This is a genomic window from Citrobacter sp. Cpo037 (assembly GCF_030332945.1).
GTDB lineage: Bacteria > Pseudomonadota > Gammaproteobacteria > Enterobacterales > Enterobacteriaceae > Citrobacter > Citrobacter portucalensis.
On the sequence record NZ_JAOWGW010000044.1, the window covers coordinates 1 to 57,050 of the forward strand.

54 protein-coding genes and 2 tRNA genes are annotated in these 57,050 nt (G+C 52.9%); 39 read left to right on the forward strand and 17 right to left on the reverse strand.

The features are described 5' to 3' along the window. Nucleotides 1-226: 226 nt before the first annotated feature. Both OGX94_RS05355 and OGX94_RS05360 read left to right on the forward strand, forming a co-directional pair. Nucleotides 227-302, forward strand: a tRNA-Gly gene (locus OGX94_RS05355). Between the two features lie 37 nt (nucleotides 303-339). Beyond that, nucleotides 340-415, forward strand: a tRNA-Gly gene (locus tag OGX94_RS05360). 269 nt (nucleotides 416-684) lie between these two features. On the opposite strand, the gene queG is transcribed toward OGX94_RS05360, so the two are convergent. Then, nucleotides 685-1,824, reverse strand: coding sequence for a tRNA epoxyqueuosine(34) reductase QueG (queG, locus tag OGX94_RS05365; RefSeq protein ID WP_200920882.1), 1,140 nt, complete (start codon nucleotides 1,822-1,824; stop codon nucleotides 685-687). Here queG and nnr point away from each other — a divergent pair. From nnr to OGX94_RS05440, 15 genes are all read left to right on the forward strand, one after another. Next, complete coding sequence (nnr, locus tag OGX94_RS05370; RefSeq protein WP_257662229.1) at nucleotides 1,823-3,370, forward strand: bifunctional ADP-dependent NAD(P)H-hydrate dehydratase/NAD(P)H-hydrate epimerase; 1,548 nt, start codon at nucleotides 1,823-1,825, stop codon at nucleotides 3,368-3,370. The genes queG and nnr overlap by 2 nt on opposite strands. Further along, nucleotides 3,342-3,803 (forward strand): tRNA (adenosine(37)-N6)-threonylcarbamoyltransferase complex ATPase subunit type 1 TsaE, encoded by a 462-nt coding sequence (gene tsaE / locus OGX94_RS05375; RefSeq protein ID WP_257662230.1) that lies wholly within the window; start codon nucleotides 3,342-3,344, stop codon nucleotides 3,801-3,803. Before nnr ends, tsaE begins: the two co-directional genes overlap by 29 nt. A gap of 16 nt (nucleotides 3,804-3,819) precedes the next feature. Continuing rightward, nucleotides 3,820-5,151, forward strand: a complete 1,332-nt coding sequence (gene amiB / locus OGX94_RS05380) for an N-acetylmuramoyl-L-alanine amidase AmiB (RefSeq protein ID WP_191221906.1) — start codon at nucleotides 3,820-3,822, stop codon at nucleotides 5,149-5,151. Between the two features lie 9 nt (nucleotides 5,152-5,160). Then, complete coding sequence (gene mutL, locus OGX94_RS05385) at nucleotides 5,161-7,047, forward strand: DNA mismatch repair endonuclease MutL (RefSeq protein WP_149335659.1); 1,887 nt, start codon at nucleotides 5,161-5,163, stop codon at nucleotides 7,045-7,047. Then, on the forward strand, nucleotides 7,040-7,990 hold the full coding sequence (miaA, locus tag OGX94_RS05390; RefSeq protein ID WP_257662231.1) for a tRNA (adenosine(37)-N6)-dimethylallyltransferase MiaA: 951 nt from the start codon (nucleotides 7,040-7,042) through the stop codon (nucleotides 7,988-7,990). The genes mutL and miaA overlap by 8 nt, the downstream gene beginning before the upstream one ends. An 84-nt stretch (nucleotides 7,991-8,074) precedes the next feature. After that, nucleotides 8,075-8,383, forward strand: coding sequence for an RNA chaperone Hfq (gene hfq, locus OGX94_RS05395; protein WP_003025584.1), 309 nt, complete (start codon nucleotides 8,075-8,077; stop codon nucleotides 8,381-8,383). 74 nt (nucleotides 8,384-8,457) lie between these two features. Continuing rightward, nucleotides 8,458-9,738 (forward strand): ribosome rescue GTPase HflX, encoded by a 1,281-nt coding sequence (gene hflX, locus OGX94_RS05400; protein ID WP_003830495.1) that lies wholly within the window; start codon nucleotides 8,458-8,460, stop codon nucleotides 9,736-9,738. Nucleotides 9,739-9,927: 189 nt separating this feature from the next. Further along, complete coding sequence (hflK, locus tag OGX94_RS05405; RefSeq protein WP_063941660.1) at nucleotides 9,928-11,181, forward strand: FtsH protease activity modulator HflK; 1,254 nt, start codon at nucleotides 9,928-9,930, stop codon at nucleotides 11,179-11,181. Nucleotides 11,182-11,183: 2 nt separating this feature from the next. Next, nucleotides 11,184-12,188 carry a protease modulator HflC gene (gene hflC / locus OGX94_RS05410; RefSeq protein ID WP_003830491.1) on the forward strand — a complete coding sequence of 335 codons (1,005 nt, stop codon included), beginning with the start codon at nucleotides 11,184-11,186 and terminating at the stop codon, nucleotides 12,186-12,188. A gap of 82 nt (nucleotides 12,189-12,270) precedes the next feature. Next, nucleotides 12,271-12,468, forward strand: a complete 198-nt coding sequence (locus tag OGX94_RS05415; protein WP_003025602.1) for a DUF2065 domain-containing protein — start codon at nucleotides 12,271-12,273, stop codon at nucleotides 12,466-12,468. Between the two features lie 102 nt (nucleotides 12,469-12,570). Beyond that, on the forward strand, nucleotides 12,571-13,869 hold the full coding sequence (gene purA, locus OGX94_RS05420; RefSeq protein ID WP_003025606.1) for an adenylosuccinate synthase: 1,299 nt from the start codon (nucleotides 12,571-12,573) through the stop codon (nucleotides 13,867-13,869). Nucleotides 13,870-14,085: 216 nt separating this feature from the next. Further along, nucleotides 14,086-14,511, forward strand: a complete 426-nt coding sequence (nsrR, locus tag OGX94_RS05425; protein ID WP_003830485.1) for a nitric oxide-sensing transcriptional repressor NsrR — start codon at nucleotides 14,086-14,088, stop codon at nucleotides 14,509-14,511. A gap of 38 nt (nucleotides 14,512-14,549) precedes the next feature. Continuing rightward, entirely contained in the window at nucleotides 14,550-17,012 is a 2,463-nt protein-coding gene (gene rnr, locus OGX94_RS05430; RefSeq protein WP_257662232.1) for a ribonuclease R, read from the forward strand. A 70-nt stretch (nucleotides 17,013-17,082) separates the two neighbouring features. After that, entirely contained in the window at nucleotides 17,083-17,814 is a 732-nt protein-coding gene (rlmB, locus tag OGX94_RS05435) for a 23S rRNA (guanosine(2251)-2'-O)-methyltransferase RlmB (protein WP_003830482.1), read from the forward strand. Nucleotides 17,815-17,934: 120 nt separating this feature from the next. Then, nucleotides 17,935-19,557, forward strand: a complete 1,623-nt coding sequence (locus OGX94_RS05440) for an isovaleryl-CoA dehydrogenase (protein ID WP_149335660.1) — start codon at nucleotides 17,935-17,937, stop codon at nucleotides 19,555-19,557. A gap of 86 nt (nucleotides 19,558-19,643) precedes the next feature. On the opposite strand, the gene yjfN is transcribed toward OGX94_RS05440, so the two are convergent. Further along, the gene (gene yjfN / locus OGX94_RS05445) at nucleotides 19,644-19,919 is read right to left on the reverse strand and encodes a DUF1471 family protease activator YjfN (RefSeq protein ID WP_003830465.1); all 276 of its coding nucleotides are present in this window, start codon (nucleotides 19,917-19,919) and stop codon (nucleotides 19,644-19,646) included. A gap of 147 nt (nucleotides 19,920-20,066) precedes the next feature. After that, nucleotides 20,067-20,396, reverse strand: a complete 330-nt coding sequence (gene bsmA / locus OGX94_RS05450) for a biofilm peroxide resistance protein BsmA (RefSeq protein ID WP_057066585.1) — start codon at nucleotides 20,394-20,396, stop codon at nucleotides 20,067-20,069. A 181-nt stretch (nucleotides 20,397-20,577) separates the two neighbouring features. Here bsmA and yjfP point away from each other — a divergent pair, with 181 nt between their 5' ends. Continuing rightward, entirely contained in the window at nucleotides 20,578-21,327 is a 750-nt protein-coding gene (gene yjfP, locus OGX94_RS05455) for an esterase (protein ID WP_257662233.1), read from the forward strand. Here yjfP and ulaR read toward each other — a convergent pair. Together ulaR and ulaG are read right to left on the reverse strand one after the other, a co-directional pair. Continuing rightward, nucleotides 21,324-22,079: an HTH-type transcriptional regulator UlaR gene (ulaR, locus tag OGX94_RS05460; RefSeq protein WP_286568848.1), complete on the reverse strand. Its 756-nt coding sequence runs from the start codon at nucleotides 22,077-22,079 to the stop codon at nucleotides 21,324-21,326. The two genes, yjfP and ulaR, sit on opposite strands and share 4 nt — an antisense overlap. Before the next feature lie 106 nt (nucleotides 22,080-22,185). Next, the gene (gene ulaG / locus OGX94_RS05465; protein WP_003025649.1) at nucleotides 22,186-23,250 is read right to left on the reverse strand and encodes an L-ascorbate 6-phosphate lactonase; all 1,065 of its coding nucleotides are present in this window, start codon (nucleotides 23,248-23,250) and stop codon (nucleotides 22,186-22,188) included. A 367-nt stretch (nucleotides 23,251-23,617) separates the two neighbouring features. Between ulaG and ulaA the strand changes: the two genes are divergently transcribed. The 6 genes from ulaA to OGX94_RS05495 are packed head-to-tail and all read left to right on the forward strand — an operon-like array spanning nucleotide 23,618 to nucleotide 28,029. Continuing rightward, entirely contained in the window at nucleotides 23,618-25,015 is a 1,398-nt protein-coding gene (ulaA, locus tag OGX94_RS05470) for a PTS ascorbate transporter subunit IIC (RefSeq protein WP_257662314.1), read from the forward strand. Nucleotides 25,016-25,030: 15 nt separating this feature from the next. Next, nucleotides 25,031-25,336: a PTS ascorbate transporter subunit IIB gene (ulaB, locus tag OGX94_RS05475; RefSeq protein ID WP_003025655.1), complete on the forward strand. Its 306-nt coding sequence runs from the start codon at nucleotides 25,031-25,033 to the stop codon at nucleotides 25,334-25,336. Nucleotides 25,337-25,347: 11 nt separating this feature from the next. Beyond that, nucleotides 25,348-25,815: a PTS ascorbate transporter subunit IIA gene (gene ulaC, locus OGX94_RS05480; RefSeq protein WP_257662235.1), complete on the forward strand. Its 468-nt coding sequence runs from the start codon at nucleotides 25,348-25,350 to the stop codon at nucleotides 25,813-25,815. A 13-nt stretch (nucleotides 25,816-25,828) separates the two neighbouring features. Further along, a complete protein-coding gene (ulaD, locus tag OGX94_RS05485) occupies nucleotides 25,829-26,479 on the forward strand; it encodes a 3-keto-L-gulonate-6-phosphate decarboxylase UlaD (RefSeq protein WP_257662236.1) in 651 nt (216 codons plus the stop codon). Nucleotides 26,480-26,488: 9 nt separating this feature from the next. Next, nucleotides 26,489-27,343: an L-ribulose-5-phosphate 3-epimerase gene (locus OGX94_RS05490; protein ID WP_257662237.1), complete on the forward strand. Its 855-nt coding sequence runs from the start codon at nucleotides 26,489-26,491 to the stop codon at nucleotides 27,341-27,343. Next, entirely contained in the window at nucleotides 27,343-28,029 is a 687-nt protein-coding gene (locus tag OGX94_RS05495; RefSeq protein WP_257662238.1) for an L-ribulose-5-phosphate 4-epimerase, read from the forward strand. The genes OGX94_RS05490 and OGX94_RS05495 overlap by 1 nt, the downstream gene beginning before the upstream one ends. Before the next feature lie 130 nt (nucleotides 28,030-28,159). Here the strand turns inward: OGX94_RS05495 and yjfY are convergent, their stop codons facing one another. Beyond that, the gene (gene yjfY / locus OGX94_RS05500) at nucleotides 28,160-28,435 is read right to left on the reverse strand and encodes a DUF1471 family protein YjfY (protein WP_003025668.1); all 276 of its coding nucleotides are present in this window, start codon (nucleotides 28,433-28,435) and stop codon (nucleotides 28,160-28,162) included. A gap of 299 nt (nucleotides 28,436-28,734) precedes the next feature. Between yjfY and OGX94_RS05505 the strand changes: the two genes are divergently transcribed. From OGX94_RS05505 to OGX94_RS05535, 6 genes are all read left to right on the forward strand, one after another. Next, the gene (locus OGX94_RS05505) at nucleotides 28,735-29,499 is read left to right on the forward strand and encodes a TSUP family transporter (protein ID WP_286568854.1); all 765 of its coding nucleotides are present in this window, start codon (nucleotides 28,735-28,737) and stop codon (nucleotides 29,497-29,499) included. Nucleotides 29,500-29,657: 158 nt separating this feature from the next. Next, on the forward strand, nucleotides 29,658-30,053 hold the full coding sequence (rpsF, locus tag OGX94_RS05515) for a 30S ribosomal protein S6 (protein WP_003025672.1): 396 nt from the start codon (nucleotides 29,658-29,660) through the stop codon (nucleotides 30,051-30,053). Nucleotides 30,054-30,059: 6 nt separating this feature from the next. After that, nucleotides 30,060-30,374 (forward strand): primosomal replication protein N, encoded by a 315-nt coding sequence (gene priB / locus OGX94_RS05520; protein WP_003025674.1) that lies wholly within the window; start codon nucleotides 30,060-30,062, stop codon nucleotides 30,372-30,374. 4 nt (nucleotides 30,375-30,378) lie between these two features. Next, nucleotides 30,379-30,606, forward strand: coding sequence for a 30S ribosomal protein S18 (gene rpsR, locus OGX94_RS05525; RefSeq protein ID WP_000135199.1), 228 nt, complete (start codon nucleotides 30,379-30,381; stop codon nucleotides 30,604-30,606). Nucleotides 30,607-30,647: 41 nt separating this feature from the next. Then, nucleotides 30,648-31,097, forward strand: coding sequence for a 50S ribosomal protein L9 (rplI, locus tag OGX94_RS05530; RefSeq protein WP_003025676.1), 450 nt, complete (start codon nucleotides 30,648-30,650; stop codon nucleotides 31,095-31,097). Nucleotides 31,098-31,239: 142 nt separating this feature from the next. Then, nucleotides 31,240-32,163 carry a DMT family transporter gene (locus OGX94_RS05535; RefSeq protein ID WP_286568856.1) on the forward strand — a complete coding sequence of 308 codons (924 nt, stop codon included), beginning with the start codon at nucleotides 31,240-31,242 and terminating at the stop codon, nucleotides 32,161-32,163. Between the two features lie 56 nt (nucleotides 32,164-32,219). Here the strand turns inward: OGX94_RS05535 and OGX94_RS05540 are convergent, their stop codons facing one another. Then, nucleotides 32,220-32,870 (reverse strand): LysM-like peptidoglycan-binding domain-containing protein, encoded by a 651-nt coding sequence (locus tag OGX94_RS05540; protein ID WP_003830442.1) that lies wholly within the window; start codon nucleotides 32,868-32,870, stop codon nucleotides 32,220-32,222. A gap of 219 nt (nucleotides 32,871-33,089) precedes the next feature. Here OGX94_RS05540 and bamJ point away from each other — a divergent pair, with 219 nt between their 5' ends. Continuing rightward, complete coding sequence (bamJ, locus tag OGX94_RS05545) at nucleotides 33,090-33,710, forward strand: BamJ family beta-barrel-assembly machinery protein (protein ID WP_257662315.1); 621 nt, start codon at nucleotides 33,090-33,092, stop codon at nucleotides 33,708-33,710. A 308-nt stretch (nucleotides 33,711-34,018) separates the two neighbouring features. Next, nucleotides 34,019-35,428, forward strand: a complete 1,410-nt coding sequence (gene cycA, locus OGX94_RS05550; RefSeq protein ID WP_003830438.1) for a D-serine/D-alanine/glycine transporter — start codon at nucleotides 34,019-34,021, stop codon at nucleotides 35,426-35,428. A gap of 158 nt (nucleotides 35,429-35,586) precedes the next feature. Here the strand turns inward: cycA and ytfE are convergent, their stop codons facing one another. Beyond that, nucleotides 35,587-36,249, reverse strand: a complete 663-nt coding sequence (ytfE, locus tag OGX94_RS05555; protein ID WP_003025690.1) for an iron-sulfur cluster repair protein YtfE — start codon at nucleotides 36,247-36,249, stop codon at nucleotides 35,587-35,589. 244 nt (nucleotides 36,250-36,493) lie between these two features. On the opposite strand from ytfE, the gene OGX94_RS05560 reads away from it, so the two are divergent. After that, entirely contained in the window at nucleotides 36,494-38,065 is a 1,572-nt protein-coding gene (locus OGX94_RS05560) for a methyl-accepting chemotaxis protein (RefSeq protein ID WP_257662240.1), read from the forward strand. Nucleotides 38,066-38,133: 68 nt separating this feature from the next. Here the strand turns inward: OGX94_RS05560 and OGX94_RS05565 are convergent, their stop codons facing one another. The 3 genes from OGX94_RS05565 to OGX94_RS05575 form a co-directional block, all read right to left on the reverse strand. Next, nucleotides 38,134-39,099, reverse strand: a complete 966-nt coding sequence (locus OGX94_RS05565) for a DMT family transporter (protein WP_063941648.1) — start codon at nucleotides 39,097-39,099, stop codon at nucleotides 38,134-38,136. 76 nt (nucleotides 39,100-39,175) lie between these two features. Beyond that, nucleotides 39,176-40,000: an AraC family transcriptional regulator gene (locus tag OGX94_RS05570; RefSeq protein ID WP_257662241.1), complete on the reverse strand. Its 825-nt coding sequence runs from the start codon at nucleotides 39,998-40,000 to the stop codon at nucleotides 39,176-39,178. 81 nt (nucleotides 40,001-40,081) lie between these two features. Next, nucleotides 40,082-40,930, reverse strand: a complete 849-nt coding sequence (locus OGX94_RS05575; RefSeq protein WP_063941647.1) for an SDR family oxidoreductase — start codon at nucleotides 40,928-40,930, stop codon at nucleotides 40,082-40,084. A gap of 90 nt (nucleotides 40,931-41,020) precedes the next feature. Between OGX94_RS05575 and OGX94_RS05580 the strand changes: the two genes are divergently transcribed. Further along, complete coding sequence (locus tag OGX94_RS05580) at nucleotides 41,021-41,401, forward strand: winged helix-turn-helix transcriptional regulator (protein ID WP_032934267.1); 381 nt, start codon at nucleotides 41,021-41,023, stop codon at nucleotides 41,399-41,401. A gap of 47 nt (nucleotides 41,402-41,448) precedes the next feature. On the opposite strand, the gene cpdB is transcribed toward OGX94_RS05580, so the two are convergent. Beyond that, a complete protein-coding gene (gene cpdB / locus OGX94_RS05585; protein WP_257662243.1) occupies nucleotides 41,449-43,392 on the reverse strand; it encodes a 2',3'-cyclic-nucleotide 2'-phosphodiesterase in 1,944 nt (647 codons plus the stop codon). Nucleotides 43,393-43,580: 188 nt separating this feature from the next. On the opposite strand from cpdB, the gene cysQ reads away from it, so the two are divergent. Beyond that, nucleotides 43,581-44,321 carry a 3'(2'),5'-bisphosphate nucleotidase CysQ gene (cysQ, locus tag OGX94_RS05590; protein WP_003830423.1) on the forward strand — a complete coding sequence of 247 codons (741 nt, stop codon included), beginning with the start codon at nucleotides 43,581-43,583 and terminating at the stop codon, nucleotides 44,319-44,321. Here cysQ and OGX94_RS05595 read toward each other — a convergent pair. Continuing rightward, nucleotides 44,311-44,868 (reverse strand): YtfJ family protein, encoded by a 558-nt coding sequence (locus tag OGX94_RS05595; RefSeq protein WP_003830421.1) that lies wholly within the window; start codon nucleotides 44,866-44,868, stop codon nucleotides 44,311-44,313. The genes cysQ and OGX94_RS05595 overlap by 11 nt on opposite strands. 328 nt (nucleotides 44,869-45,196) lie before the next feature. Between OGX94_RS05595 and OGX94_RS05600 the strand changes: the two genes are divergently transcribed. Further along, nucleotides 45,197-45,403 carry a DUF1107 domain-containing protein gene (locus tag OGX94_RS05600; protein ID WP_003025710.1) on the forward strand — a complete coding sequence of 69 codons (207 nt, stop codon included), beginning with the start codon at nucleotides 45,197-45,199 and terminating at the stop codon, nucleotides 45,401-45,403. Between the two features lie 66 nt (nucleotides 45,404-45,469). Here the strand turns inward: OGX94_RS05600 and paeA are convergent, their stop codons facing one another. Both paeA and msrA read right to left on the reverse strand, forming a co-directional pair. After that, nucleotides 45,470-46,810, reverse strand: a complete 1,341-nt coding sequence (gene paeA / locus OGX94_RS05605; protein WP_003830418.1) for a polyamine export protein PaeA — start codon at nucleotides 46,808-46,810, stop codon at nucleotides 45,470-45,472. Nucleotides 46,811-46,960: 150 nt separating this feature from the next. After that, complete coding sequence (gene msrA / locus OGX94_RS05610; protein WP_003830412.1) at nucleotides 46,961-47,599, reverse strand: peptide-methionine (S)-S-oxide reductase MsrA; 639 nt, start codon at nucleotides 47,597-47,599, stop codon at nucleotides 46,961-46,963. Between the two features lie 212 nt (nucleotides 47,600-47,811). Between msrA and tamA the strand changes: the two genes are divergently transcribed. From tamA to OGX94_RS05625, 3 genes are read left to right on the forward strand one after another with little or no spacing between them, the layout of a single operon-like run. Next, the gene (gene tamA / locus OGX94_RS05615; RefSeq protein WP_003025718.1) at nucleotides 47,812-49,545 is read left to right on the forward strand and encodes an autotransporter assembly complex protein TamA; all 1,734 of its coding nucleotides are present in this window, start codon (nucleotides 47,812-47,814) and stop codon (nucleotides 49,543-49,545) included. After that, nucleotides 49,542-53,318 (forward strand): autotransporter assembly complex protein TamB, encoded by a 3,777-nt coding sequence (tamB, locus tag OGX94_RS05620; protein ID WP_193134936.1) that lies wholly within the window; start codon nucleotides 49,542-49,544, stop codon nucleotides 53,316-53,318. The genes tamA and tamB overlap by 4 nt, the downstream gene beginning before the upstream one ends. Nucleotides 53,319-53,320: 2 nt before the next feature. After that, on the forward strand, nucleotides 53,321-53,665 hold the full coding sequence (locus OGX94_RS05625; protein WP_003025723.1) for a gamma-glutamylcyclotransferase family protein: 345 nt from the start codon (nucleotides 53,321-53,323) through the stop codon (nucleotides 53,663-53,665). 57 nt (nucleotides 53,666-53,722) lie between these two features. On the opposite strand, the gene OGX94_RS05630 is transcribed toward OGX94_RS05625, so the two are convergent. Continuing rightward, the gene (locus tag OGX94_RS05630) at nucleotides 53,723-55,732 is read right to left on the reverse strand and encodes a TonB-dependent receptor domain-containing protein (RefSeq protein ID WP_257662244.1); all 2,010 of its coding nucleotides are present in this window, start codon (nucleotides 55,730-55,732) and stop codon (nucleotides 53,723-53,725) included. Between the two features lie 84 nt (nucleotides 55,733-55,816). After that, nucleotides 55,817-56,887: a 7-bladed beta-propeller protein YncE gene (gene yncE, locus OGX94_RS05635; protein ID WP_257662245.1), complete on the reverse strand. Its 1,071-nt coding sequence runs from the start codon at nucleotides 56,885-56,887 to the stop codon at nucleotides 55,817-55,819. Nucleotides 56,888-57,050 lie beyond the last annotated feature (163 nt).

Genomic DNA, 57,050 nt, shown 5'->3' on the forward strand with positions numbered 1-57,050 from the left:
ATAGCTCAGTTGGTAGAGCACGACCTTGCCAAGGTCGGGGTCGCGAGTTCGAGTCTCGTTTCCCGCTCCAAAATTTGAAAATGCTTATAAAGCACAGACCACCAATCGCAGGATTTCGAATTGCGACAAGGCGGCAACTGAATGAGTCCTTTGGAGCTTACTGAAGTAAGTGACTCAGGCGAATGAAGGCAGCCAACGCAGTAGCGGTTCGAAAGACGAAGATTATGCGGGAATAGCTCAGTTGGTAGAGCACGACCTTGCCAAGGTCGGGGTCGCGAGTTCGAGTCTCGTTTCCCGCTCCAAAATTTGAAAGTGCTTGTTAAGCACAGACACACCCAAGCGGGAATAGCTCAGTTGGTAGAGCACGACCTTGCCAAGGTCGGGGTCGCGAGTTCGAGTCTCGTTTCCCGCTCCAAATTCTTACCCCAATAAAAATATCCACAACGAATAATCACGTTGGGGACGTTTTGTTTCGTCATTGACATACTCTTGTAAACAGACTTATCCACAGGTTCGGGTATTATTCCTGGAATGCAAAAAACTTCGCTGGGTGAATAGTATCATTTTAACTATTTGAAATTACTGGTTTAATTATCATTTCAAATTGTTAATGCGATCACTTGACGATTTTTTCCCTCTTGAATATCAATGTGTTTTTATTTTTATACACAAGCTGTGGATGACTTAAGCGTCGCGCGGCAGACCCTTTTCAATGACCCTGACCAAACGTTGTTTCTGCGGTAGCTGCACCTCAACTACGCAGGCATTTCGCTTCTCGATTTGTTGAGCAACCGCCCACTCTATGTGTTCGTCGAGAAGTGGGTGCTCACCTCTGCGACTTTCCAGTGCGCGAAGAATGGCTTCATTCCAGGGAGCATTACCCAACGCAACGGCGATATTTCGCAACCAGCGCAGGTGGCCAATACGACGAATGGCAGACCCCTCCGTGACTTTTAAAAACCACGCTTCGCTCCAGCTAAACAGCTCTATTAACTCCGGAGCATGAAGCTGCTTGCGCGGGTTGAAGTCATCCTCTGTCGTCAACTGTGAATAGCGGTTCCACGGGCAAATAAGCTGGCAATCATCGCAGCCGTAAATTCGATTCCCCATCAAGGGACGAAATTCTTCCGGGATCGCGCCTTCCAGTTCGATAGTGAGATAAGAGATACAGCGGCGCGCATCCACCGTGTAGGGTTCAACGATGGCCCCGGTGGGACAGATGGTCATGCAGGCGACGCATTTCCCGCATCCTTCTTCTGCTGGTTGGTCGACCGGTAAGGGTAAATCGATCAGTAATTCCCCGAGGAAGAAAAATGAACCGGCTTCGCGATTGAGGATAAGTGAGTGCTTACCTGTCCAGCCAAGCCCGGCTTTTTCCGCTAACGGACGCTCAAGAATGGGCGCAGAATCGACAAAAGGTCTAAAATTCAGCGAAACGCAGTGCTGTTGAATCATCTCCCCCAGCTTTTTTAAGCGGTTACGTAGCAGCTTATGGTAGTCGCGGCCAAGCGCGTAACGGCTGACGTAACCCAGCGAAGGGTTCTTCAACGTGCTGGCGAAGGCCGCATTGGCAGGAAGATAGTTCATACGTACGCTGATGACACGTAGCGTACCGGGCAATAATTCGTGAGGTCGGGCGCGCATCATGCCGTGACGGGCCATCCAGTCCATCTCGCCGTGGTATTGTTTATCCAGCCAGGCCTGCAGTTTGGGCTCCGCTTCGCTGAGGTCGGTATCGGCAATACCGACCTGCTGAAAGCCAAGCTCCAGCCCCCACTGCTTAATATTTTGCGCTAACTGATTGAGATCGAGGGGCTCTGACATGACGGACCATACAATGAAGAAAAACCCCGCAAGTATACCACACTCCATCTGGCACGCCGATGACATCAGGCGGATGGAGCGAGAGGCGGCAGACAGTTTAGGGCTGACGTTGTACGAACTGATGCAACGGGCGGGAGAGGCGGCGTTTCAGATCACTCGTGAGGCTTATCCGAACGCCCGGCACTGGCTGGTGCTATGTGGTCATGGCAACAACGGCGGCGATGGTTACGTAGTAGCAAGACTTGCCAAAGCGTTGGGTCTTGAAGTCACGTTGCTGGCACAGGAGAGTGACAAACCGCTCCCCGAGGAGGCGCAGCATGCGCGTGATGCCTGGCTTAACGCGGGTGGCGTCATTCACGCGGTTGATATCAATTGGCCAGATAACGTGGACGTGATAATCGACGCGCTGACAGGCACTGGCTTAAAACACGCACCGCGTGAGTCTCTGTCAGTATTGATTGAACGTGCCAATTCTCACCCAGCCCCCACCGTGGCGATAGATATTCCCTCCGGCCTGCTGGCGCAGACGGGAGCGACGCCGGGCGCGGTCATCAACGCAGCGCATACCATTACCTTTATTGCACTCAAGCCAGGCCTGCTCACCGGTAAAGCGCGCGATGTCACCGGGCGTCTGCATGTTAACGCACTTGGGCTGGACGACTGGCTGGCGGGGCAGAATGCGCCAATTCAACGTTTTGATGCTCAACAGCTTGCGCACTGGCTAACGCCGCGTCGACCCACCTCGCACAAGGGCTCCCACGGTCGGCTGGTGATTATCGGCGGTGACCACGGAACGGCAGGCGCAATACGCATGGCCGGGGAAGCCGCGCTGCGTGCAGGCGCCGGGCTGGTCAAAGTGCTGACGCGCAGTGAAAACATTGCGCCTATTTTGACAGCCAGACCGGAACTGATGGTCGATACGCTGACGCCGCAGACGCTGGAAGAGAGCCTGGCGTGGGCGGATGTAGTGGTGATAGGCCCCGGGCTTGGTCAGCAGGAGTGGGGCAAAAAAGCGCTGCAAAAAGTGGAGAATTTTCGCAAACCGATGCTTTGGGATGCGGATGCGCTGAACCTGCTGGCAATCAACCCCGATAAACGTCACAATCGCGTGATCACGCCGCATCCAGGTGAAGCCGCGCGACTGCTGGGTTGTTCCATTGCAGAAATTGAAGACGATCGCTTACTTTGTGCACAACGTCTGGTAAAACGGTACGGAGGCGTTGTGGTGCTGAAAGGCGCGGGTACGGTTGTTGCTGCTGAACAGGCGGAGTTGGGTATTATTGATACCGGCAATGCCGGGATGGCCAGCGGCGGAATGGGGGATGTACTTTCCGGTATTATTGGCGCATTGCTCGGACAGAAGCTTACCCCGTATGATGCAGCATGTGCGGGATGTGTTGCGCACGGAGCGGCGGCGGATGTGCTGGCGGCGCGTTTTGGTACGCGCGGCATGCTGGCGACAGATCTCTTTACCACGCTACAGCGTATTGTTAACCCTGATGTGATTGACGTTTATCATGATGAATCGAGTAATTCCACTACCTGATGAGCAGGCGACTTTAGACCTGGGACTGCGGGTAGCCAAAGCCTGTGACGGCGCGACGGTTATATATTTGTACGGCGACCTGGGGGCGGGTAAAACCACCTTCAGCCGGGGATTTCTGCAGGCATTAGGTCATAAAGGTAATGTAAAAAGCCCCACCTACACGCTGGTTGAACCCTATTCACTCGATAACATAATGGTATATCACTTCGATTTATACCGACTTGCGGACCCAGAGGAGCTGGAATTTATGGGGATCCGCGATTATTTTGCCAATGATGCCATCTGCCTGGTGGAATGGCCGCAACAAGGTAAAGGTGTACTGCCAGACCCGGACGTCGAAATACACATTGAATATCAGGCGCAAGGTCGAGAGGCGCGCGTAAGCGCAGTCTCCTCATCGGGTGATTTATTGCTGGCGCGTTTAGCCGATTAACCTTAAGGGTGGCGGGATGATTTATCGCATCAGAAACTGGCTGATGGCAACCCTGGTCCTGCTGTGCGCGCAGGCAGGGGCCGCCAGCCTCTCCGATCTTCAGGTATCTAATGGCGATCAACAGGCGCGGATTACGCTGAGCTTTATTGGCGATCCTGAATATGCCGTTTCGCAGGACGGGAAACGAACCGTCGCGCTGGATATTAAACAAACCGGAGTGATTCAGGGATTACCGCTGCTGTTTAGCGGCAATAATCTGGTGAAATCTATCCGTTCCGGCACGCCAAAAGATGCGCAGTCTCTGCGACTGGTGGTGGATTTAACCGAGAACGGTAAAGCCGAAGCAGTAAAACGCCAGAACGGCGGCAATTATACCGTCGTGTTTACCATCAACGCTGATGCGCCACCGCCGCCGCCTCCACCTCCCGTGGTTGCAAAGCGTGTTGAAGCGCCGATTGTTGCCCTACGTCCTGTCGAGCCAGCGCGCAATCCATTTAAAGCGGAAAACGATCGCACTACGGCTGTGACTAACAGCAATACCTCTACGCGCCCTGCAGCGCGCGCCAGTTCCAGCAACGGCGATAAAGTGGTGATTGCCATTGATGCCGGACACGGTGGACAGGATCCTGGCGCTATTGGTCCTGGCGGCACGCGTGAGAAAAACGTCACGATTGCCGTGGCGCGCAAGCTGCGCAGTTTGCTCAATGATGACCCGATGTTTAAAGGCGTCCTCACTCGTGATGGTGATTACTTTATCTCGGTGATGGGGCGTTCAGACGTCGCGCGTAAACAAAACGCCAATTTCCTGGTTTCTATTCACGCGGATGCCGCACCAAACCGTGATGCCACAGGTGCTTCCGTTTGGGTGCTGTCAAACCGTCGGGCGAACAGTGAGATGGCCGGCTGGCTGGAACAGCACGAGAAGCAATCGGAGCTGTTGGGCGGCGCGGGCGATGTGCTGGCAAACAGCCAGTCCGATCCTTATCTCAGCCAGGCTGTACTGGATCTGCAGTTCGGTCATTCGCAGCGCGTCGGGTATGATGTGGCGACCAGCATGATCGGCCAGTTAGAACGTATTGGTTCGATGCATAAGCGTCGTCCAGAACACGCTAGCCTCGGCGTACTGCGTTCGCCTGATATCCCGTCAGTGCTGGTTGAAACCGGCTTTATCAGTAACAACAGCGAAGAACGTCTGCTGGCGAGCGATGATTACCAGCAGCAGCTGGCTGAGGCGATTTACAAAGGATTGCGTAACTATTTCCAGGCGCACCCGATGCAAACCGGGCCGCAGGGCGCACCGGCGCAAACCGCCAGCGCCATATCGCCGGGTAACACGTTAACAAATTAAGGATTAGCCATGCCGATTCAGGTTCTACCGCCACAGCTGGCGAACCAGATTGCCGCAGGCGAGGTGGTAGAGCGGCCTGCGTCAGTGGTGAAAGAGCTGGTGGAAAACAGCATTGATGCCGGTGCGACGCGCATTGATATCGATATTGAACGCGGCGGCGCGAAGCTTATCCGTATTCGTGACAACGGCTGTGGGATTAAAAAAGACGAGCTGGCGTTGGCGTTGGCGCGTCATGCCACCAGTAAAATAGCCTCGCTTGACGATCTTGAAGCCATCGTGAGCCTCGGATTTCGCGGTGAAGCGCTGGCCAGTATCAGCTCCGTGTCTCGCTTAACCCTGACGTCGCGTACGCAAGAACAACCCGAAGCCTGGCAGGCGTATGCCGAAGGGCGTGACATGGATGTCACAGTTAAACCCGCTGCGCATCCGGTGGGAACCACGCTGGAGGTGCTAGATCTGTTCTACAACACCCCGGCGCGGCGCAAATTTATGCGCACCGAGAAAACCGAATTTAATCATATCGACGAGATTATTCGCCGCATTGCGCTGGCACGTTTTGATGTGACGATAAATTTGTCGCACAACGGCAAAGTGGTGCGACAGTACCGGGCAGTGGCCGCGGATGGGCAGAAAGAGCGCCGACTGGGTGCGATTTGCGGCACGCCATTTCTGGAGCATGCGCTGGCGATCGAATGGCAGCATGGCGATTTAACATTGCGTGGCTGGGTGGCCGATCCTAACCACACAACGGCAGCACTGGCAGAAATCCAGTACTGCTATGTGAATGGTCGGATGATGCGTGACCGGCTGATCAACCATGCTATCCGCCAGGCTTGTGAAGATAAGCTGGGAGCCGATCAACAGCCCGCATTTGTGCTGTATCTGGAAATCGATCCGCATCAAGTGGATGTCAACGTACACCCAGCTAAACATGAGGTCCGTTTCCATCAATCCCGCCTGGTGCACGATTTTATTTACCAGGGCGTGTTGAGCGTCCTGCAACAGCAGCTTGAAACGCCGCTGCCGTTGGCTGATAACGACGAACCCGCCCCAAGGCACATCCCGGAAAACCGCGTAGCTGCTGGACGCAACCATTTTGCCGAGCCTGCTCCCGCGCGTGAACCTGCGACACCGCGGTACTCAGCATCCGCTGGTGCTGGAAGTGGCAGTAGCGGTGGCAGTAGTAGTGGCGGTGGCCGTCAGGCGGGAGCCAGTTGGCCTCATGCTCAACCCGGATACCAAAAGCAGCAGGGCGAAATCTATCAGCAACTGATGCAGACGCCGGCTCCAACGCGGAAAACGCCGGTCTCTGAAACGCTATCGACGCCTCTGACTGGCAGCAGTCAGGGCTTTGGCCGGGTGCTAACGATTGTTGGTGCAGACTGCGCGTTACTCGAATGCGATGGTCATATTCAGTTGCTGGCATTACCGGTGGCTGAGCGTTGGCTGCGTCAGGCGCAGTTAACGCCGGGTCAGGGAGCGGTTTGTGCTCAACCGTTATTGATCCCTTTACGTCTAAAAGTGACCGCCGATGAAAAAGCGGCACTGCAAAAAGGACAGAGCCAACTGGCTGAGTTGGGCATTGAATTTCAGCTGGATGCGCAGCATGTGACCATCCGGGCTGTGCCTTTACCCTTACGCCAACAAAATTTACAAATCTTGATTCCTGAACTGATAGGCTACCTGGCGCAGCAATCCGTATTCGAGCCGGGCAATATTGCACAGTGGATCGCACGTAACCTGATGAGCGAGCATCCACAGTGGAGCATGGCACAGGCGATTACGCTGTTAGCGGATGTTGAGCGGCTCTGCCCGCAACTCGTGAAGGCACCGCCGGGTGGTCTGTTACAACCTGTTGATTTACATTCGGTAATGAATGCCCTGAAACATGAGTGATACCCGTAAGGCGAGCCTGCCAAAGGCGATTTTTTTGATGGGGCCAACGGCCTCCGGTAAAACGGCATTAGCAATTGAATTGCGTAAAGTTTTGCCCATAGAGTTGATAAGCGTTGATTCCGCCCTTATTTACAAGGGGATGGATATCGGTACAGCCAAGCCTGATGCAGATGAATTACAGGCCGCACCGCACCGATTGCTGGATATCCGCGATCCATCGCAGGCGTACTCCGCAGCGGATTTTCGTCGCGATGCGTTAGTCGAGATGGCCGACATCACCGCCGCGGACCGTATCCCGTTGCTGGTGGGCGGCACAATGTTATATTTCAAAGCCTTGCTTGAAGGACTGTCGCCGTTACCGTCGGCGGACCCGGAAGTCAGGGCCAGAATTGAGCAGCAGGCGGCAGAGCAGGGTTGGGACGCGTTACACCGACAGCTTCAGGACATCGATCCCGTGGCTGCGGCGCGTATTCATCCAAATGATCCGCAAAGACTTTCCCGGGCACTGGAAGTTTTTTTCATTTCGGGTAAAACTTTAACGGAGCTGACGCAAACGTCAGGAGATGCTTTGCCGTATCAGGTGCATCAGTTTGCAATCGCCCCGGCGAGCCGTGAACTGCTCCATCAGCGAATTGAGCAGCGTTTTCATCAGATGTTAGCTTCAGGTTTTGAAGCAGAAGTCCGGGCGCTTTTTGCCCGTGGAGATTTGCATACGGATTTGCCTTCCATTCGTTGTGTAGGGTATCGCCAGATGTGGTCATACATTGAAGGTGAAATTTCATACGATGAAATGGTTTATAGAGGTGTTTGCGCCACGAGGCAGTTGGCGAAGCGACAGGTAACCTGGTTGCGTGGTTGGGAAGGGGTGCACTGGCTTGACAGTGAAAAGCCTGACCAGGCGCGAAACGAAGTATTACAGGTTGTTGGTGCTATCGCGAACTGAATGTGTACAATTGAAACGTATCGTGCGCAATTTTTCAGAATCGAAAGGTTCAAAGTACAAATAAGCATATAAGGAAAAGAGAGAATGGCTAAGGGGCAATCTTTACAAGATCCGTTCCTGAACGCACTGCGTCGGGAACGTGTTCCAGTTTCTATTTATTTGGTGAATGGTATTAAGCTGCAAGGTCAAATCGAGTCTTTTGATCAGTTCGTGATCCTGTTGAAAAACACGGTCAGCCAGATGGTTTATAAGCACGCGATTTCTACTGTTGTCCCGTCTCGTCCGGTTTCTCATCACAGCAATAATGCCACCGGCGGCACAGGCAGCAACTACCATCACGGTAGCAACGCGCAAGGTTCATCTGCGCAACAGGACAGCGAAGAAACCGAATAAGGTTATTAGCTGTTTTACATACGGGGAGCCAGCGATCCTGCGTTCCCCGTTGATTTATATTAAGGGGTTGACGCTTGTTTGACCGTTATGATGCCGGTGAGCAGGCGGTACTGGTACACATCTATTTTTCGCAAGACAAAGATATGGAAGACCTCCAGGAGTTTGAATCTCTGGTTTCTTCCGCCGGTGTCGAAGCAATGCAGGTGATTACCGGGAGCCGTAAAGCACCGCACCCGAAGTATTTTGTTGGTGAAGGTAAGGCAATCGAAATTGCCGAAGCCGTAAAAGCGACTGGCGCTGCGGTGGTGATTTTTGATCATGCTCTAAGCCCTGCCCAGGAACGTAACCTGGAACAGTTGTGCCAGTGTCTTGTTATCGACAGGACTGGTCTCATTTTAGATATTTTTGCCCAGCGTGCGCGAACCCATGAGGGTAAGTTGCAGGTTGAGCTGGCGCAGTTGCGCCATATGGCTACGCGTCTGGTCCGTGGCTGGACTCACCTTGAACGGCAAAAGGGCGGGATTGGTTTGCGCGGCCCGGGTGAAACCCAGCTCGAAACCGACCGTCGTTTGCTGCGTAATCGCATTTTGCAGATACAGTCGCGCCTGGAAAAAGTTGAAAAGCAACGTGAGCAGGGGCGACAGTCGCGCAAGAAAGCGGATGTCCCAACCGTATCACTGGTGGGATATACCAACGCCGGAAAATCCACCCTGTTCAACCAGATCACCGAAGCCCAGGTCTACGCAGCGGATCAGCTGTTTGCGACCCTGGACCCGACGCTACGCAGAATAGACGTTGCGGACGTGGGTGAGACAGTGCTGGCGGATACCGTTGGGTTTATCCGTCATTTACCGCACGACCTGGTGGCGGCGTTTAAGGCCACCTTGCAGGAAACACGTCAGGCGACATTGCTGCTGCACGTTATTGATGCAGCAGACTTTCGTGTGCAGGAAAACATTGAGGCCGTCGATACGGTGCTCGAAGAGATCGATGCGCATGAGATCCCGACTCTGCTGGTGATGAATAAAATCGATATGTTGGATGACTTTGAGCCGCGTATCGACAGAGATGAAGAGAATAAACCCATTCGCGTTTGGGTATCAGCGCAAACGGGGATTGGTATACCACAACTTTTTCAGGCTTTGACTGAGCGACTTTCCGGTGAGGTGGCGCAGCATACGTTGCGTTTGCCGCCGCAGGAAGGGCGTTTGAGAAGCCGGTTTTATCAACTTCAGGCAATAGAAAAAGAGTGGATGGAGGAGGACGGCAGCGTAGGTCTGCAGGTTCGTATGCCGATCGTAGACTGGCGTCGCCTCTGTAAACAAGAACCGGCACTGGAAGACTATGTTGTCTGATCTGACGGATATGGCCTGAAGATTTTTTCGCCTCTATACCTTGTGGATTTTGTGCGGCAGGAAGGCGGCAAGTCCTGAAATCTCCAGGAGCATAGTCAACTATGTGACTGGCGTTGAGGGACGCAGCCAACGCAACGGCAGCGCAAAAGACGCAGGTATAGCATCGCATAACAAATATGGAGCACAAAAATGGCGTGGAATCAGCCCGGTAATAACGGACAAGACCGCGACCCCTGGGGAAGCAGCAAACCTGGCGGCAACCCTGAGGGAAATGGAAACAAAGGTGGTCGCGAGCAGGGACCTCCCGATCTGGACGATATCTTCCGCAAACTGAGTAAAAAGCTCGGTGGTCTGGGTGGCGGTAAAGGTACTGGCTCTGGCGGCGGTAGTTCATCGCAAGGCCCGCGTCCGCAACTGGGCGGTCGAGTCTTTACTATCGCAGCGGCCGCTATCGTCATTATCTGGGCGGCCAGCGGTTTCTATACCATTAAAGAAGCGGAACGCGGCGTGGTGACACGCTTCGGTAAATTCAGCCATTTGGTTGAACCGGGTCTGAACTGGAAACCGACCTTTGTCGACGAAGTGACACCGGTCAACGTTGAAGCCGTGCGTGAACTTGCCGCATCCGGCGTCATGCTGACTTCTGACGAAAACGTCGTGCGCGTCGAAATGAACGTACAGTACCGCGTGACCGATCCGCAGCGTTACCTGTTTAGCGTAACCAGCGCGGATGACAGTCTGCGTCAGGCTACTGACAGCGCCCTGCGTGGGGTTATCGGTAAATACACCATGGACCGTATCCTGACCGAAGGGCGTACCGTTATTCGTAGCGACACCCAACGTGAACTGGAAGAAACGATCCGTCCGTACAACATGGGTATCACCCTGCTGGACGTCAACTTCCAGGCTGCACGTCCGCCGGAAGAAGTAAAAGCCGCGTTTGACGATGCTATCGCAGCACGTGAAAACGAACAGCAGTACATCCGTGAAGCGGAAGCGTACACCAACGAAGTTCAGCCGCGTGCAAACGGTCAGGCGCAGCGTATTCTGGAAGAAGCACGTGCGTATAAGACTCAGACCATCCTGGAAGCACAGGGTGAAGTGGCTCGCTTCGCAAAAATTCTGCCGGAATATAAAGCCGCACCGCAAATTACCCGCGAGCGTCTGTATATCGAAACCATGGAAAAAGTGCTGAGCAATACCCGCAAAGTCCTGGTTAACGATAAAGGTAGCAATCTTATGGTTCTGCCGCTGGATCAAATGCTGAAAGGTGGTAGTGCGCCAGCAACAAAGACTGACAGCAGTTCAAACCTGCTGCGTCTTCCGCCAGCAACGACTTCCAGCACTGGAGCAAGCAACACTTCGTCCACCAGTCAGGGCGATATTATGGACCAACGCCGCGCGAATGCGCAGCGTAACGACTACCAGCGTCAGGGGGAATAACGATGCGTAAGTCAGTTATTGCGATTATCATCATCGTTCTGGTAGTTCTGTTCATGTCTGTCTTTGTGGTCAAAGAAGGCGAGCGCGGTATTACTCTGCGCTTTGGTAAAGTTCTGCGTGACGATGAAAACAAGCCGCTGGTCGTTGCACCAGGCCTGCACTTCAAGATTCCGTTTATTGAATCTGTGAAGATGCTGGATGCGCGTATTCAGACCATGGATAACCAGGCCGATCGCTTTGTTACCAAAGAGAAGAAAGACCTGATCGTTGACTCCTACATCAAGTGGCGCATCAGTGACTTTAGCCGTTACTACCTGGCAACGGGCGGTGGCGATGTTTCTCAGGCGGAAGTCCTGCTGAAACGTAAGTTCTCTGACCGTCTGCGTTCTGAAATTGGTCGTCTGGACGTGAAGGACATCGTTACCGATTCCCGCGGTCGTCTGACCCTGGAAGTGCGTGACGCGCTGAACTCCGGTTCTGCTGGCACGGAAGATGAAGTGGCGACTCCGGCAGCAGATAGCGCGATTGCCGAAGCGGCTGAACGTGTTCAGGCTGAAACGAACGGTAAAGTACCGGTCATCAATCCGAACAGTATGGCGGCATTGGGCATCGAAGTGGTTGACGTGCGTATTAAGCAAATCAACCTGCCTGCTGAAGTGTCCGAGGCTATCTACAACCGTATGCGCGCTGAGCGTGAAGCGGTAGCGCGTCGCCATCGTTCACAAGGCCAGGAAGAGGCGGAAAAACTGCGTGCAACGGCTGACTATGAAGTCACTAAAACGCTGGCAGAATCTGAGCGTCAGGGCCGTATTATGCGCGGTGAAGGCGATGCAGAAGCCGCTAAGCTGTTTGCCGATGCGTTCAGTCAGGATCCTGACTTCTACGCCTTCATCCGTAGCCTGCGTGCTTACGAGAAGAGCTTTGAAGGGAATCAGGACGTGATGGTCATGAGCCCGGACAGCGATTTCTTCCGCTACATGAAGACACCAAATACCGCGACACGCTAATCGCGTTCCAGCGGTTTTAAAGCAGCAAAACCACCGGCATCTCCAGGGATGCGGTGGTTTTCTTTTTATATAAGGGCGATGGATGAATTCAACAATTTTGCTGGCGCTCGCGCTGGTTTTGGTGCTGGAAGGGCTGGGTCCGATGCTTTATCCCAGCGCATGGAAGAAAATGATCTCCGCAATGGCGCAACTTCCCGAAAATATTTTGCGTCGTTTTGGTGGAGGTCTTGTGGTTGCGGGCGTTGTGGTCTACTACATGTTGAGGAAAACGATTGGCTGATCAATAAGTAGACTAATTTGCGGATTTTCGCATGCAAAAAGTGCTGTATATCTGAAAAAGCGGTGGTAGAATCCATTTTTAAGCAAACGGTGATTTTGAAAAATGGGTAACAACGTCGTCGTACTGGGCACCCAATGGGGTGACGAAGGTAAAGGGAAGATCGTCGATCTTCTGACTGAACGGGCTAAATATGTTGTGCGCTACCAGGGTGGTCACAACGCAGGCCATACTCTCGTAATCAACGGTGAAAAAACCGTCCTCCATCTTATTCCATCAGGCATTCTTCGCGAAAACGTAATCAGCATCATCGGTAACGGTGTTGTTCTGTCTCCGTCCGCGCTGATGAAAGAAATGAAAGGACTGGAAGATCGTGGTATCCCGGTTCGCGAGCGCCTGCTGCTGTCTGAAGCTTGTCCGCTGATCCTTGATTATCACGTTGCGTTGGATAACGCTCGTGAGAAAGCGCGTGGCGAGAAAGCGATCGGTACTACCGGTCGTGGTATCGGTCCAGCTTATGAAGACAAAGTAGCTCGTCGCGGTCTGCGTGTTGGCGATCTGTTTGATAAAGCAACTTTCGCTGAAAAACTGAAAGAAGTGATGGAATATCACAACTTCCAGCTGGTGAATTTCTATAAAGTTGAAGCAGTTGACTACCAGAAAGTGCTGGATGATGTGATGGCTATCGCCGACATCCTGACCTCAATGGTTGTTGATGTTTCCGATCTGCTGGACCAGGCGCGTAAGCGTGGCGATTTCGTCATGTTTGAAGGTGCGCAGGGTACGCTGCTGGATATCGACCACGGTACCTATCCGTACGTAACGTCCTCCAACACCACCGCAGGTGGCGTGGCAACCGGCTCCGGCCTGGGTCCACGTTATGTGGACTACGTTCTGGGTATCATCAAAGCTTACTCTACTCGTGTAGGTGCGGGTCCGTTCCCGACAGAGCTGTTTGATGACGTTGGCGAGTTCCTGTGCAAACAAGGTAACGAGTATGGCGCGACCACCGGTCGTCGTCGTCGTACCGGTTGGCTGGATTCCGTTGCTGTACGCCGTGCAGTACAGATTAACTCCCTGTCTGGCTTCTGCCTGACCAAACTGGACGTACTGGACGGTTTGAAAGAGGTGAAAATCTGTGTTGCTTACCGTATGCCGGATGGCCGCGAAGTAACGACTACTCCGCTGGCAGCTGACGACTGGAAAGGTATCGAGCCGATTTACGAAACCATGCCGGGTTGGTCTGAATCCACCTTCGGCGTGAAGGAACGTAGCGGTCTGCCGCAGGCAGCGCTGAACTACATCAAGCGTATTGAAGAACTGACCGGTGTGCCGATTGATATTATCTCAACTGGCCCAGACCGTACTGAAACCATGATCCTGCGCGACCCGTTCGACGCATAATTCTGGTTATAGCGTAGCGTCAAACGGCGCTGCGCTTGCACTAATTTAGGCCGGATAAGGTGCTTTGCATCAGAATCCGGCTTAAAATCACGTAAGTTCCTCGCTTTTTTCCTTCCCGAACTGAAATAAATTAGCGACCTGGCTGGTGGCTGGTTTATCATCAATGTAATTAATACTACCAGGTTTATCCGTTTTATCCCTTTTCCTGAGGTTGATGTGCAGTTAACAAGTTTCACCGATTACGGATTACGTGCGCTAATCTACATGGCGTCACTTCCCGAAGGACGTATGACCAGTATTTCTGAGGTGACAGAAGTCTACGGCGTGTCCCGTAATCATATGGTCAAAATAATCAATCAACTTAGCCGGGCGGGCTTTGTTACTGCTATTCGAGGAAAAAATGGCGGTATCCGCCTGGGTAAACCCGCTAAGGATATTGGTATTGGTGATGTGGTTCGCGAGCTGGAACCCTTATCGTTGGTCAACTGTAGCAGCGAATTTTGCCATATTACCCCAGCCTGTAGACTCAAACAGGCGCTTTCTAAAGCAGTGCAAAGTTTTCTCACGGAACTGGACAACTACACACTTGCTGATTTGGTTGAAAAGAATCAACCGCTTTATAAATTATTGCTGGTGGAGTAACGACTCCCGCCAGCAGCGATGATGACGGAGGAACCGACATGTCACAAGATCCTTTCCAGGAACGCGAAGCAGAAAAATACGCGAATCCTATCCCGAGCCGGGAATTTATCCTCGAACATTTAACTAAACGTGAAAAGCCGGCCAACCGCGATGAGCTGGCCGCTGAACTCAATATTGAAGGTGAAGAGCAGCAAGAAGCGCTGCGTCGTCGCCTGCGCGCGATGGAGCGTGACGGACAACTGGTCTTCACCCGTCGTCAATGCTATGCGCTGCCGGAGCGTCTCGACCTGCTGAAAGGTACCGTTATTGGCCACCGTGATGGCTACGGCTTTCTGCGCGTTGAAGGCCGCAAAGATGACCTGTATCTGTCCAGCGAGCAGATGAAAACCTGCATTCATGGCGATCAGGTGCTGGCGCAGCCGTTGGGCGCGGACCGTAAAGGTCGCCGCGAAGCGCGTATTGTGCGCGTACTGGTGCCGAAAACCAGCCAGATTGTCGGCCGCTACTTCACCGATGCTGGTGTTGGGTTTGTCGTCCCAGACGACAGCCGCCTGAGCTTCGATATCCTGATCCCGCCGGAAGAGGTAATGGGCGCTCGTATGGGTTTTGTGGTCGTGGTTGAGCTGACCCAGCGCCCGACTCGCCGCACCAAAGCGGTGGGTAAAATTGTTGAAGTGCTGGGTGACAACATGGGAACCAGCATGGCCGTTGATATGGCCCTGCGTACTCATGAAATCCCATATATCTGGCCTCAGGCGGTTGAGAAACAGGTCGCCGGACTGAAAGAAGAAGTGCCGGAAGAGGCGAAAGTAGGACGTGTCGATCTGCGCGATCTGCCGCTGGTGACTATCGATGGCGAAGATGCGCGCGACTTCGACGATGCGGTTTATTGCGAGAAGAAACGCGGCGGTGGTTGGCGTTTATGGGTGGCGATTGCTGACGTAAGCTATTACGTTCGCCAGCCGACTCCGCTGGACCAGGAAGCTCGTAGCCGTGGCACATCCGTTTACTTCCCGTCGCAGGTTGTTCCGATGCTGCCGGAAGTGCTGTCTAACGGATTGTGTTCACTCAACCCGCAGGTGGACAGGTTGTGTATGGTCTGTGAAATGACCATTTCGTCGAAAGGCCGTTTAACCGGCTTTAAATTCTACGAAGCGGTCATGAGTTCCCACGCACGTCTGACCTACACTAAGGTCTGGCACATGCTGCAGGGCGACCAGGAGCTGCGTGAGCAGTACGCACCGTTGGTTAAACACATTGAAGAGCTGCATAACCTCTACAAAGTGCTGGATAAAGCCCGTGAAGAGCGTGGCGGTATCTCGTTTGAGAGTGAAGAAGCGAAGTTTATCTTCAATGCTGAACGCCGTATCGAGCGTATCGAGCAGACGCAGCGTAACGACGCGCACAAGTTGATTGAAGAGTGCATGATCATGGCGAACATCTCCGCGGCACGATTCGTTGAGAAAGCCAAAGAGCCAGCGCTGTTCCGTATTCACGATAAGCCGACGACCGAAGCGATTAACTCGTTCCGTTCCGTCCTGGCAGAGCTGGGGCTGGAGCTGCCTGGTGGCAACAAACCTGAGCCGCGTGATTACGCTGAACTGCTGGAGTCGATTGCTGACCGTCCTGACGCAGAAATGCTGCAAACCATGCTGCTGCGTTCGATGAAGCAGGCGATTTACGATCCGGAAAACCGTGGTCACTTTGGCCTGGCGTTGCAATCTTATGCGCACTTTACTTCACCGATCCGTCGTTACCCGGATCTCTCCTTGCACCGGGCGATTAAGTATCTGCTGGCGCAGGAGCAGGGCCATAAGGGCAACACCACGGAAACCGGTGGCTACCATTATTCGATGGAAGAGATGCTGCAACTGGGTCAGCACTGTTCGATGGCCGAGCGCCGTGCTGATGAAGCCACGCGCGATGTCTCTGACTGGCTGAAGTGCGACTTCATGCTGGACCAGGTGGGTAATGTCTTCAAAGGCGTGATTGCCAGCGTGACCGGATTTGGTTTCTTTGTCCGTCTCGATGAACTGTTTATCGATGGTCTGGTGCATGTCTCCTCTCTGGATAACGACTACTATCGTTTCGACCAGGTTGGGCAGCGCCTGACGGGGGAATCCAGCGGCCAGATGTATCGCCTGGGCGATCGCGTGGAAGTTCGCGTGGAAGCAGTCAACATGGACGAGCGTAAGATCGACTTCAGCTTGATCTCCAGCGAACGTGCGCCGCGTAATGAAGGTAAAACCGCCCGCGAAAAAGCCAAAAAAGGCGATGCGGGTAAAAATACCGGTAAACGTCGTCAGATGGGCAAAAAGGTGAATTTCGAGCCGGACAGCGCTTTCCGCGGCGAGAAGAAAGGCAGAGCCAAACCTCAGGCGGAAAAGAATGCGGCTGAGAAGAAAGGCGATAAAAAAGCGAAAAAGCCCTCGGCAAAAACGCTTAAAATTGCTGCCGCCACTAAAGCTAAACGTGCGGCGAAAAAGAAAGTCGCACAATAACAGCCATAGACTGTAAGTCGGGCAACCTCACGTTGCCCGCGTTACGCATAAACTATTAACGAGTACATTCATGAGTGAAATGATTTACGGCATCCATGCGGTGCAGGCCCTGCTGGAACGTGCGCCTGAGCGCTTCCAGGACGTCTTTATTCTCAAAGGTCGTGAAGATAAACGCCTGCTGCCGCTGATCCACGCACTGGAAGCACAGGGTGTTGTCATTCAACTGGCTAACCGTCAGTTTCTGGATGAGAAAAGCGAGGGTGCGGTACATCAGGGGATTATTGCTCGCGTGAAGCCGGGCCGTCAGTATCAGGAAAACGATCTGCCGGATCTGATTGCTACGCTCGATCAGCCGTTCTTTTTGATCCTCGATGGCGTCACCGATCCGCATAACCTGGGCGCATGCTTGCGTAGCGCCGATGCTGCTGGCGTACATGCTGTAATCGTACCGAAGGATCGTTCCGCACAGTTGAATGCGACGGCGAAAAAAGTGGCCTGTGGTGCGGCAGAAAGCGTACCGCTGATCCGCGTGACCAACCTGGCGCGCACCATGCGTATGCTGCAGGAAGAGAATATCTGGATCGTCGGAACCGCAGGTGAAGCCGACCATACTCTCTATCAGAGCAAAATGACCGGTCGTCTGGCGCTGGTGATGGGCGCAGAGGGTGAAGGTATGCGCCGTCTGACCCGCGAACACTGTGACGAACTGATCAGCATCCCGATGGCAGGGAGCGTTTCGTCATTGAACGTTTCAGTTGCGACGGGTATCTGCCTGTTTGAAGCCGTCCGCCAGCGCGGTTAATTTATTCTCTATGTCTCTTAAGCCATCCCTCGGGATGGCTTTTTTGTGACCTGAATCCCAGGCACTCTCTTATCTGGCTGACCATACTTAAAGCGACGGCCATTGAAGGAGGGAGACACAATGCACTGGCAAACGCATACCGTTTTTAACCAACCTGTACCGCTCAATAACAGTAACTTATATTTGTCCGATGGCGCGCTGTGCGAAGCGGTTATCCGCGAAGGCGCTGGTTGGGACAGCGATCTTCTCGCCAGTATTGGTCAGCAGCTAGGGACTGCCGAGTCGCTCGAACTGGGCCGTCTGGCCAATGCTTTTCCACCTGAACTGTTGCGCTACGACCCGCAGGGGCAGCGGCTGGATGATGTGCGTTTTCATCCTGCCTGGCATTTGCTGATGCAGGGATTGTGCGCCAACCGCGTACATAATCTGGCCTGGGAAGAAGATGCGAGGCAGGGAACATTTGTTGCACGGGCGGCGCGTTTCATGCTGCATGCGCAGGTTGAAGCTGGCACGTTGTGTCCGGTGACCATGACTTTTGCCGCCACGCCGCTGTTACTTCAAATGTTACCCGCCCCCTTTCACGACTGGCTTACGCCGCTGCTAAGCGACCGTTATGACTCGCATTTACTGCCCGGAGGGCAAAAGCGTGGGCTGCTTATCGGCATGGGCATGACCGAGAAGCAGGGTGGTTCAGATGTGCTGAGCAATACCACTCAGGCAGAACGTCTTGCTGACGGCTCGTATCGGCTGGTGGGACATAAGTGGTTTTTCTCCGTGCCGCAAAGCGATGCCCATTTAGTGCTGGCCCAGGCTAAGGGAGGATTATCCTGCTTTTTTGTGCCGCGATTTTTACCTGACGGGCAGCGTAATGCTATCCGTCTTGAGCGATTGAAAGATAAGTTAGGCAACCGCTCCAACGCCAGCTGCGAGGTAGAATTCCACGATGCGATTGGCTGGCTATTGGGTGAAGAAGGGGAAGGTATACGCCATATCCTGAAAATGGGGGGGATGACGCGTTTTGACTGTGCGCTCGGCAGTCACGGTATGATGCGACGTGCTTTTTCCGTCGCGATTTACCATGCTCACCAGCGGCAAGTTTTTGGCAAGCCATTGATTGAACAACCGATGATGCGCCAAGTGTTAGGTCGGATGGCGCTCCAACTGGAAGGTCAAACGGCGTTACTGTTTCGACTGGCGCGGGCCTGGGACCGTCGTGCTGATGCTAAAGAAGCGCTGTGGGCCAGGTTGTTCACGCCAGCGGCGAAATTCTCCGTTTGCAAAAGCGGTATGCCATTTGTGGCAGAAGCGATGGAAGTGCTGGGTGGGATTGGCTATTGCGAGGAGAGCGAGCTGCCGCGTTTGTATCGTGAAATGCCGGTAAACAGTATCTGGGAAGGCTCTGGCAACATTATGTGCCTTGATGTATTGCGGGTACTAACCAAACAACCCGGCATATACGAGATGCTCAGTGAAGCCTTTGCGGAAGTCAAAGGGCAAGACCGACATTACGATCGAATGGTGCGTCAGCTCCAGCAGCGTTTACGTAAACCCAGCGAGGCATTGGGGCGGGAGATTACGCAGCAGCTTTTCCTGCTTGGTTGCGGAGCGCAGATGTTGCGCTATGCCTCTCCACCAGTGGCGCAGGCCTGGTGCCAAATTATGCTTGATACGCGGGGGGGACTACGATTGTCTGAGCAGGTGCTGAACGATTTGCTTCTGCGGGCAACGGGGGGATTACGGTAATAATATGCCTGATGGCGACGCTTTCGCGTCTTATCATGTCTACAGTTCACTGTAGCTCAGATAAGTTTACGCCATCCGGCAATGTGTTAAGCATAGAGTATGGCCTGTACGCGCCAGTTGTCGGGCTGCTGATCTTCGTACATTTGAATGATCCGATACCATGAGGCACCTTGTTCATCCGCTTTTAACGCGACAACACGTTCTACATCCTGCGGATTTCCTGCAATGTTACTGACAGATATCTGGCCAATTTCGTTCAGGCCAGTAACACAGTCAGCACTGGCGAATTCGGCAGACTGCGCCGTAGTACCTACCAGTCCGGCAGAAAGCAGCAGTGAGGATAAGGCAAGTGATTGTTTCATCGTCAGCTCCATTATTCGTACCCCTACACACGGCAGGGCATTCCATCGCGATAATAAACCTCAAGCTTCCTGCTGTTGGTTTATTGTGCACAGGTAAACGCATAGGGGCGCAAAGCAATGTAAAGCTGACTAAATTTCAACCCAATGTTATTTACGATACAAAATAGCCTGTGAATACCATTGGCCCGTCACGATAGTTTCATCCACTAATAAAACCACGTAGTAATCAGCTTTAGCCGCGGCGGCTTTGGCACGGATCTCTGCCAGCGCATCATCCGGAGAGCCTCTTACCAGCGCGCTAACCGTCCCTAATCGCTGTAACCCATTACTCTGGTCACGGCGGATCTCCTGCGGGTGGTCGGCAACGGGCGGTGCGGGTTGTGGCGTTCCCTGTAGCACGCTACAGGCGCTTAAAAACATAACCAACAACAAAGAGGCAAACCGACGCATAACTCTATCTCGTTTCCTGATAGCCATAGTGTAGTGCCTTATTAATTTCCCTTTAGGGGAATGTTCCCGAATTGTTATCTCTCACGCGATTTTCGAATGAAAATGTTGCGAAAGCGTAACCCAGTTCTCAACATTATGAATCATTGCCGAACACATTCGCTTGCGTTAAGTATTGCTGCATGGCATACCAGAAAGAAAGAGGCGACAAATGATCGAAATTGAAACACGACAGTTGGCGGGTATACCTGTCCTGCACGCCGTTCCGGCTGGCAAACGCGAATGTTCACTCCCTTGTGTTATCTTCTATCACGGGTTTACCTCTTCAAGCCTGGTTTACAGCTATTTTGCCGTTGCGCTGGCTCAGGCCGGGTTCCGTGTCGTCATGCCAGATGCGCCCGACCATGGCGCTCGCTTCAAAAGCGATGCCAGGGTGCGAATGCGCCGCTTCTGGCATATTTTGCAGCAAAATATGCAGGAGTTTACGACGTTACGTGCGGCGCTGGAGGCGGAAAATTGGCTTTCAGATGAGCGGCTTGCCGTCGGTGGGGCGTCGATGGGGGGAATGACAGCATTGGGCATAATGGCGCGCCATCCTGAGGTTAAATGTGTAGCCAACCTGATGGGTTCAGGCTATTTTACCCGGCTTGCGCAGACGCTTTTTCCCCCTTTACTGGTTCAGACCCCAGAGCAGCAGGCGGAATTTGATGCCGTTATCGCCCCGCTTGCCGAATGGGATGTTACGCATCAGTTACCACGCCTCGCTGACAGGCCGTTGCTGCTGTGGCATGGACAGGATGATGATGTTGTACCGGCTGTTGAAACCTTCCGCTTACAGCAAGCGCTGATTCAGGCAGGTTTGGACAACAATCTGACCTGCCTGTGGGAAGCCGGTGTGCGCCATCGTATTACGCCAGAAGCGCTGGCCGCAACAGTGACGTTTTTCCGCCAGCACCTTTAAACGCGCATAATGCTCACACCCTGGGCTTCAAGCTGTTGCAGAATCTCAGGGTCTGCATTTTTGCCAGTAATCAGCATGTCGATTTGATCGGCGCGGCTAAACAGCATTCCCGCACGTTCACCGACTTTACTGCTATCGACCAGCACCACCAGTTTGCCCACCACGTTAAGCATCTTCTGCTCGGCCATCGCGGTCAGCATATCGGTTTTATACAGTCCGTCTGCGGTCAACCCTTTGCCGCTGGTGAACATCCAGTGCCCGGCATACAGGCTATTTTCACTGCCTTGCGGGCTAAGCGTGATGGATTGGCTTTTGTTATATTGCCCTCCCATGATGATCACACTGTCATGCTCCTGGTCGATCAGATAGTTTGCCAGCGGCAGATAATTAGTGATGATCTGCACCGGCTTGCCGCACATTTCGCGACCCAGCAGGAAAGCGGTCGATCCGCAGTTGATCACCACGCTTTCACCCGCATTCACAAGCTGGGATGCCGCCTTGGCAATGCGAACTTTTTCATCGTGGTTCTGTGCCTGGTGCAGATTCATTGGCGTCCAGCGCGGTCGCTGTTGGGTAATAGCTTCTGCGCCGTTGCGGACTTTCTTGAGTTTGCCGCTTTCATCGAGTTTGTTGATATCCCGGCGTGCTGTGGCGGGTGAAATCCCCAGACGCTCAATCACGTTCTCAACGGTAACAAAGCCCAACTGCGCCAGCATATCCAGCAATATTTGATGTCTTTGTGCTTCAGTCATGAGCTATTCCGATACAAATTGATTTGAAAAGATGATATTTGAAATAGCCTGGAAATACTAAAGTAAATGGGAAAAAATGCCGGGATGACCCGGCATTTTGTGTGGATCACAAGAACGATTTAAACGGTAAATCCGGTTCAATCGTGAAGCAGTCGTCAAAGCCGCGCGGATAGTGATATTCAAAGTTATCTTTGTCCAGCGGCCAGGTGAACTTGCCACCCACCTGCCAGATAAAAGGCTTAAAGCCATACTTCAGCCGATCCTTTTTCATCTCCCACAGTACGCGGATCTCCTGAGGATCGGCCTGGAAGTTTGACCAGATATCATGATGGAAAGGGATCACCACTTTTGTATTCAGGGCCTCCGCCATACGCAGCATGTCGGAACTGGTCATTTTGTCCGTAATACCCCGTGGGTTCTCGCCGTATGATCCGAGCGCGACGTCGATCTGGTGCTCGTTGCCATGCTTTGCATAGTAGTTGGAGTAGTGTGAATCACCGCTGTGATAAAGCGTACCGCCCGGCGTTTTGAACAGATAGTTTACGGCGCGGGCATCCATACCATCCGGCAGCACGCCTGCTGCTTTTTGATCGGCAGGAAGCGTAATCAATGCCGTACGATCAAATGCGTCAAGCGCATGAATTTCAATATCTTTCACTTTCACTACATCACCTGGTTTTACCACGATACAGCGCTCTTTTGGTACACCCCAACCGATCCACAGATCCACACAAGTTTGCGGTCCAATAAACGGCACGTCGTCGGCACAGTTCTGCATGACGGCTGCCGCAACATTTACGTCGATGTGATCGTTATGATCGTGCGTGGCCAGCACCGCATCGATCTGACGAATGGCAAACGGATCAAGAACAAACGGTGTGGTGCGCAGGTTAGGCTGCAGTTTCTTCACCCCCGCCATACGTTGCATCTGGTGACCGGTTTTCATCAGCGGGTTACCATGACTCTGTTTACCCGTTCCGCACCAGAAATCGACGCAAACGTTAGTCCCGCCTTCCGACTTCAGCCAAATTCCGGTACAGCCGAGCCACCACATCGCGAAAGTGCCAGGTGCGACCTGTTCCTGCTCGATCTCTTCATTCAGCCAGCTTCCCCACTCCGGGAATGTGCTCAGGATCCATGATTCACGCGTGATGCTTTTTACTTTACTCATCGCAATTACCTTCATGTTTGTTCAAGTTGAATCAAATTGTGATTTGTTTTGATTGATACTGACATCATTTTATCAAGAAGGCAATGCGTCGATTTTTGGTGTTGGATGGAAAAGTGTGAACAAATTACAACGTGACAAGATGGTTTATATGAGATGTATTTTTGTATTTGATTGTTTTAAATAGGTTTATTTTGACTCTGACGAATTCGAAGTAAATCCACTCTGCAAGTAAGAGAATTATTTGCGTACTGCATCACATTTAATCAAATTCAATCTTGTTGTGATTACTTTTGAAAATTAGAGTGGGGGCACAACATCCTGGGCATCTGTAATGAATGTTCAGCAACTTCGTCTACTGGAGATCGTTATGGAGATCCTCTACAACATCTTTACCGTCTTTTTTAATCAGGTCATGACCAATGCACCGTTGCTGTTGGGTATTGTGACCTGCCTCGGCTACATCCTGTTGCGTAAAAGTGTCAGCGTCATTATCAAAGGCACGATCAAAACGATTATCGGTTTTATGTTATTGCAGGCAGGGTCGGGCATTCTGACCAGCACGTTTAAACCGGTAGTGGCGAAGATGTCTGAGGTTTACGGTATCAATGGCGCGATCTCCGATACCTATGCCTCCATGATGGCAACCATCGAACGAATGGGTGATGCCTACAGTTGGGTAGGGTACGCCGTACTGTTGGCGCTGGCGCTGAACATTTGTTACGTACTGCTACGGCGTATTACCGGCATTCGAACCATCATGCTGACTGGGCACATCATGTTCCAGCAGGCGGGGCTGATTGCTGTCTCTTTCTACATCTTTGGTTACCCGATGTGGACCACCATCATCTGTACCGCGGTGCTGGTGTCGCTCTACTGGGGCATTACCTCCAATATGATGTACAAACCGACCCAGGAAGTGACCGATGGCTGCGGTTTTTCCATCGGTCACCAGCAGCAGTTCGCCTCCTGGATTGCTTACAAAGTCGCGCCGTATCTGGGTAAGAAAGAGGAGAGCGTAGAAGATCTCAAGCTGCCAGGCTGGCTGAATATCTTCCATGACAACATCGTTTCCACCGCGATTGTGATGACCATCTTTTTCGGGGCGATCCTGCTCTCTTTCGGCATTGATGTGGTTCAGGCGATGGCGAGTAAAACCCACTGGACGGTGTATATCCTGCAAACCGGTTTTTCGTTTGCTGTCGCTATCTTCATCATCACCCAGGGCGTACGTATGTTCGTTGCTGAACTTTCAGAAGCGTTCAACGGTATCTCTCAACGTCTGATCCCCGGCGCGGTGTTGGCAATCGACTGCGCAGCGATATACAGCTTTGCCCCCAACGCGGTGGTCTGGGGCTTTATGTGGGGCACCATCGGCCAACTGATTGCGGTAGGTATTCTCGTGGCCTGCGGCTCTTCCATCCTGATTATCCCAGGCTTTATCCCGATGTTCTTCTCGAACGCCACTATCGGCGTATTTGCTAACCACTTTGGCGGCTGGCGTGCAGCGCTCAAGATTTGCCTGGTGATGGGGATGATCGAAATCTTCGGCTGCGTCTGGGCGGTGAAGCTCACTGGTATGAGCGCCTGGATGGGCATGGCGGACTGGTCAATTCTGGCACCGCCGATGATGCAAGGCTTTGCCTCCATCGGCATCGTGTTTATGGCCGTCATTATTCTGATTGCACTGGCTTATATGTTTTTCGCAGGACGCACGTTGCGCGCTGAGGAAGACGCAGAAAAACAACTGGCAGAACACTCTGCTTAATAAGGAGTTCCGATTATGACCGTACGTATTCTGGCTGTGTGTGGCAATGGGCAGGGTAGTTCCATGATCATGAAAATGAAGGTGGACCAGTTTTTAACCCAGTCAAATATTGACCATACGGTAAACAGCTGCGCCGTGGGTGAATACAAAAGTGAACTGAGCGGCGCGGATATCATCATCGCCTCTACGCATATCGCCGGTGAGATTACCGTTTCTGGCAATAAATATGTCGTTGGCGTACGCAACATGCTGTCTCCTGCCGATTTTGGACCAAAACTGCTGGAAGTGATCAAAGCGCATTTCCCGCAGGACGTGAAGTAAGGGGGCGGCATATGAAATTACGTGACTCGCTGGCAGACAATAATTCCATCCTTTTGCAAGCCGAGGCCAGTACCTGGCAGGAAGCGGTAAAGCTTGGTGTGGATCTGTTGGTTAAGGCCGATGTGGTTGAACCACGCTACTACCAGGCCATCCTTGATGGCGTTGAGCAGTTTGGCCCGTATTTTGTGATTGCGCCAGGCCTGGCGATGCCGCACGGCCGTCCGGAGGAAGGGGTCAAGAAAACCGGTTTTGCGCTGGTGACGCTGAAAACGCCGCTGGTGTTTAACCACGAAGATAACGACCCGGTCGATATTTTGATAACGATGGCGGCAGTTGACGCCAACACGCATCAGGAAGTGGGCATCATGCAGATCGTGAATCTCTTTGATGACGAAGCCAATTTCGACCGTTTACGCGTCTGCCGCACCGCGCAGGAAGTATTGGATTTAATTGATAACGCCACTGCGGCGGCTGTTTAAAAAGGATACCAAAATGTCATTACCTATGTTGCAGGTTGCGCTGGATAACCAATCAATGTCTTCCGCGTATGAAACGACGCGTCTGATTGCCGAAGAGGTCGATATCATTGAGGTGGGCACTATTCTTTGCGTGGCAGAGGGCGTGCGCGCCGTTCGCGATCTGAAAGCGCTTTATCCGCATAAAATTGTGCTGGCGGACGCCAAAATTGCCGATGCGGGAAAAATCCTCTCCCGCATGTGTTTCGAAGCCAACGCTGACTGGGTCACCGTCATCTGCTGTGCGGATATCAACACCACCAAGGGGGCACTGGAGGTGGCGAAAGAATTTAACGGTGATGTACAGATTGAACTGACGGGTTACTGGACCTGGGAGCAGGCGCAAGAGTGGCGTGACGCGGGCATTGGGCAAGTTGTGTATCACCGCAGCCGTGATGCGCAGGCGGCGGGTGTGGCGTGGGGAGAGGCGGATATCAGCGCGATCAAACGCCTGTCCGAGATGGGCTTTAAAGTCACTGTCACCGGCGGTCTGGCGCTGGAAGATCTGCCGCTGTTCCAGGGAATCCCGATTCACGTCTTTATTGCCGGTCGCAGCATTCGCGATGCCGTCTCTCCGGTGGAAGCGGCTCGCCAGTTCAAACGTTCTATCGCCCAGCTGTGGGGATAAGGAGCGACTATGTTGTCGAAACAGGTCCCGCTCGGTATTTATGAAAAGGCACTCCCCGGCGGGGAGTGCTGGCTGGAGCGTTTGCAGCTGGCGAAGGAACTGGGCTTTGACTTTGTCGAAATGTCGGTTGATGAAACCGACGCTCGCCTGGCGCGTCTTGACTGGAACCGCGAGCAGCGACTGGCGCTGGTGGCCGCAATCGCTGAGACAGGGATACGGGTACCGTCCATGTGCCTGAGCGCTCATCGTCGTTTCCCGCTTGGTAGTGAAGATGATGCGGTACGCGAACAGGGGCTGGAGATCATGCGTAAAGCCATTCAGTTTGCGCAGGATATCGGTATTCGCGTTATTCAACTGGCGGGTTACGACGTTTATTACCAGCAGGCCAATAACGAAACGCGTCGTCGCTTCCGTGACGGGCTGAAAGAGAGCGTCGAGATGGCAAGTCGTGCGCAGGTGACGCTGGCGATGGAGATCATGGATTATCCTCTGATGAACTCTATTAGCAAGGCGCTGGGATACGCACACTACCTGAATAACCCGTGGTTCCAGCTGTATCCCGATATCGGCAATTTGTCGGCGTGGGACAACGATGTGCAGATGGAGCTACAGGCGGGAATGGGCCATATCGTTGCCGTACACGTGAAAGATACCAAACCTGGCGTATTCAAAAATGTGCCGTTTGGTGAAGGGGTTGTCGATTTCGAACGTTGTTTTGCGACACTCAAACAGAGTGGGTATTGCGGGCCATACCTGATTGAGATGTGGAGTGAAACGGCGGACGATCCGGCACGTGAAGTGGCGAAGGCGCGCGACTGGGTGAAAGCGCGTATGGCCAGCGCCGGTCTGGAGGAGGCGGTGTAATGCAAAAACTCAAACAGCAGGTTTTTGAGGCCAACATGGATCTGCCGCGCTACGGGCTGGTGACGTTTACCTGGGGTAACGTCAGCGCCATCGACCGCGAACGCGGGCTGGTGGTGATTAAGCCCAGCGGCGTCGACTACCAAACAATGACAGTGGATGACATGGTGGTTGTGGATCTGCACGGCAACGTGGTGGAAGGACGCTATCGTCCTTCTTCCGATACCGCCACCCATCTGGCGCTGTATCGCCGCTATTCCTCTCTTGGCGGCGTGGTGCATACCCACTCAACCCACGCGACGGCATGGGCGCAGGCAGGAATGGCTATTCCGGCGCTTGGCACCACGCATGCGGATTATTTCTTTGGCGATATTCCGTGTACCAGGGCGCTAAGCGAAGAAGAGGTTCAGGGTGAATATGAGCTGAATACCGGAGAGGTGATCATCGAAACGCTGGGTGACGTTGAACCACTGCATACGCCGGGGATTGTGGTGTATCAGCACGGTCCGTTTGCCTGGGGGAAAGATGCCCATGATGCGGTACACAATGCCGTGGTAATGGAAGAGGTGGCGCGGATGGCGTGGATTGCGCGCGGTATTAATCCGGCGCTCAGCCCCATCGACAGTTATCTGATGAATAAGCACTTCATGCGTAAGCACGGCCCAAATGCCTATTACGGGCAGAAGTAGGAATAAACGTTCCGGAGCCAACTCTTCATGGGGATGAGATCGGTCTGGCTTCGGGATTGTTTTGCAAAAAAGCCCCCAGTGAAGGGGGCAAGTCAAACTGTGGCAATGTTCTCGTTGGTTATTTCTGGTGTTAACGATAAATATCTGCACTGGCGTGCATATTTCCGTTACTACCGGGTTCCCTGGTGAGGATCACGTGGTAGTAGGTTGCGCCTTGCGCATCGGTCTCTTCATTCAGGGCCTGAGTGGCTTCACTTTCAGTGGCGAAGTTATGATTTATGTAAATGACGCCTAAGCTCTGCACATCATCCATGTTCCTGGCCTGATGGTTATCAATTTTGATGGCTGCCGTTGCATTTGCACTGAGCAAAAGCACAGCCAGAAGGGTCAAAACACGGGCTCGCATATGTACCTCCTCGACTGCGGTCTCTGGTTGCCTCTCTCCTGTGAGTGATTAACTTCTGATGTAATTTTAACCGCTACCAGCGCAGTCGATAGCGACCATTTCTGATGCAGTTGTTCAAAAAATTACCGCATAGCCATCTTTTCTTTAATTAACAGTCTGCTGGTGTATACCGCTGCGGTGAAAAAATACCTGCCTTTCGCGCATAAGCTCTTACCAAATAGTCAATTTAATCGGTTGAGTACGCCGTTTATAGTGAGCTGGATAATTAATATAACTTTATGATAATAAGGCAAAAACTTATGGATACTTCATTCATGGATTTCAGCTATTTCGTGGTTATGTTTATGGTCGCGCTGGTGGCTGGCTTTATTAACGTGGTGTCGGGCGGTGGTGGATTTCTCTCTATTGGCGCACTCTTAATTTCTGGTTTACCCCCGGCTAATGCGCTGGCAACCAATAAAATTCAGGCTCTGGGTAGCTCTCTGACCTCTGGAATTTACTTTTTACGCCGGGGACATATCAACGTGCAGGAGCACAAGTATGTGTTTTTATCTGCCTTTATCGGTTCTGCGCTGGGAACGACGCTTATCCAGTTCATTGAACCGGAATTGCTGAAGAAACTGCTCCCAATCCTGATTATCGCAGTCGCCATTTACTTTATTTTTACGCCAAACCTTAGCGAACCGAAAAGAAAGCAGCAGGTATCCCTGTTTCTCTTCTCGTTGATCGGTGGGGGATGTATTGGTTTTTATGATGGCTTTCTCGGTGCTGGGGCAGGTTCCTTTTATACCCTCAGCTATATTCTGCTGTGGGGATACAGTATTGATAAAGCGCAAATCCACTCGAATTTTATTAACCTGGCGTCGAACATCGCCTCGATTTTGTTCTTCATTTTCGGTGGTAAAATGATCTGGTCGCTTGGGCTGGTGATGTTTGCAGGGCAATCCCTTGGCGCACGTCTTGGTGCGACAGTCGTACTGACGCGCGGTAAGAAAGTCATCCGACCCATGATTGTCATTGTCTCCATTTGTATCAGCATCAAAATGCTGCTGGATATGTATTAATAGCGACATGATAAATAATCGTACAAGCACCTTGAGTTTACCTGCTGACCCCAGTATTATGACGCGTCATTTTTCAGCCGACCTTTAACACGTTCCTTGCCTCCATGGGCCTCGGCTGACCCAGACAGGAGGCTGAATAATCCGTAAGGAGCAATTCGATGCGTCATTACGAAATCGTTTTTATGGTCCATCCTGACCAGAGCGAACAGGTTCCGGGTATGATCGAACGCTACACTGCTGCCATCACTGGTGCAGAAGGCACGATCCACCGTCTGGAAGACTGGGGCCGCCGTCAGCTGGCTTACCCGATCAACAAACTGCACAAAGCTCACTACGTTCTGATGAACGTTGAAGCGCCGCAGGAAGTGATCGATGAGCTGGAAACTACCTTCCGCTTCAACGATGCCGTTATCCGCAGCATGGTTATGCGTACTAAACACGCTGTTACCGAAGCATCTCCGATGGTTAAAGCGAAAGACGAGCGTCGTGAACGTCGCGATGATTTCGCTAACGAAACCGCAGATGATGCTGAAGCTGGGGATTCTGAAGAGTAATTTCTGATGACCAACCGTCTGGCGTTGTCCGGCACCGTGTGCAGGGCCCCCCTTCGAAAGGTCAGTCCATCAGGAATTCCTCATTGCCAGTTCGTGCTTGAGCATCGTTCTGTGCAGGAGGAAGCCGGGTTTCACCGGCAGGCGTGGTGCCAAATGCCCGTTATTATTAGCGGACACGAAAACCAGGCCATTACTCACAGTATAACGGTCGGTAGCGCAGTGACCGTTCAGGGGTTCATCTCTTGCCACAAGGCAAAGAACGGCCTGAGCAAAATGGTTCTGCATGCCGAGCAGATTGAATTGATAGATTCTGGAGACTAGCCATATGGCACGTTATTTCCGTCGTCGCAAGTTCTGCCGTTTCACCGCGGAAGGCGTTCAAGAGATCGACTATAAAGATATCGCTACGCTGAAAAACTACATCACCGAAAGCGGTAAGATTGTCCCAAGCCGTATCACCGGTACCCGTGCAAAATATCAGCGTCAGCTGGCTCGCGCTATCAAACGCGCTCGCTACCTGTCCCTGCTGCCGTACACTGATCGTCATCAGTAATCGGTCACGGTCCATTAATACGACTTTGAGAGGATAAGGTAATGCAAGTTATTCTGCTTGATAAAGTAGCAAACCTGGGTAGCCTGGGTGATCAGGTTAACGTTAAAGCGGGCTATGCTCGTAACTTCCTGGTACCACAGGGTAAAGCTGTTCCTGCTACCAAGAAAAACGTTGAATTTTTCGAAGCGCGTCGCGCTGAGCTGGAAGCTAAACTGGCTGACGTTCTGTCCGCTGCTGAAGCTCGTGCTGAGAAAATCAACGCACTGGAAACCGTAACCATCGCGTCTAAAGCTGGCGACGAAGGTAAACTGTTCGGTTCCATCGGTACTCGCGACATCGCTGACGCTGTAACTGCAGCTGGCGTTGAAGTAGCTAAGAGCGAAGTTCGTCTGCCGAACGGCGTTCTGCGTACCACTGGCGAGCACGAAGTGAGCTTCCAGGTTCACAGCGAAGTGTTTGCTAAGCTGACTGTAAACGTAGTTGCAGAATAAGTTTTTATTCTGATGACCGCGTAAAAGCGCCGGCCCTGTGCCGGCGTTTTGCTTTTCTGTTCCCCCGCTTTTCTCTCTGGCTATTCTTTATCCTTTTCGGGATAATCACAAAAATAAAACATTATTTCAAAGTGGTGATGGAATGGAACCAACGCACCAACCTCTGTTTGCGCGTAAAAACGTTGTCTACCTGAGCGCGGCGTTCTGCTGCCTGTTGTGGGGGAGCGCCTATCCGGCGATCAAAAGTGGATATGAGATCTTCCAGATTGCCACGGATGACATTCCCTCAAAGATTGTCTTTGCCGGATATCGCTTTCTGTTTGCGGGATTATTGCTGCTACTGCTGGCTGTAGCGCAGCGTAAACCGATTGGCCGGTTAAGCCCGCGTCAGTACGGCCAACTCACGCTGTTGGGACTGACGCAAACCTCGCTGCAATACATCTTCTTCTATATTGGTCTGGCGTTCACGACGGGGGTGAAAGGGTCCATCATGAATGCGACCGGGACCTTCTTCAGTGTGCTGCTGGCCCATTTTATCTACCATAACGACAAACTGAGCTACAACAAAGCGCTGGGTTGTATCCTCGGCTTTGCTGGGGTGATGGTTGTGAACTTTAGCAGCGGAATGGATTTTAGTTTCAGCCTGTTAGGCGACGGCTCAGTAGTGATGGCGGCCTTTATTCTCTCTGCTGCCACGCTATATGGAAAACGTATTTCTCAGACGGTGGACCCGACGGTAATGACAGGGTACCAGTTGGGCGGTGGCGGTCTGGTGTTGGTTATCGGTGGCTACGCTTTTGGCGGCACGCTGACCGTACACGGTGCGTCTTCAGTGGCAATTCTGGGCTACCTGACGTTACTCTCTTCGGTCGCTTTCGCCTTGTTGAGTATTCTGCTCAAGCATAATCGCGTGGGGATGATTGCGCCGTTTAACTTCTTGATCCCGGTTTCTGGGGCGGTACTGTCGGCAATATTCCTCGGCGAAAACATTCTCGAATGGAAATATGCGCTGGCGCTGGTGCTGGTCTGTTCGGGGATCTGGTGGGTGAACAAGGTGAAACGTTGACGCTTCACCTTGATGCCTGATGGCGATATCGCTTATCAGGCCAATATGTGTGCCGCTTAACGGGCGCGAATAAAACTACCGTTAGGCTGGCGGGTAAACAGTACCTGCTGGCCGTTGCCGGTATCGATGGTTAACCCTGTCACCACGCCATTGGCATTCTGCCTGATCTGTATCATCTGACCGTCTTTCAGATTGCTCAGCGGTTTTCCGGCGCCTTCAACCTGTGCCATCGCATAGACATCGGTTGGCGGGAGGTTATGGTCACGGAATACCTGCGCCAGCGTTTTACCTGAGTCTACGCGGTAGGAGCGCCACTGCTGGTCAATTCCGCTATCCTGTTGGAAAGGTTGTGTCTGCGGCTGAGATTGCTGGACCTGAGGCTGCGCATCAGGTTCTCCTTCCTGGATTGGCTCTGGCGCAACCGGAGCGACCTGGCCGGGATCATTTTGCGGCGCGACGAGCTGTGCCTGCAGTTGAGCCTCGGTCGGTGGCTGCGACTGTGACTGTAAATCCAGCTGGGCAGTACGCGTCACCACAGGGGCATCGCTGGTGTCACTGGAAGGGAGCAGGAAACCTATCACCAACACAATAGCGGCAATAATAATGCCGCGGCGGTGCATAGGCGGTAGCGGGTCCATAATGCGAAAATTGTCCGGTGCATGCCAGATTTTCGCCAGGGTTGGTTTTAATTCAAAGCGCCCGGGCATGGCTTTCCTCCTGCTCCGCGTCTCGTTCCTCGATCATAGAGTATAGATGGCTAACGCTATGATGTTCGTCATATTACCCGCTTTCGTGACGTCAACGCGGGATATTCCTATTGTTTATGTTTCCTCGCGATTTGTCATCTGTTCCCGAGACAAAGTTTTACCGGATGCGGCATGGCTGATATGCTGCCCGCTACTTTACATCCGATGAAAGGAAATATGATGGCTAACCCGACTTTTGACACTATCGAAGCGCAAGCAAGCTACGGCATTGGTTTGCAGGTAGGACAACAGCTGAGCGAATCCGGACTGGAAGGACTGTTGCCTGAAGCGCTGGTAGCGGGTATCGCTGACGCGCTGGAAGGTAAGCACCCGGCAGTGCCGGTTGATGTTGTGCATCGCGCACTGCGTGAAATCCACGAACGCGCTGACGCAGTACGTCGCGAGCGTTTCCAGGCTATGGCGGCTGATGGCGTCAAATATCTGGAAGAAAACCGTGAGAAAGACGGTGTGAACAGCACTGAATCTGGTTTGCAGTTCCGTGTTCTGACCCAGGGTGAAGGTGCTATTCCGGCACGTACTGACCGCGTTCGCGTGCACTACATCGGTAAACTGATCGACGGTACCGTGTTTGACAGCTCTGTCGCACGTGGCGAACCAGCTGAATTCCCGGTTAACGGCGTAATCCCAGGCTGGATTGAAGCGCTGACCCTGATGCCGGTAGGTTCCAAATGGGAACTGACTATTCCTCAGGAACTGGCTTACGGCGAGCGTGGCGCTGGCGCGTCCATTCCTCCGTTCAGCACGTTGGTGTTCGAAGTTGAGCTGCTTGAGATCCTGTAAGCAGTGACTTCTGTTCCCCCCAAGGCCGGGGGGAACAAAAAAATAGCGTGAAAAGCTATAGTTACGTCGTTGTCGATATTTTATCTTGCAAATGCCCCATCAGCGTGTATTTTTGTGAGCTGATTCGCGCTATCAGAGTGATATGACACTCACTTTAAACATTAAATTAACATTATATCTAAATCTTAGTATTCATCCCGCCAATTCTTACCTAATATCGATGAGTCCTGATAACAGGATCGTCGTATCATAGACACACTAAAGGCCGTAGAGCCTGAACAACACAGACAGGTACAGGAAGAAAAAACATGGTAGATCAGGTAAAAGTCGACACCGCTGAAGAGGCGTCGTCTGAACAGTCGCTACGGCGCAATCTCACAAACCGTCATATTCAACTTATTGCTATTGGTGGCGCTATCGGTACTGGCCTGTTTATGGGCTCCGGTAAAACCATCAGTCTCGCCGGACCGTCGATCATCTTTGTGTATATGATCATCGGTTTTATGCTGTTTTTCGTGATGCGTGCAATGGGTGAATTGCTGCTCTCGAATCTGGAGTACAAATCGTTTAGTGATTTCGCCTCTGACCTGCTCGGGCCATGGGCCGGGTATTTTACCGGTTGGACCTACTGGTTTTGCTGGGTCGTTACCGGGATGGCAGACGTGGTCGCGATTACCGCGTATGCGCAATTCTGGTTCCCCGAACTGTCAGACTGGGTCGCCTCGCTGGCGGTGATCGTGCTGCTGCTGAGCCTCAACCTTGCCACTGTAAAAATGTTTGGTGAGATGGAGTTCTGGTTTGCGATGATCAAAATCGTTGCCATCATCGGCCTGATTGTCGTCGGTCTGGTGATGGTGCTGACGCACTTCCAGTCGCCAACCGGCGTTCAGGCATCGTTCACGCACTTGTGGAATGACGGTGGCTGGTTCCCGAAAGGTCTGAGCGGCTTCTTTGCCGGCTTCCAGATAGCGGTGTTCGCGTTTGTGGGTATTGAGCTGGTGGGTACGACCGCAGCGGAAACCAAGGATCCGGAAAAATCGCTGCCGCGCGCCATTAACTCGATTCCAATCCGTATCATCATGTTCTACGTGTTCGCGCTGATCGTGATTATGTCCGTTACGCCGTGGAGCTCGGTAGTGCCAACCAAGAGCCCATTCGTTGAACTGTTTGTGCTGGTTGGTCTGCCTGCTGCGGCGAGCCTGATCAACTTTGTGGTGCTGACTTCAGCGGCCTCTTCTGCAAACAGCGGCGTGTTCTCTACCAGCCGTATGCTGTTCGGTCTGGCGCAGGAAGGCGTTGCGCCTAAAGCGTTTGCCAAGCTGTCTAAACGCGCAGTTCCGGCGAAGGGTTTAACCTTCTCCTGTATCTGTCTGCTGGGCGGCGTGGTGATGCTGTACGTGAACCCGAGCGTGATTGGCGCCTTCACCATGATCACCACCGTATCGGCGATTCTGTTCATGTTCGTCTGGACCATCATTCTTTGCTCATACCTGGTGTACCGCAAGCAGCGTCCTCACCTGCATGAAAAATCAATCTACAAGATGCCGTTAGGCAAGCTGATGTGCTGGGTATGTATGGCGTTCTTCGTCTTCGTACTGGTACTGCTGACGCTGGAAGATGATACCCGTCAGGCGCTGATCGTCACGCCGCTGTGGTTCATCGCGCTGGGTCTGGGCTGGTTGTTCATCGGTAAGAAACGTATGGCAGGTACGCGATAATCGCTAAGCAGTGAGATGTAGGCCGGATAAGGCGTTTACGCCGCATCCGGCATATGCCGCCGGCGCTGCGTTTATCAGGTCTACGTTCTGACACAAAAAAGGCCACATATGCAGTGGCCGAATTCGGACTTCAGAAAGGCGCTCTCGGGCGCCTTTTTTTATTCACCTGCGAGGGCACGCGGGAACAAAACATTGTTTTCCAGGCTGATGTGTTCCATCAGGTCGTCGATCATCTCGTTAATGCCGTTATACATGGCTTTCCAGGTAGTGCAGGCCTCTGGTGGCGGCGTTACGTTATGGGTGATGTGTTTGATCACTTCTACCAGTTCACCCGCATCGTCATGTTCGCTTTCCATCACGCTGATTGGCCCCATCGCCTGGCTACCCATGCCCTGTTTGATCATCGGGAACAGGATCTGTTCTTCTTTCATCATGTGGCTGGACAGCTCTTCATGCAGCATGGTCAGGTTTTTCGCCAGACCGCGCGGTACGTTCGGTTTGTCTGCGTGAACGCGTTCAACTTTAGTGGCCTGCAGGATCAGCTCCGGCAGCTGTTCGCGGTGTCTGTCGTGATAACGCACGATGATATGGTCGATGATTTCAGCCAGAGCCACGGTACGCCAGTCTTTCTCCAGCGGCTGTTCAGCCAGCTGCGCAAGCTGCGCCTCAATAACGTCTAAATCCAGCTCTTTACGCGCGGCAGCGCGTGCCAGCGTTTGCTTACCGCCGCAGCAGTAATCCATATCGTATTTACGAAACAGGGCCGAAGCGCGAGGAATAGAGAGCGCCAGTTCACCTAAAGGTTGATCGCGATATGACATTGCCGTTACCTCATTCTCAATAATATAAGATGCATTTTAAATGCAACTTATGGCAAAGGATATAACCCTTTCGGGGTGGGGTGTTTTGTGATGGACGTCACGAAAATTTCTTATCTCGTTAAGATGCTGAATCTTATTGGAAAGGAGAGGTACGGTGAAAAAAGCCGCACGACAGGATTAAATAAGCGCACGCCGCTGCCGATAGTTAGACCTCAGACAATACCTGCATAATAAAAGGCTACAGATGTTCAAACGAATCAAAGTGATAACCTTACTTATCACCGTGTTACTCGCGCTGGGCGCAATGCAGCTCATCTCCGCGGGCGTCTTTATTGGCGCACTCAATAACGATAAGCAGAACTTTAACGTGTCTCAACTTTCCAGCCAGAACGTGGCCGAGTTTACCGATGCGTGGATTAGCCTGAACCAGGCTCGCGTCACGCTCAACCGGGGCATGCTGCGTTTACAGGGAACGATGGCCAGCGAGATTAACGGCGGTCAGTTGCAGGAGCTGGTGAACACGGCAAATCGCCTGTTGGCCGAATCGAAAGATCATTACGATAAATACTACGCTCTGCCGGAAACGCCTGGGCTGGATGAGCATCTGGCCGATCGACTGGAAGAGCAGTACGGCATCTATTCTGCGACGCTGGCAAAAATGAACGTGCTGCTGGCTGAAGGAAAGCTGGAAGAGATGATCAAGCAGAATGCCGAGCAAAAGCAAACGGCCATGCAGGAAGTTTATCGGCAATGGCGTAGTGCGCAAACGGCGCTGGCCACTGCCGGAGTGCAGGACAATGAGAGTGATTACCAGAAGATAATCTGGCTGCTGTCCGCGGTGATGCTGATTGTCGTCACCGTGATTATCGCCAGTTGGCTGGCGATGCAGCGAGTGCTGCTCAAGCCGCTCCACGAGGTGATGGGACATATTCGCCACATTGCCGCAGGCGATTTGACGCACCCCATCAGCGCCGATGGCAGTAATGAAATGGCGCTGCTGGCAAGCAACGTCCGTGACATGCAGCAGGCGCTGGCGAATACGGTCAGCGTGGTGCGTGACGGGGCCGATACCATCTATACCGGCGCGGGTGAAATCGCCGCAGGCAGTAACGATCTCTCTTCACGTACCGAGCAGCAGGCCGCCTCTCTGGAAGAGACTGCTGCCAGCATGGAACAACTTACCGCAACCGTGAGACAGAACGCAGATAACGCGCGTCAGGCGACCAGTCTGGCAAAAAATGCTTCACAAACGGCGCAAAAAGGCGGAAACGTGGTCGATGGCGTGGTGCGTACGATGGATGAAATCGCCACCAGTTCCAGCAAAATCGCGCAAATTACCAATGTTATCGACGGCATTGCCTTCCAGACCAATATCCTTGCGCTAAACGCGGCGGTGGAAGCGGCGCGTGCGGGCGAGCAGGGACGCGGATTTGCCGTGGTCGCAGGCGAGGTTCGGACGCTGGCGCAGCGTAGCGCCCAGGCGGCGAAGGAGATCAAAGCGCTGATTGATGACTCGGGGAATCGGGTCAATGCCGGCACGGCGCTGGTGCATGAAGCGGGCGAAACGATGGCGGAAATAGTTAGCGCCGTGACCCGCGTGACCGACATCATGCGGGAGATTGCCTCAGCTTCTGATGAACAAAGTCGGGGTATCGATCAGGTAGGCCAGGCGGTTGCCGAAATGGATCGCGTGACCCAGCAAAACGCCTCGCTGGTAGAAGAGTCCGCTTCCGCCGCTGCCGCGCTTGAAGAGCAGGCCGCGCGGTTGAACCAGACGGTAGCGGTGTTTAAAGTGTCGCGCCGGATGGCGGCGTAAACGCCTTATCCGGCCTACATGAGATCGTACAATCCTTGTAGGCCGGATAAGCAGCGCCATCCGGCACATTATGATTGTGAAACCACCACGACGCTCGGTTTCTGTGGCTTGGCTCTGACGGCTATCACCACCCCAACCATTAGCAGCGCAATTCCGCTAACCGTCAGCAGAGGTGGAAATTCCTCGCGCAGAATAAAGGTGTACAACAGGCCAGCCAGCGTTTCGAAGACAATCAGCGGGCCGAGGATCACCGTCGGTAATTTTTGGCTGGCGACGTTCCAGCACAGTGCGCCAACCCACGAACACAATACCGCAATGGCTATCATCAGACCGATAAACACGCCCGGACGCGGACCGAAGGGCAGAGCGAAGTCCGGCGTTTGCCCGTTAAGCCACAGGCAGGCGGCAATGTAACCGACCAGAGAAACAGGCAACGTTACCAGAGCCTGGGCCGTCGCCCACATCATCGGGTGCTTATCCGGATTCTCGCGCAGCCAGCGGGCATTACGCAGCGCATACCATGCCCAACACACCACCGAGACAAGCGCCAGCGCGATGCCGGAACCATAACGCCAGCCACTAAAGTCTGGTAACCCCTGATTCAGCTCCGAGATATTCACGCACAGCAGTCCTATACCAATCAATACCAGCGCAGGCGACAGACGCCACCATGATAATTTGCCGTCACGCTGGCTGTAGAGCAGGTTAGCGAAGACCGGGATCACCACCGGTAATGTACCAATAATCATCGTGGAGACCGGTGCGCCGGTGCGCTGGATGGCGCTTGCCAGGCAAACGTAATAAATCAGATTCCCCATCATTGTTAGCGTCAGCGCAGTTACCCAGTCTTTCCGCACAAGTTGACGCAGGCGCGCACGTCCCAGCCAGGCAATCGGCAATGCGATCAGCCCCAGCGCCAGATAACGCCCCATCGACTGCAATACCGCCGGGTATTCCGGTACGATCAGCGGTCCAACAAAAATTAATCCCCACATCAGCCCGGCCAACAGGGCATACAACACACCGCTAATCATTTTTGACATCCACATCGTTTAACAATGAGTCGAGTGTAGGCAGGAAAAATGCCGCCGTATTGTATGAGATTGCTGATCAAGGCCGGACGACTTGTTTCTGATAACGTACCGGCGTAATGCCGTAGCGATGGGTAAACGCGCGGGTGAGATGCGACTGGTCGGTGAGGCCGGTTGCGGCGGCGACCTCTGCGGCGGGCATACCGTAAGTGAGAAAACCTTTGGCTCGCCATAGGCGGATCGCCATCAGCATCTGGTGCGGCGTGACGTGGAAATGAGATTTAAACTGGCGCTGAAAATGCCAGGGACTCAGCGATGCAACCCGCGCCAGCTCGTCGAGCGTGACCGGATGCATATAATTATCGTGCAGATACTCGCGTACCCGTTCAAAGCGATGCGCCCCCTCCGTCAATACCGGCGCATGGCGGGCCAGTGGCTGGAACGTGTCGATCAGATCGAGTAGGAGTCCTTTTTGCGCCAGCGGATCCTCCGTGTTCCACAGGCTGTGGATCAGCGAGCAGATCTGGCGCGAGCGCAGCGGATCGTGACGCGTTACGTCATGAAACCACCAGTGGCGGATCCCGGTGACCTCTTCCAGAAGGTAGGGTTCAAGATAAATCATCCGATAGCGCCAGCCGTCGGCGGTTTCGGCTTCGCCGGTATGCAGCTCATCGGGATTCATGGTGACGACGGAATGGGCGGGGGCAACATACTGCGTGCCGCGATAGCGAAAACGTTCGGCTCCGGCTTCTATCGCGCCAATGCCAAACGCTTCATGGGTGTGCGGCTCGAAAGCGTAACGCGAGATGTGCGCATGATAGAGCTCAACGCCCGGCACCTGCGCCAGATGGCGAAAGCGGGCGCTGTCTTTCTCATCAATAAACTGCTCAGGTACACCTTGCACGTTTTCTCTCCCCACGCATCATCCTGTCATTATCAGAGAGGATGCGCGGGGATGCCATCACAATTAACTAATTTTTAACACTTACACGATGCCTTTTACGCTGTCAGCCAACGAGGTGGTCGGGCGACCAATCAGTTTGCTCAGCGTATGGCTGTCGTCGAACAGACCACCTTTGGAGGCGCCAGTGTCTGAGTCAGCCAGCATGTCCGCCAGCCCGGCAGGCAGGCCTACACCTTTAAGTGCGGCGGCAAAATCTGCTTCGCTCAGGTTCTGATACACCACTTTTTTACCACTCTGTTTTGCCAGCTCGGCAGCCAACTGGCTCAGGGTCCAGCCTGCGTCGCCCGCCAGCTCATAAGTTTTACCGGAATGAACGTCTTCACTGATGACGCGCGCGGCGGCAGCGGCATAGTCGGCGCGGGTCGCTGAGGCGATTTTGCCTTCACCTGCAGCCCCGATAAACACGCCGTGTTCCAGTGCAGCCGGTGCGCTGGCGAGATAGTTTTCGGTGTACCAGCCGTTACGCAGCAGCGCGTATGCGATACCGGATTCAGCCAGCATCTTCTCGGTTGCCACATGCTCATCAGCCAGCCCCAGCGGGGAGGTGTCGGCGTGCAGCAGGCTGGTGTAGGCGATGAATTTCACGTGCGCGGCTTTCGCTGCGTTAATCACGTTGCGATGCTGCGAGGCGCGTTGTCCCACTTCGCTGGAGGAGATTAGCAGTAGCTTGTCGATACCCTGTAAGGCAGCCGTCAAGGCGGCTTCATCGCTGTAATCCGCCTGACGAACGGTAATGCCCTGCTGGCTAAGCGCCGTCGCTTTAGCGGGATTACGCACAATTGCCACAATCTGGCTGGCAGGAACGGTTTTTAGCAGAGATTCAATAACATGTTGGCCCAGTTGGCCGGTGGCGCCGGTAATTGCGATCATGGAGTGACTCCTTGGTATTGGTCTTGTGTTTAATCACGCTAACACCTAAACTTACTTTTAGTAAGTACGCACAAAAAGGTTAGTATGAAAATGACAGCTTCGACGCTCTCCCAGCAGTTACGCGATGGCAACTTGTTTGCCGAACAGTGTCCCTCCCGCGAGGTGTTAAAACATGTCACCAGCCGCTGGGGCGTGTTGATTCTGGTGGCGCTGCGCGACGGTACGCACCGTTTCAGCGATTTGCGCCGTAAGATGGGCGGGGTCAGTGAAAAGATGCTGGCGCAATCCCTGCAAGCGTTAGAGCATGACGGGTTTATCAATCGGGTGTCGTATCCGGTGGTACCGCCGCACGTGGAGTATAGCCTGACGCCGTTGGGTGAGCAGGTGAGCGATAAAGTTGCCGCGCTGGCGGACTGGATAGAACTGAATTTGCCGCAGGTTTTAGCGCAGCGGGACGAACGGGCTGCGTAGTTTTGTAGGCCGGATAAGACGCTATTGCGCCGCATCCGGCACGAAAATTACTTACTTAAATCCAGCTGATAAATAGCGAAACCGATGTCATCGGTCGCGACTTTCTTCAGCGGATACTGGCCTTTCTCTTTAATAAATGCCGCGGCTTTATCAGACGGTGATGTTTCAAAGCGAATATCCAGTGGTGTGTCGCTATGAATTGGCGCCAGACGCCAGTTGTTATCTGCCGCCGGGTGAATTTCACCGGTACGCTTCGTCTCTGCACCAATCCACGCCGCCAGCACCGAGCGGTTTTCATCCGGAGAGGCAAACGCGATGTGGCTGTCGCCGGTTCCGGCAAACTTACCGCCGTAGGCGCGGTAGTTGTTGGTCGCGACGAGGAAGGTGGCATTCGGATCGATTGGTTTGCCGTTAAAGGTCAGATTTTTAATACGTTCCGCTTTCGGGTTAATGGTCTGACATTCACCGTCGTAGCGGGCGGGTTGTGAAACATCAATCTGATAATTCACGCCGTCAATCACGTCGAAGTTATAGGTACGGAAGCCATCCCAGTTAATCAACGACTGTGGTTTGCTGCTGTGGATATCAATCTGATTGAACTGCCCGGCGGAACATTCCAGCCATTCTTTCACCTCTTTACCGCTGGCTTTCACCACCACCAGAGTGTTGGGATAGAGATACAAATCAGCGGCGTTACGGAAGGTTAACTGACCTTTTTCGACTTCTACGAAGCTTGCCGGATCGTTCTTGCGTCCACCGACCTTAAACGGCGCGGCGGCGGAAAGTACCGGCAGTTTTGCCAGATCCGGATCGCCCTGAATAAAGTGTTCTACATAGGCTTTCTGCGCGTTGTTCACTACCTGTACGGTCGGGTCATCCTGTACCAGCGCCAGATAGCTGTACATGTTGTCGGCGGATTTACCGATCGGTTTGCTGACAAACTCACGCGTGGCGTCGTGATCGGCTTTCAGGATCTCAACGATTTTTTTGTCTTCTGCTGCCAGTGATTTTTTGGCTGCGGCGTCATAGATCGGGCGCGCCTCGGCTTTCGCCTGAGTGACCTGCCATTTACCGCTGTCGTTATTCAGCTCTAAATCCACCACGCCCAGGTGATCGCCCCACATACCCGGCATCACAGCAGGAACCCCATTCAGCGTACCTTTTGTGATATCTGCGCCTTTAATATTGGCAAAGTCTTTACCCGGGAAGACGGCGTGAGCGTGACCAAACATAATGGCATCCACGCCCGGTACTTCGCTGAGGTAATAAACGGAGTTTTCCGCCATCGTTTGATATGGGTCGGCAGAAAGCCCGGAGTGAGCAACCACCACCACGACATCGGCGCCTTTTTCTCTCATTTCCGGAACGTATTTGCGTGCAGTTTCCGTAATGTCGTTCACCGTGACTTTGCCGCTGAGGTTGGCTTTATCCCAGGTCATAATCTGCGGTGGTACAAAGCCGATATAGCCAATCTTCAGCGTTTGCTTGTTCCCTTCCTTGTCGACCACCTCAGTGTCTTTGATCAAGTAAGGCGTAAATAGCGGCTTCTTGGTCTTAACGTCGATGATATTGGCGTTAACGTAAGGGAATTTCGCTCCGGCCAGCGCGTTGTGCAGATACTCCAGACCGTAGTTGAATTCATGGTTGCCGAGGTTACCCACCGCGTAATCCAGGGTATTCAGCGCCTTATATACCGGGTGAGTTTCGCCCGCTTTCAGCCCCTTGGCCGCCATGTAATCCCCGAGCGGACTGCCCTGAATCAGATCGCCATTATCAACCAGCACGCTGTTTTTGACTTCACCACGCGCAGCGTTGATAAGACTTGCCGTACGTACCAGACCGAATTTTTCAGTCGGTGTATCTTTGTAATAATCGAAATCCATCATATTGCTATGCAAATCAGTGGTTTCCATTATACGCAGATCGACGGTCGCGGCATTGACGCTGGCTGCAATCAGCGTTGCCAGAAGCGTTGCACTAAACTTAATCATCAGGGGCATCCTTTTAAGATCTAAGCCACAAAAGAAAATGTATATAAATCTTCTTGCTTACAGAACTGTGAATCATGACATGAATATAGCGTTTAAAACCGCAGACGCTATCACAGTTGGCGGATCCCCTGACGATCGGGTATAAGTAAAACAACGAGTTAACACCACTGACAGAAACGAGGTGGAGAATGCTAGAACATGTATGCCAGCTTGCACGGAACGCGGGCGATGCCATTATGCAGGTCTACGATGGAATCAAACCGATGGAGATTACCAGCAAGCAGGATGATTCTCCGGTCACGGCGGCAGATATCGCCGCGCATACGGTGATCCTCGAAGGATTACTGGCGCTGACGCCGGATATTCCGGTTCTGTCTGAAGAGGCGCCTCCTGGCTGGGATGTTCGCCAGCATTGGCAGCGCTACTGGCTGGTGGACCCGCTGGACGGGACCAAAGAGTTCATTAAGCGTAACGGTGAATTTACCGTCAATATTGCGCTAATCGAGAAAGGAAAGCCGGTTCTGGGCGTGGTTTACGCGCCGGTAATGAAAGTGATGTACTGCGCAGCAGAAGGTAAAGCGTGGAAAGAAGAGTGCGGCGTACGCAAACAAATTCAGGTTCGTGACGCGCGTCCGCCGCTGGTGGTCATTAGCCGCTCGCATGCCGACAATGAGTTAAAAGAGTATCTGCAACAGTTGGGTGAGCACCAGACCACCTCGATTGGCTCATCGCTGAAGTTCTGCCTGGTGGCGGAAGGGCACGCACAGCTGTATCCGCGTTTTGGGCCAACCAACGTGTGGGACACCGCCGCTGGCCATGCCGTTGCCGCCGCAGCCGGAGCGCACGTTCACGACTGGCAGGGGAAACCTCTGGATTACACCCCACGTGAATCGTTCCTCAACCCCGGCTTCCGCGTCTCTATTTACTGAGTAATTTGTGCAGCAGGGCAATTACCTGCTGCACCTCTTCCTGCGTTAATGCGCCATCTTTTGCCCACTGCACGCGTCCGTCCTTGTCGAGTACGACGATAGCGGAGCTCTCTTCATCCAGTTGCCAGGCTTTACGCGCAATGCCATTACTGTCGACAATGAATTGCGACCACGGGTAGAGCTTCTTATTGCTCTCCAGACTGCTGCGCACAAACATACCGGAGCCGGGAATGGCGTCATCCGTGTTGACGATAGTGGTGGTCTGGTATTTGTCGTGAGGCAGGTTGGCGGCTTTGATTGCCTCGATCAGCGTCGCATTTTTCTCTTTGGCGGAGGTGCGTCCGGCAATGTGTTGCACAATTCGCACTTTGCCTGGCAACTGCGCGCTATTCCAGCTTTTGTAGCTAAACTTATCGTTATCGAGAATCAGTTCGCCGCGATCGGCGATCCCCACCGGCGGTACGCGCTGGTCAGTCTCAAACTTATGTGCGGAGGCAATCATCGGCAGTAGCAGGCACGACAGCGCCAGCAGTTTTCGTAAGGTCATAGTTTTTCCTTCTTTCTTTTATTTTGCAGGTGATCCGACCACTTGGGTCTGGAATTTAATCATATGTGCGAATGATGCTTTTTCCCGCAAGCGCGATGCCAGTTTGCGGACGGGCGCACAAATCCTGTGAAAAATGAAGGCTTATACTGAAGACAGCGAAGCGTTGAAAAGATAATTCTGAATAATTGTAACTTGAAGGTAAATAAACTTATACACGCTGGAAACATCAACGAGATAGTCTATAGTCATAGGGCATTAAAATTTGCGCCTGAGGATTGTCGGACCGATTGTGGTACCGCAAAGGCGTAATGCTCAGCAGGAGACAACAATGAAAATTTTCCAACGATACAACCCGCTGCAGGTGGCGAAGTACGTGAAGATCCTGTTTCGTGGACGGTTATATATCAAGGATGTAGGCGCTTTTGAATTTGATAAGGGTAAGATTCTTATCCCAAAAGTGAAGGACAAACTGCATTTTTCCGTGATGTCCGAAGTTAACCGTCAGGTCTTGCGTCTGCAAACTGAGATGGCTTGATCAAAGTGCTATGCAGTAGTTAAAAAAACGGCTCCTGATGGGAGCCGTTGATGTTTCTGTAGGGCGTTAAGACGCCTTTGCCTCTTCTTTTGCATCTGGCAGTTTTGGTACCAAAACAGTAGGTTTGCTGTCCAGACGCGTCACCAGCAGCTGATCGATCTTGTAGTTATCGATATCCACCACTTCAAATTTGTAGCCTGAATACTTCACCGAGTCGGTGCGTTTCGGGATTTTACGCAGCATGAACATCATAAAACCACCAATGGTTTCATAGTTGCCAGACTGCGGGAATTCGTCGATATCCAGCACGCGCATCACGTCATCAATCGGTGTACCGCCGTCGACTAACCATGAGTTTTCATCACGTGCCACAATCTGCTCTTCCAGACCCTGACCTACCAGATCGCCCATCAGCGTCGTCATAACGTCGTTGAGGGTGATAATCCCCACCACCAGCGCGTACTCGTTCATGATGACGGCAAAGTCTTCGCCTGCGGTTTTGAAGCTTTCCAGCGCTTCAGAGAGCGTCAGCGTGTCCGGGACGATCAGCGTATTGCGGATCTGTACGCCGCTGTTCAGCGCCATGCTTTGGTTCGCCAGTACGCGGTTGAGGAGATCCTTTGAATCAACATAACCAATGATGTGGTCGATATCTTCGTTACACACCAGGAATTTGGAGTGCGGATGTTCCGCCACCTTGTTTTTCAGGCTTTGCTCATCTTCATGGAGATCGAACCAGATAATATTCTCGCGCGAGGTCATTGAAGACGGGACGGTACGGGATTCCAGTTCGAATACATTTTCAATCAGCTCATGCTCCTGCTTGCGCAGAACACCCGCCAGCGCACCCGCTTCGACTACGGCGTAAATGTCGTCCGAGGTGATGTCGTCTTTACGCACCATTGGGATCTTAAACAGACGGAAAATGTTGTTTGCCAGACCGTTAAAGAACCATACCAGCGGGCGGAAGACCAGCAGGCAGAAGCGCATCGGGTTGATGATACGCAAAGCCACAGCTTCTGGCGCAATCATACCGATGCGTTTCGGGGTTAAATCCGCGAACAGGATGAACAGGCCAGTAACCAGCGAGAACGACAGAATAAAGCTTAACTGTTCGGACAGCTCTGGAGTGAAGTACTTCGAGAAAAGGCTGTAAAACGCCGGGGAGAATGCTGCATCACCGACGATACCGCCGAGAATGGCGACCGCGTTAAGGCCAATTTGCACGACGGTAAAAAACATGCCGGGGTTTTCCTGCATCTTCAAAACACGTTGTGCGTTTACGTTGCCTTCATCGGCAAGCAGTTTAAGTTTTATTTTGCGTGATGCAGCAAGCGAGATCTCAGATATCGAGAAAAACGCACTCACGGCGATCAGGCAGAGAATGACTAAAATACTGTTTAACATATCTTATCCGACCGTTCAGGTCAGATCCTCGGAAGGGAGAAGTTGATAAATCCGTGTGAAATACACATTGAAAACCGGCTCGTGGAAGTGAGCCGGTAAATTCAGAAGCTAGTATAGCGTAAGGCACTGTAAAGTCGCCAGAGGGGGAAATTATCCTTGTGGCGGCAGGCAAACACCAATACCACCAATGCCACAATATCCGTAAGGATTTTTGTGCAGATACTGCTGGTGATCGTCCTCGGCATAATAGAACGGGGTTGCCGTAGTGATTTCCGTGGTAATGGTGCGCTCGTCGCCTGCGGCGGTCATTGCTGCCTGAAAACGCTCAAGGCTGGCCTGTGCGGCGGCGGTTTGTTCCGGCGTTAACGGGTAAATGGCGGAGCGATACTGCGTGCCCTGGTCGTTCCCCTGACGCATGCCTTGAGCCGGGTCGTGATTTTCCCAGAACACCTGCAGCAGTTGTTCGTAGCTGATAACATGCGGGTCATAGACGATGCGTACCGCTTCGGCATGCCCGGTATCGCCAGAACACACTTCCCGATAGGTTGGGTTTGGGGTGTAGCCGCCGGTGTACCCGGCCGCCGTGCTGTAGACCCCTGGCAATGACCAAAATAAACGCTCAACGCCCCAGAAGCATCCCATGGCGAAATAAGCTATCTCCATACCGTCGGGCACATTGGTCATCGAATGTTGGTTAACCGCATGCAGCGTTGCCACTGGCATCGGGGTGTTGCGTCCAGGTAGCGCATCTGCTTGAGTAACAAGATGCTTTCTATCAAATAAACTCATGGCCGTTCTCCCGAAATCAGTCATTTGGGTTAAGGTTGTAACGAGACGCGTCTTTGCCCACAATAAACGGCGTGAATACGTCTAGAGTTAAACATAAGAAATATTTGGGTTGTCGTCTGTTTTTCAACTCTTATTGTTGATTTTTTGTTAAGCCGAGGAACGGCATAGTATTTTTTTCCAGGGGTGGGAAAAAAGGATATTCAGGAGAAAATGTGCCACATATCCGTCAGTTATGTTGGGTGGGATTACTGTGCTTAAGTGGCTCCGCCGCCGCCGCGAATGTTCGCTTACAGGTCGAAGGATTATCAGGACCGCTGGAGAAAAACGTCCGTGCGCAGCTGTCCACGATTCAAAGTGATGAAGTCACTCCAGACCGACGCTTTCGTGCGCGCGTTGATGATGCCATCCGCGAAGGGCTAAAAGCGCTGGGCTACTTTGAGCCGACCATTGATTTTGAACTGCGTCCACCGCCGGCGAAAGGCCGCCAGGTGCTGATTGCCAAAGTGACCCCCGGCGAGCCGGTGCTGATTGGTGGCACTGAGGTGATTTTGCGCGGTGGCGCGCGTACGGATAAAGATTATCTGGATCTGCTGAAAACGCGCCCGGCAATCGGCACCGTGCTGAATCAGGGGGACTATGACAACTTCAAAAAGTCACTCACCAGCGTGGCGCTGCGTAAAGGTTATTTCGACAGTGAATTTAATAAAAGCCAGCTTGGAATAGCGCTTGAGCGTCGCCAGGCGTTCTGGGATATCGATTACAACAGCGGCGAACGCTATCGCTTTGGGCATGTCACTTTTGAAGGCTCGCAAATTCGCGATGAGTATCTGCAAAATCTGGTGCCCTTTAAAGAAGGTGAAGAGTACGAGTCGAAAGATCTGGGCGAACTGAACCGTCGTCTGTCGGCGACCGGATGGTTTAATTCCGTGGTCGTCGCACCGGAGTTTGATAAAGCCCGCAAAACCAAAGTGCTGCCGCTGAAAGGCGTGGTCTCACCGCGAACCGAAAACACCATCGAAACCGGGGTCGGCTATTCAACTGACGTCGGGCCACGGGTGAAGACCTCGTGGAAAAAGCCGTGGATGAACTCCTACGGCCATAGCCTGACGACCAGCGCCAGTATCTCGGCGCCAGAGCAGGTGCTTGATTTCAGCTATAAAATGCCGCTGTTAAAGAACCCGCTGGAACAGTATTACCTGGTACAGGGCGGCTTTAAGCGTACCGATTTAAACGACACCGAGCAGGATTCCACAACGCTTGCGGTTTCCCGCTACTGGGACCTCTCCAGCGGCTGGCAGCGCGCGATTAACCTGCGCTGGAGTCTCGACCACTTTACCCAGGGTAATGTCACCAACACCACTATGCTGCTCTATCCGGGCGTGATGATCAGCCGGACGCGCTCACGCGGCGGCCTGATGCCTGTCTGGGGCGACTCTCAGCGTTATTCCATTGATTACTCCAACACGGCCTGGGGTTCAGACGTTGATTTCTCCGTCTTCCAGGCGCAAAACGTCTGGATCCGCACGCTGTACGACAGGCATCGTTTTGTGATGCGCGGCAACCTCGGCTGGATTGAAACCGGAGACTTCGACAAAGTACCGCCGGACCTGCGTTTCTTTGCCGGGGGCGATCGCAGTATTCGCGGCTACAAATACAAATCTATTTCGCCGGAAGGCAGCGACGGCAAGCTGAAAGGGGCCTCTAAGCTGGCAACTGGCTCGTTGGAATACCAGTACAACGTGACCGGTAAATGGTGGGGCGCGATGTTTGTCGATAGCGGTGAAGCGGTCAGCGATATTCGCCGAAGCGATTTCAAAACCGGTGCCGGGGTCGGCGTACGCTGGCAATCACCAGTGGGACCTATCAAGCTCGACTTTGCCGTCCCGGTCGGCGACAAAGATGAACATGGTTTACAGTTTTACATCGGTCTGGGGCCTGAATTATGAGTTTATGGAAGAAGATAAGCCTCGGCGTGCTGATTTTTATCCTGCTGTTGTTAGGCACGGTGGCGTTCCTCGTCGGTACCACCTCGGGCCTGCATCTGATCTTCAAAGCAGCTAATCGGTGGGTTCCGGGTCTGGAAATTGGTCAGGTCACCGGCGGCTGGCGGGATCTATCACTGAAAAATATTCGCTACGACCAGCCAGGCGTGGCGGTGAATGCTGGTGAAGTGCATTTGGCCGTGGGGCTTAACTGTCTGTGGGACAGCAGCCTGTGCGTCAACGATCTGGCGCTGAAAAACATCAACGTGGCAATCGACAGCAAAAAGATGCCGCCATCCGCGCCGGTAGAGGAAGAAGAGAGCGGTCCGCTTAATCTTTCCACGCCTTACCCCATCACGCTTTCGCGCGTGGCGCTGAACAACATCAATATCAAAATCGATGACACCACGGTTTCAGTGCTGGATTTTACTTCCGGCCTGAACTGGCAGGAAAAAACGCTGACGTTGAAGCCAACGTCATTACAGGGGCTGCTGATTGCTCTGCCTAAAGTGGCGGAAGTGGCACAGGAAGAGGTTGTCGAACCGAAGATTCAAAACCCGCAGCCGGATGAAAAGCCGCTCGGCGAAACGCTAAAAGATCTGTTCTCAAAGCCGGTACTGCCGGAAATGACCGATGTCCATCTGCCGCTCAATCTCAATATTGAAGAGTTTCGCGGCGAGCAGCTGCGCGTGACTGGGGATACGGATTTAACGGTACATAGCATGCTGCTGAAAGTGAGCAGCATAGACGGCAACATGAAGCTCGACGCGCTGGATATCGACTCGAATCAGGGAACGGTAAAAGCCAGCGGCACGGCGCAACTGACCGACACGTGGCCGGTTGATATTACGTTAAACAGCACGCTAAACATCGACCCGTTAAAAGGCGAAAAGGTGAAGCTGAAGGTTGGCGGCGCGCTGCGCGAACAGCTGGAAGTCGGCGTCAATCTGTCTGGTCCGGTGGATATGGACCTGCGTGCGCAGACGCGCCTGGCAGAAGCCGGATTGCCGCTCAACATTGAGGTGGTAAGTAAGCAGGTTTACTGGCCGTTTACCGGTGAGAAACAGTTCCAGGCCGATGACATCAAGCTCAAACTGACCGGCAAGATGACCGACTATACGCTGTCGATGCGTACCGCCGTGAAAGGTCAGGATATTCCTCCGGCTACTATCACGCTGGACGCCAAAGGCAACGAGCAACAGATCAATCTCGATAAACTCAGCGTTGCGGCGCTGGAAGGGAAAACAGAGCTGAAAGCGCTGGTGGACTGGCAGCAGGCGATCAGCTGGCGCGGGGAGCTAACGCTGGATGGTATCAATACCGTGAAAGCGATCCCGGACTGGCCGTCAAAACTGAATGGCCTGGTGAAAACGCGCGGCAGTCTGTACGGCGGAAGCTGGCAGATGGAGGTTCCGGAGCTGAAGCTGACCGGCAACGTGAAGCAGAACAAGGTCAATGTGAACGGTTCGCTGAAGGGGAATAGCTACCTGCAGTGGACGATCCCGGGCCTGCATCTGGAGCTGGGACGTAACAGTGCGGACGTAAAAGGCGAACTGGGGGTTAAAGACCTTAACCTCGACGCGACGATTGATGCCCCAAGCCTGGATAACGCGCTGCCGGGGCTGGGCGGTACGGCGAAAGGGCTGGTAAAAGTTCGCGGTACGGTTGAAGCACCACAGCTGCTGGCGGATATTACCGCCCGTGGTCTGCGCTGGCAGGAACTTTCCGTTGCTCAGGTGCGCGTCGAAGGCGATGTGAAATCGGCCGAGCAAATCGCCGGTAATCTCAACGTTCGCGTAGAGCGGATTGTACAACCTGACGTGAATATTGGTCTGGTGACGCTCAACGCCAAAGGCAGTGAAAAGCAGCATGAGCTGCAGTTACGCATTCAGGGTGAGCCGGTTTCCGGGCAACTGGATCTTGCCGGGAGCTTTGATCGCAAAGAACAGCGCTGGAAAGGAGAGTTAAGCAATACCCGTTTCCAGACGCCGGTCGGTCCGTGGTCGCTCAACCGGGCTATCGCGCTGGATTATCGTAATCAGGAACAGAAAATTAGTATCGGGCCGCACTGCTGGAACAACCCGAATGCGGAGCTGTGCGTACCACAAACCATTGATGCCGGTGCAGAAGGTCGCGCGGTGGTGAACCTTAACCGCTTCGACCTGGCTATGCTAAAACCGTTTATGCCGGAGACAACCCAGGCCAGCGGTGTGTTCACCGGCAAAGCTGATGTGAGCTGGGACACCACCAAAGAGGGGCTGCCACAGGGGCAGGTCACCCTGAGCGGACGTAACGTCAAGGTCACGCAAAGCGTGAATGATGCCCCGCTCCCCGTAGCGTTTGAAACGCTGAATCTGACCGCCGACCTGCACAATAACCGTGCCGAGTTGGGCTGGCTGATTCGTCTGACCAACAACGGGCAGTTTGACGGGCAGGTTCAGGTAACGGACCCGCAAGGGCGTCGTAATCTGGGCGGTAACGTCAATATTCGCAACTTCAATCTGGCGATGGTGAACCCCATCTTCTCGCGCGGTGAAAAAGCGGCAGGGATGATCAACGCCAACCTGCGGCTGGGCGGAGATGTGCAAAGCCCGCAGTTGCTCGGACAGCTGCAACTGAGCGGTCTGGATATTGACGGTAACTTCATGCCGTTTGACATGCAGCCAAGCCAGTTAGCTGTTAACTTCGCCGGAACACGCTCAACGCTGGCGGGCGTGGTGCGTACGCAGCAGGGCGAAATTAACCTGAGCGGCGATGCCGACTGGAGTCAGATAGACAACTGGCGGGCGCGCGTTGCGGCTAAAGGCAGCAGGGTACGTATTACCGTACCGCCGATGGTCCGCCTGGATGTATCGCCGGACGTGGTCTTTGAAGCTACACCAAGCCTGTTTACTCTCGATGGCAACGTGGATGTGCCGTGGGCGCGTATCGTGGTACATGACCTGCCGGAAAGCGCGGTTGGGGTTTCCAGCGATATGGTCATGCTTAACAACAATCTGCAGCCCGAGAAACCGCAGACCGCCGGTATTCCGATCAACAGCAACTTGAACATCCACGTTGGTAACAACGTGCGTCTTGACGCCTTTGGTCTGAAAGCGCGTCTGACGGGCGATCTGAAAGTGGTGCAGGATAAGCAAGGTCTGGGGCTTAACGGGCAAATTAATATCCCGAGCGGTCGCTTCCACGCCTATGGTCAGGATCTGATTGTGCGTAAGGGCGAGCTGTTGTTCTCCGGTCCGCCGGATCAGCCGTTGCTCAACATCGAAGCGATTCGTAACCCAGATGCCACCGAAGACGATGTGATCGCTGGCGTTCGCGTCACCGGTACCGCCGATGAACCGAAGGCGGAGATCTTCTCCGACCCGGCAATGTCGCAGCAAATGGCGCTTTCCTACCTGCTACGTGGACAAGGGCTGGATAGCGAACAAAGCGATAGCGCAGCGATGACTTCAATGCTTATTGGTCTGGGGGTTGCACAAAGTGGTCAGGTTGTGGGTAAAATCGGGGAGACATTTGGCGTAAGCAATCTGGCACTGGACACGCAAGGGGTGGGCGACTCATCTCAGGTGGTTGTCAGCGGATACGTACTGCCAGGTCTGCAGGTGAAATATGGTGTGGGTATATTTGACTCCTTAGCGACACTCACGCTACGTTATCGTCTGATGCCTAAGCTATATCTGGAAGCAGTGTCTGGCGTAGATCAGGCACTTGATTTGCTCTATCAGTTCGAGTTTTAGCAATGCGAATATTTGTCTACGGCAGTTTACGAACCAAACAAGGCAACAGCCACTGGATGACCAATGCCCTGTTGCTGGGAAATTTCAGTATCGATAACTACCAGTTGTACAGCCTGGGCCACTATCCAGGCGCGGTTCCGGGAAATGGAACAGTACACGGGGAAGTTTATCGTATTGATAACGCCACGCTGGCAGAGCTTGACGCTCTGCGTACCCGCGGCGGTGAATACGCACGCCAGTTAATTCAAACGCCGTACGGAAGTGCATGGATGTACGTGTACCAACGTCCGGTTGATGGCTTAACGCTGATTGAAAGCGGTAACTGGTTAGACAGAGACCAGTACTGATATATCGCCTACCAGAATAAACAACGCCGCCTTCGGGTGGCGTTGTTTATTAAAGGCTTAAAACTCCACGCGCGCGCCGAGGTTATAGCGGCGGCCTTCCACCTGCGCGGATTCATTCCATGCAGTCGTCAGTTTCGGATCCTCATCCAGCACGTTGTAGATCCCTGCCATCAGCTGCGTGTGCTTATTGAGCTTATAACGTACGCCTACGTCGACCATCGTGTAGTCATCATACTTATAGTTATTGCCGCTGTTGCGGTTACTGCTGCGGTAATTCACCGTACTCCATACGTCCAGACTCTGCGTTGCCGCCCAGTTCAGCGACAGGTTCGCCATATGGCGCGGATAATCGTTGAGCGCGTAGCCTTTGTTTACGCCGCTTTTCTGTTCGCTGTGGTTCCAGGTGTAGTTAGCGTTGGCTTTCACATCTGCGCTAATCTGCCAGTCGGCATTCAGTTCTATACCGTACACGTCCGCCTTGCTGACGTTGAAGTATTTACTGACGGAGTCCGCCTTGTAGCCATTCACGGAGCACTGATTCGTCGATGTGGTTTCGCAAATGGTTTGTTCAGCAATTTTGTCTTTGAACTGCGTATAGAAGACGGTGCTATCCAGCGACAGCGCATTCCCCGTCCAGTAGAGGCCCAGCTCAGAGTTAACGCTTTGTTCTGGTTTCAGATCGTCGTTACCGACGGTCAGGAAGGGATAAGGTACAGTCGAGCCGTATGGGGTGACAAAGTCGCTGGATGTCGCACGCAGCTCAGGTTTTTTATAACCTGCGGAAACGCCGCCCTTCAGCGCCCAGTCATTGCTGAAGGCCCAGTTACCGTACATTTTCGGCGTAATATGTGTGCCAAAGTTATCATCCTGGTCCATACGCGCTGATGTGGTCAGGATGAAGTCGTCAATGCTCCAGCCGTCTTCAGCAAACAATGCCCAACCGTTACGGCTGATTTTTGTCACTGGCTCAGATCCGGGCAGCGTTTTGTTGGCCACATCAAAGCGGTCATTCAGTTCTTCGCGGGTGAAATTCGCCCCAACGGTCAGTTTATGGTTGTCGAGCGTGAAGGTGGTTTGCGAATTGGCGACGTAGTTCTCCATCTGCACATACTGCGGCGACTGGCTGTCATAAACGTACTTCGAACGGCCTTTTTCATAGTTTATGTAGTTGGTCGTTGCGATGGTGTCGTCGGCATACCAGCCGGTATGCGTTAGGGTGGCGGCGTTACGATCGAACAGCCATGACCACGGCGCGCCGCGCTTCTGGGTACGGTTTTTCTCCTGCTCACCGGTGACCACATTGAGGTCGAACAGGTTATTTTCGCTAGCGGCCAGGCCCAGCGTCATATCAACGGATTTACGGTTGTGTTTGCTGAAATAGTTATTGCGATCGTCATCGCGACGGTCGAGCCAGTCGGCCGCTACGCTAAGGCCGAGAACATCGGGCACAATCGGCCCCATGGTAAACAGATTCATCTGGCTGGTATTACCCAAATACTGGTGTTCCTGAAGCCAGGTATTGGCGGCAATTGCCGTTGTCCACTCTTTTGCACCATACGGTTTTTTAGTAATCACGTTGACCACACCGCCGATGGCATCTGATCCGTACAGCGAGGACATGGGCCCGCGGATAACTTCGATACGCTCAATGGCCTCCATCGGCGGTAAGAAGTTGGCTTCAGTACCGATGTCATGTCCGTAAGGGCGAGATTCACCGGTATTTTGTTTGACGCTGTTGACCATAAACGCGGTATAGGACGGGTCCATGCCGCGGATCATAATGCTGCCAGCGTTCATGCCGCTGCTGTTAGTGACCGAGACGCCTGGAAGGTTTTTAATCGCTTCACCAATGCTACGGTCCGGCTGAATATCCAGCGTTTTACGATCGATAACGGAAATGGTGGCTGGCGCTTCGCGCTTTTGCTGCGAGAACCCGGATGCGGTGATCACCATTTCATCTTCGCTATTGCGTGAGGTTTCGGTGAGTTCTTCTGCCTGAGTGGGGAAAATAACACCGCCTGAGAATGCAACGATCCCTGTCAGCGTAATAAGTTGACGCGTTTTCATAATATAGACACCTGAAAAGTAAAAAATAAAAGCATCACCTTGCAGCCCAGAAAAGCTGCAAGGTGTCAGAAGCGTTTTTAATTATTAATATTTGGAGAGGTCGATTTTCAGCACGTAGTCGGGCTTCACACCTGCCATTTTTTCCGGCTGTTTGACGCTGACATACAGGGTGTTGGCATCAGACGAGAGCGCCAGGCTGTTAGGTAACGCATTGGTTTCAATGCTTTGTTTTACCTGATAAGTCTTGCTGTCCACAATGCTGATGCGTTTTGCATTTCGGTGGGTGATATACACTTCCTGGCGTTTTTCGTTATATATCACCGCCAGCGAGTTGATAACCTTAATGGGGGCAATAACCTTACCGGTATTAATATCAACAACCAGTACATCCGCTAAATCAGGATCGGTCAGGAATGCGCGATTATTTTTTGCATCCAAAGCAATATTCAGGAAAAAATGTTTTTTGCCTGGCTCAATGCTAAAGCGGCTAATAATTTGATGGTTGGTGGTATCCAGTGTAATAAGTTCGTTGCGGCCATTTACGACATACAGGCGGTTCTTATTTGCATCGACGGCCATGCCGGTCGGATATTGGCCCATGTTTTCAAGGGTAGCGATTTTCTCGCGCTTTTGCGTATCCACCACCCAGACAATGCCTTTTTCAGCCACGCCGGAAACGTACAGGCGGTGATGCTGTTTATCGAGCACCATTTCGCGGGTATGGACAATTTCTTTCGGGTTTTTGGCTTCGCTCAGTTGCAGTATCGCCATCTCTTTACCGCTGCGGGTATCAATGAGCGTGACCGAACCCTCCAGCGTGTTGCCGACATAGAGCACCTGGTTTCCTGCATCCAGGGCAGTGGCAAAGGCACGACGGCTGGTTTCGATAACTTCAGTCGTGGTGAGCTTCTCCAGATCGAGTTTATAGATAAGCCCGCTGGTTTTATCTTTATCAAACGACGGCGACGAGGCAGCAAAAAGCGCATTCTGCTGGCTATCAACCGCCAGTTCATACACGCCGTTGCCAACGTCGCGGGTCAGAAAATCTTTCTCAGGTAGCGTCTGTGCCACGCTGGACAGGCTGGTAAATAACAGTGCTATGGCGAGAGCCACGCAGGAATAGCGTTTCAGGGACTTCACATTGTGGAGGTTCATTGACTTTTATTCACATTTATTTACATGCTGAGAATGATAATGAGATCTAATCTCATTCGCAATTAACATAAATGAAATGTGACTACCCAATCTGGTAGGTCAAAAAGAAAACAGCGAAGGGGAGGGGGAAAAGAAAGTAGAAATTAAAAAACCCTTACTAACC

Coding starts and splice junctions, on each gene's coding strand:
- nnr (WP_257662229.1), top strand. CDS start 1,823: ATGACGGACCATACAATGAAGAAAAACCCCGCAAGTATACCACACTCC.
- queG (WP_200920882.1), bottom strand. CDS start 1,824: ATGTCAGAGCCCCTCGATCTCAATCAGTTAGCGCAAAATATTAAGCAG.
- tsaE (WP_257662230.1), top strand. CDS start 3,342: ATGATGAATCGAGTAATTCCACTACCTGATGAGCAGGCGACTTTAGAC.
- amiB (WP_191221906.1), top strand. CDS start 3,820: ATGATTTATCGCATCAGAAACTGGCTGATGGCAACCCTGGTCCTGCTG.
- mutL (WP_149335659.1), top strand. CDS start 5,161: ATGCCGATTCAGGTTCTACCGCCACAGCTGGCGAACCAGATTGCCGCA.
- miaA (WP_257662231.1), top strand. CDS start 7,040: ATGAGTGATACCCGTAAGGCGAGCCTGCCAAAGGCGATTTTTTTGATG.
- hfq (WP_003025584.1), top strand. CDS start 8,075: ATGGCTAAGGGGCAATCTTTACAAGATCCGTTCCTGAACGCACTGCGT.
- hflK (WP_063941660.1), top strand. CDS start 9,928: ATGGCGTGGAATCAGCCCGGTAATAACGGACAAGACCGCGACCCCTGG.
- hflC (WP_003830491.1), top strand. CDS start 11,184: ATGCGTAAGTCAGTTATTGCGATTATCATCATCGTTCTGGTAGTTCTG.
- OGX94_RS05415 (WP_003025602.1), top strand. CDS start 12,271: ATGAATTCAACAATTTTGCTGGCGCTCGCGCTGGTTTTGGTGCTGGAA.
- purA (WP_003025606.1), top strand. CDS start 12,571: ATGGGTAACAACGTCGTCGTACTGGGCACCCAATGGGGTGACGAAGGT.
- rnr (WP_257662232.1), top strand. CDS start 14,550: ATGTCACAAGATCCTTTCCAGGAACGCGAAGCAGAAAAATACGCGAAT.
- rlmB (WP_003830482.1), top strand. CDS start 17,083: ATGAGTGAAATGATTTACGGCATCCATGCGGTGCAGGCCCTGCTGGAA.
- OGX94_RS05440 (WP_149335660.1), top strand. CDS start 17,935: ATGCACTGGCAAACGCATACCGTTTTTAACCAACCTGTACCGCTCAAT.
- yjfN (WP_003830465.1), bottom strand. CDS start 19,919: ATGAAACAATCACTTGCCTTATCCTCACTGCTGCTTTCTGCCGGACTG.
- bsmA (WP_057066585.1), bottom strand. CDS start 20,396: ATGGCTATCAGGAAACGAGATAGAGTTATGCGTCGGTTTGCCTCTTTG.
- yjfP (WP_257662233.1), top strand. CDS start 20,578: ATGATCGAAATTGAAACACGACAGTTGGCGGGTATACCTGTCCTGCAC.
- ulaR (WP_286568848.1), bottom strand. CDS start 22,079: ATGACTGAAGCACAAAGACATCAAATATTGCTGGATATGCTGGCGCAG.
- ulaG (WP_003025649.1), bottom strand. CDS start 23,250: ATGAGTAAAGTAAAAAGCATCACGCGTGAATCATGGATCCTGAGCACA.
- ulaA (WP_257662314.1), top strand. CDS start 23,618: ATGGAGATCCTCTACAACATCTTTACCGTCTTTTTTAATCAGGTCATG.
- ulaB (WP_003025655.1), top strand. CDS start 25,031: ATGACCGTACGTATTCTGGCTGTGTGTGGCAATGGGCAGGGTAGTTCC.
- ulaC (WP_257662235.1), top strand. CDS start 25,348: ATGAAATTACGTGACTCGCTGGCAGACAATAATTCCATCCTTTTGCAA.
- ulaD (WP_257662236.1), top strand. CDS start 25,829: ATGTCATTACCTATGTTGCAGGTTGCGCTGGATAACCAATCAATGTCT.
- OGX94_RS05490 (WP_257662237.1), top strand. CDS start 26,489: ATGTTGTCGAAACAGGTCCCGCTCGGTATTTATGAAAAGGCACTCCCC.
- OGX94_RS05495 (WP_257662238.1), top strand. CDS start 27,343: ATGCAAAAACTCAAACAGCAGGTTTTTGAGGCCAACATGGATCTGCCG.
- yjfY (WP_003025668.1), bottom strand. CDS start 28,435: ATGCGAGCCCGTGTTTTGACCCTTCTGGCTGTGCTTTTGCTCAGTGCA.
- OGX94_RS05505 (WP_286568854.1), top strand. CDS start 28,735: ATGGATACTTCATTCATGGATTTCAGCTATTTCGTGGTTATGTTTATG.
- rpsF (WP_003025672.1), top strand. CDS start 29,658: ATGCGTCATTACGAAATCGTTTTTATGGTCCATCCTGACCAGAGCGAA.
- priB (WP_003025674.1), top strand. CDS start 30,060: ATGACCAACCGTCTGGCGTTGTCCGGCACCGTGTGCAGGGCCCCCCTT.
- rpsR (WP_000135199.1), top strand. CDS start 30,379: ATGGCACGTTATTTCCGTCGTCGCAAGTTCTGCCGTTTCACCGCGGAA.
- rplI (WP_003025676.1), top strand. CDS start 30,648: ATGCAAGTTATTCTGCTTGATAAAGTAGCAAACCTGGGTAGCCTGGGT.
- OGX94_RS05535 (WP_286568856.1), top strand. CDS start 31,240: ATGGAACCAACGCACCAACCTCTGTTTGCGCGTAAAAACGTTGTCTAC.
- OGX94_RS05540 (WP_003830442.1), bottom strand. CDS start 32,870: ATGCCCGGGCGCTTTGAATTAAAACCAACCCTGGCGAAAATCTGGCAT.
- bamJ (WP_257662315.1), top strand. CDS start 33,090: ATGGCTAACCCGACTTTTGACACTATCGAAGCGCAAGCAAGCTACGGC.
- cycA (WP_003830438.1), top strand. CDS start 34,019: ATGGTAGATCAGGTAAAAGTCGACACCGCTGAAGAGGCGTCGTCTGAA.
- ytfE (WP_003025690.1), bottom strand. CDS start 36,249: ATGTCATATCGCGATCAACCTTTAGGTGAACTGGCGCTCTCTATTCCT.
- OGX94_RS05560 (WP_257662240.1), top strand. CDS start 36,494: ATGTTCAAACGAATCAAAGTGATAACCTTACTTATCACCGTGTTACTC.
- OGX94_RS05565 (WP_063941648.1), bottom strand. CDS start 39,099: ATGATTAGCGGTGTGTTGTATGCCCTGTTGGCCGGGCTGATGTGGGGA.
- OGX94_RS05575 (WP_063941647.1), bottom strand. CDS start 40,930: ATGATCGCAATTACCGGCGCCACCGGCCAACTGGGCCAACATGTTATT.
- OGX94_RS05580 (WP_032934267.1), top strand. CDS start 41,021: ATGACAGCTTCGACGCTCTCCCAGCAGTTACGCGATGGCAACTTGTTT.
- cpdB (WP_257662243.1), bottom strand. CDS start 43,392: ATGATTAAGTTTAGTGCAACGCTTCTGGCAACGCTGATTGCAGCCAGC.
- cysQ (WP_003830423.1), top strand. CDS start 43,581: ATGCTAGAACATGTATGCCAGCTTGCACGGAACGCGGGCGATGCCATT.
- OGX94_RS05595 (WP_003830421.1), bottom strand. CDS start 44,868: ATGACCTTACGAAAACTGCTGGCGCTGTCGTGCCTGCTACTGCCGATG.
- OGX94_RS05600 (WP_003025710.1), top strand. CDS start 45,197: ATGAAAATTTTCCAACGATACAACCCGCTGCAGGTGGCGAAGTACGTG.
- paeA (WP_003830418.1), bottom strand. CDS start 46,810: ATGTTAAACAGTATTTTAGTCATTCTCTGCCTGATCGCCGTGAGTGCG.
- msrA (WP_003830412.1), bottom strand. CDS start 47,599: ATGAGTTTATTTGATAGAAAGCATCTTGTTACTCAAGCAGATGCGCTA.
- tamB (WP_193134936.1), top strand. CDS start 49,542: ATGAGTTTATGGAAGAAGATAAGCCTCGGCGTGCTGATTTTTATCCTG.
- OGX94_RS05625 (WP_003025723.1), top strand. CDS start 53,321: ATGCGAATATTTGTCTACGGCAGTTTACGAACCAAACAAGGCAACAGC.
- OGX94_RS05630 (WP_257662244.1), bottom strand. CDS start 55,732: ATGAAAACGCGTCAACTTATTACGCTGACAGGGATCGTTGCATTCTCA.
- yncE (WP_257662245.1), bottom strand. CDS start 56,887: ATGAACCTCCACAATGTGAAGTCCCTGAAACGCTATTCCTGCGTGGCT.